The sequence below is a fragment of the Bacteroidales bacterium genome (genome assembly GCA_013314715.1).
GTDB lineage: Bacteria > Bacteroidota > Bacteroidia > Bacteroidales > GWA2-32-17 > Ch61.
The window spans coordinates 1-57,671 of the sequence record JABUFC010000013.1 but is presented as its reverse complement, the minus strand read 5'-3'; the positions used below and the strand labels follow the sequence as shown (position 1 = coordinate 57,671).

Sequence of the window (57,671 nt, the reverse complement as noted above, 5' to 3'; positions counted from 1 at the left end):
TGTCGCTTTTTTCAAAGCAATTGGAGCCGATCATCAGTGGCTCTATTATCCTGCCAACGATATTGATTATGCTATTGAAATCTGGAATTTTTTTCGAAAATTTTATCTCACTTATGAAAATATTGAAAACATAGAAATAAATCCCACATTCGCTTATCCCAATCCTGCATCAAACCAATTATATTTTAAGAACTTAGCAAAATTAAAATATCCTATTATTATTGAAATAGAAACCTTAACGGGAATAAAAATAAAAAAAGAAACATGGAAAAGTGAAAAAAAATTTTTAGAAATAAATAACTTAAAATCGGGATTTTATATCATAAAAATATACTCTAAAGATAAGATATATAAACAAAAAATAGAAGTTCAATAAAAACAAACGGGATGCCTCTTTACTGGCATCCCGGTAAATAGTAATAACAAAAATAGTTTTATCGTCCAAAGCTAATCAAGATAACCAAAATTTTTAAATTCTTCTGAGATAATTTCGCCATAAATATCGCCATAATTCTCATTGCACCACTCATAAAGACTTTCTACTTCATCGCGGTCGTCACCTAACCACAATAACAATTTTCTGAGCTCTTTGTGGAAAAGCTTTGGATCGAAACTTACTTTTGTTAAAATCATTTTAGAAAAATCTAGCATCATTGTAAATTATTTTAGGGTTAAAAGCCTTTTCTATAAAATTTTACGTTTCATATTTTAAAATGTTTCGTATTTCAAAAATAATTTTAAATTTTAAAATTTTTATTTTTTTTCAAAAACATTGCTTATTCGCCTAAAAATAATGAACTTTGTATAATTTAAAAGAAGCATATGGAACATAAAATTAAGATTGTCAACGACCCCGTACACGGTTTTATCGAAATGCCAGCTGGAAAGGGCTCATATATTGTTAGTCATCGTTGGTTTCAGCGACTTAGAAATATAAAACAACTGGGCATGGCTTACTATGTTTATCCAGGTGCTATGCATACTCGTTTTCAACACTCCTTAGGAGCCTACTTTTTAACACAACAAGCGATCGAAGTATTAAAATCAAAAGGCATTGACATTACCGAATCCGAATCAGAAGCGGTATTATTAGCAATTTTACTTCACGATATTGGACATGGTCCATTTTCTCATACATTAGAAGGAACTATTATACAAGGTATTAAGCACGAACAACTCACCTACGCATTCATGTGTCACCTCAACAAAGAACTAGAAGGTGGTTTAGACAAGGCTATCGACATCATTAAAAATTTATATTCAAAGCGTTTTCTCCATCAACTTATTTCCAGTCAACTCGATATGGACCGTCTTGATTACCTAAAACGCGATAGCTTTTTTACCGGTGTTTCCGAAGGAGTTATTGGCACAGAAAGAATTATTAAAATGCTTACGGTTTCTAACGACAGTTTAGCTGTTGAAGAAAAAGGCATTTACTCCATTGAAAAATTTTTAATTGCCCGACGACTTATGTACTGGCAAGTATATTTGCACAAAACAGTATTGGCTGCCGAACTTATGTTGCTATCAATATTAAGACGTGCAAAATTTCTGTTTCGTCAAAACAAATTGACACTTCCAAAATTATTACACACCTTTTGGGCGAATCAATTGCAATACGAAGATTTAATAATGGAGCCTCAGTGGCTTGAATTTTTTGCTCAAATTGACGATGCCGAAGTTTCAGTATGGATTAAACAATGGGCACAATCAGACGATAAAATTCTTTCGTTTTTATCAAAGCGTTTTATCGAACGTAAACTTTTTAAAGTTGAAATTCAACGCCAACCTCACGATGAAAACAAAATATCCCTATACCGTAAAAAAGCCAAAACCTTTTTAAACATTAGCGAAGAAGAAGCCAGTTTCCTTGTTTTTTCCGATTCGGCCGAAAATCATGCCTACAGCACTCACGACAATAAAATCAACATTTTATATAAAAATGGTAAGTTATTAGATATTGCCGATGCTTCTGATATTTTAAATATTGATGTGCTTTCGAAAAATGTTGTTAAGTACTTTCTATGTTTTATACCCGAATGCAAAGAATAACCTTTTTTATTCCAAAAAATCATCGTACTTTTGTAAAAAAAACATAAAAATGAAGCTCACAGCAAAACAAATAGCTGAAATGCTGAATGGCACTGTTGAGGGTGATGAGAATATAGAAGTTGACTCAGTTGCTAAAATTGAAGAAGGCAAAAAGGGTTGTCTTTCTTTTTTGTCCAATCTCCAGTACGAAAAATATTTATATCAGACTCAATCGAGCATTGTTTTAATTAATAATAATTTTACTCCATCTCATCCAGTTGAATGTACTCTAATTCGTGTAAACGACGCTTACAAAGCTTTTGCTCAATTACTCGAAATATGCCAAAAAGAAACCGAACACCATCCAACTGGAATAGAATATCCATCGTATATTCATACGAGCGCAAAATTATGCAATAAGGTATATATAGGTGCTTTTTCTTATATTTCTAAAAATGCCATTATTCACAACAATGCAAAAATATATCCAAATGTTTTTATTGGCGAAAATGTAATTATTGGCGAAAACACTATTATTCATTCTGGTGTTAGAATATATAAAGATTGTGTAATAGGTAACCACTGCATTATTCATGCAAACTCAGTAATAGGAGCCGATGGATTTGGATTTACTGCCAACGACCACTCAAACAAAAAAGTCCCTCAGTTAGGCAATGTAGTTATAGAAGATTATGTTGAAATAGGAGCCAACACAACCATCGATAGAGCCACCATGGGAAGTACCATCATTCGCAAATGGGTAAAATTAGACAATCTCATTCAAATCGGACATAATGTAGAAATTGGCGAAGGAACCGTCATTGCTGCTCAAAGTGGTGTTTCTGGATCGACCAAAATTGGCAAATATTGTATGATTGGCGGACAAGTTGGCATCGCTGGCCATTTAAGAATTGCTGATGAAGTAAAAATAGCTGCTCAATCGGGTATCGGTTCTAATGTTACAGAAAAAGGCATTATTTTACAAGGCTCACCAGCCTTTGCTATTAAAGATTATCAAAAATCATATGTACATTTTAAACATTTACCACAAAAAATTGAACAACTCGATCAGCTTATTAAAGAATTCAATAATAAATAACTACTTTAAAAGTAAATCTACATTCAACAATTGAATGTTAATAAATAATATTTTAACCTATTACTGCGTTATTACTTCATGCTTATTTTAGTGCAATTATTTAAACTTTAATTCTATCGAGGTATGATGTTTTTGCAGATTACAACTACAGCTGCTGGAACTGTTCCAGCTCAAGGAGAACTAACGCTTTCGTTATGGGACCTAGCCCTAAAAGGTGGCTGGATTATGATTGTCTTAGGAATAATCAGTATTATTACTATTTATGTATTTGTCGATCGTTTTATTGCTATTCGAAATGCAAACAAAAAAGACGACAAATTTATGGACAACATTCGCGAATATATCCTTGACGGAAAAATAGATAATGCTCTAGCCTTATGTAAAGCTCAAAATTCGCCTCTTTCACGTATGATTGAAAAAGGGATCAACCGCATAGGACGTCCACTCAACGACATAAATGCAGCAGTAGAAAATGTTGGCAAACTCGAAGTTGCCAATCTCGAAAAAAGTATTGCCATTCTAGCTACAGCTGCTGGTGCCTCGCCTATGCTTGGTTTTTTAGGTACGGTAACCGGTATGGTAAAAGCATTTTACAACATGGCCAATGCAGGCAACAACATCGATATTACCCTTCTTTCAAGTGGTATTTACGAAGCTATGGTTACCACTGTGGGAGGGCTTATTGTTGGTATTATTGCTTATATCGCATATAACTATCTTGTTGTTCGCATCGAAAACCTTGTATATCAACTCGAACGCAGTACTACTGAATTTATGGATTTACTAAATGAACCTGTAAAATAATTTGATATGGCCATTCGTTCACGCAATAAAGTAAGTACCGAATTCAGCACATCGACCATGTCTGATTTAGTATTCCTATTACTTATATTTTTTATGATAACATCCACACTTATTTCGCCCAATGCACTTAAATTATTACTACCCCGAAGCAATAGTCAGGTGCAAGCCAATAAACCTATTACAACCATTTCTATTACTGCCGATTTACAATTTTATGTAGAAACAGAAAATGTCGGTATCGAAAACTTAGAATCTGTTTTACAACAAAAACTAGGTACAGTAACAAATCCAGACGAAGCCCCAACCATTTCGCTTCATGCCGACAGAACTGTACCAATTGAAGAAGTAGTTAAAGTAATGAATATTGCTAAAAACAATAAGTATAAACTAATATTAGCTACACAACCACAGTAATAATGAGCACTTCATCGATCAATAAAAGTAGCTTAATCGTTACCATTCTCTTTCATGGAATAGTGGTAGCTCTTCTTATATTACTTGGCTTACATACCCCACTCCCACTCCCTGGCGAAAAAGGGATACTCGTTAATTTTGGTACAACCGAAGATGGAAGTGGCAATATGGAACCTTCGCAACAAACACAACAAATGCAATCAAATCCACAAAATACTGAAGAAAGTAATATAACACAAGATTTTGAAGAAGCCGTTGCCATAAAAACAAATCAAAACAAAAAACCTAAACAAACAGAACCTGTTAATAATCAAACTACCCAAACTCAAGAGACACAAAGAACCATTAATCAGAATGCTCTTTTCCCTGGAAATCAAAATACAAATAGCCAAAGTGAAGGCGAAGGGAATGGCATTGGCAACCAAGGCAATCCGAATGGAGATCCCAATGCACTTAGCCATCACGGAAGTCCCGATGGTGGAGGCAATTCATATAGCCTTGGAGGAAGAGGCCTTAAAGGAGGCTTACCAAGACCAACCTATCCAGGTAATGAACAAGGTAAAGTAGTCGTCGAAATTTTTGTAGATCGAACGGGCACCGTTGTAAAAGCAAATGCAGGAATTAAAGGTACAACTATACTATCTAAACCCTATCTGGATGCTGCTTATAGTGCTGCCATGAAAGCCAAATTCGACGCAAAGCCCGATGCTCCCGAATTACAACGAGGAACCATTACGTATAAATTTAGCTTACAATAAAATAAACATTATTCTAAGAATTTTTGTTTAAAAACATTATCATTTAATATTTTTTGCTTTTGATAATGAAAGGTTTCAGAAAGCTTGAATCGATATGTTTTTTTCCCTTTAGAATAAAATAAATGAATGAGAAAGTCGTGCTCTAAAAAATCTTCTATATTTTCGATGTGAACAGTTAATTTCGCTTCGGCAATAGTATATACTTCATCCTGAAAAAGGGTTGTTTTGCCAGGAATAGAAAAAACAGAGTAAACCCCATCTAAACGATGAAAATATTGCTGTAAAGGACTAAAATTAGCATCTGTTAGCGATGAAGGAAACCAAAATTCTACTTTATAATCTTTTTCGGGAGCAGTTCCGGCATTTCGAATAAGAAACTTAGGATAAAACTGAATAGAAGTCGGGATACCATTTTCTAATAAGGCCACCCCTTGCGTATTAATCACTCCTACATACTCGAGTTGAGGCTTATGACTGTTTTGGTATAACTGACGAATCTCTTGTTCGAGTAATTTCCGTGGTTTTATATCATTCCATCCATAAAAACCATCGTCTATAATCATATACGGGGCATCGTTCGATTCAATCGTAAGAACTAACAGGTTTTTGTCATTTATGCGAAGCGAATAGATGTCAATATTCTCTATTACAGGCGATATATTTGTTTTAATGAGAGTTTTTAACCAAAATTCTGAACCTTCATTTTTGTCAATACCAATAATATTATGTGCCCTACGACGGTAAGTCTGTAAACCAAACACAATTGTTCCTCCTCCTTGGTTGGCTATAGCATTAATATATTGCAACAATAGCCTTTCTTTTCGTTCATTTCCGGGTTGCCAAATAGCGTTCTCTATAAACAATAATCGATTAGACGACTTTATTTTTCCATCTACCCACGATAAAACTTCGGTGGGATTAACTTTTTCTTTATTCATAATTTTACGGCTGATAAAGGAAGAAAATCTTTTGCTTTTATTCCTTTGTTTGTCTTATCGAGTGTACAGCATTCAGTATGAATATCGTGCTCAAAAAATAATATCCACTGTTTTTCCCATGCTTCGTTTAAGAAATCGTTTTTTTCTTTTAACAATTGCATCGGTTGTATATCATATGCCGAGATCCATGGTAATGGAATATGTGCAGCAGTAGGAATTAAATCGGCCGGAACCGCTAATACAGAATTATTGTTATGAAGTATAAGCGAAATCATGCCCATAGTGTGACCATCGTATATTCGTAGCTCAATATTGTCGTATAAAACTGTATTATGTTCAATCAAATTCAACCTACCACTTTGTTGAAGTGGAATAAGATTTTCATTTTGAAAGGCAGCTTTTTCGCGAGCATTCGGATTAAGTGCCCACTCCCATTGGCTTTTACTGACCCAATATTGTGCATTAGGAAAAGTAAGGCATAATTCTCTATTGCTATTGTAATAAGTAGCACCAGCACAATGATCCCAATGTAAATGGGTAAAAACAACATCGGTAATATCAGCAGTAGAAAAACCATTATTCGCTAGTGACTTAAGCAAATTACCTTCGCCATTAACATATATATGCGAAAGAAATTTATCATCGTGTTTATTGCCAATACCGGCATCAACCAATATTTTTCTGTCTTTAATTTCAATCAATAACAAGCGATTAGCCAAATTACACATATTATTCTCATCAGCCGGATACACCTTTTGCCACATCGACTTGGGAATAACTCCAAACATAGCGCCGCCATCTACTTTAAAATTTTCGGTTTCAATGATTGTTAGCTTCATATTTTTTGGTACTTTTAACAAAATTTTTGGCTTAAAATTACTAAAATTATAATTTATTTTATGTGGTATCATTTTATAGCTATTGGTGGAAGTGCGATGCACAACTTAGCTTTAGACTTAGCAAAAAAAGGTCATAAAGTAACCGGAAGCGATGACGAAATTTTTGAACCCTCATACACGAGACTTAAAAATGCTGGTCTTTTGCCCGAAGCCTGGGGGTGGTTTCCCGACAAAATTAATCGACAAATCGATGTAGTTATTGTCGGCATGCATGCCAGACCCGACAATCCAGAACTTTTAAAAACACAAGAACTTCAAATAAAATATTTCTCCTATCCCGAATTTTTATACGAACATGCTAAACATAAAAAAAGAGTCGTCATTGGTGGTAGTCATGGTAAAACAACTATTACTTCCATGATTCTGCATGTATTAAAACATTGCCAATTAAAATTTGATTACATGGTTGGTGCACAGATAAAAGGTTTTGAACGCATGGTATCGCTCTCGGACGATGCACCCATCATGGTTTTTGAAGGAGATGAGTACCTTACAGCCCCATTCGACTTGCGCCCTAAATTTCATCTTTACAAGCCCCATATAGCTCTTATAACCGGAATCGCTTGGGACCACATGAATGTATTTCCAACTTTTGAAAAATACATTGAGCAATTTAAAATTTTTACCGATCTTATTGAACCTCAGGGTTCGCTTGTTTGGTATCAAGGCGATAACGAATTGCAAAAAATTGCCCAACAACTTCGAAACGATATAAAATCAATCCCCTACAAAGAACACGATGCTATTGTTGAAAATCAACAAACCTTCTTAATGGTTAATGACCAAAAAGTGCCTATAAATATTTTTGGAAATCATAATTTACAAAACATACAAGGAGCAAAATTTGTCTGCAACGAACTCGGTATTAGCGATAAAGATTTTTATGCTGCTATCTCAACTTTCGAAGGTGCTAATAAACGTTTACAAAAATTGTACTTCAACAAAGAAAAAAACATTACTGTATTCATCGATTTTGCCCATGCTCCCTCCAAAGTTAAAGCTACTATACAAGCAATAAAGTCTATTTATCATGAAGAAAAACTCATTGCATGCCTCGAATTGCATACTTATAGTAGTTTACAAAAAAACTTTTTACCTCAATATGCAGGCAGCATGAATTTTAGCGACGAAGCCATTGTTTATTTTAATCCACACGCTTTAGCACTAAAAAAACTACCTGACTTACAACCCGATGACATTCAAAGTGGCTTTAAATCAACAAATCTAAAAATTTTTAGTCAATCGAGGCAACTGTTTGATTATTTATCTTCGTCTATTCAAAAGAATGTTGTAATTTTGCTCATGAGTTCAGGTAATTTTGATAACTTTGACCTAACTAATTGGATTAAAACCTTACAATGAAAAAATACTTTTTTTTCATAGTGATTTTTCTTTTGCCTTTTCTTTTAAAGGCACAAAATGCAATCATTGGAGGCGTAATCAATAGCTATGCTTCGGGTATACACCAAATAAGTTCAACTCAGTTAAAAATCAATCAAATTGCATTATTTAGTGTAAACGACACTATTTTGATTTATCAAGCTCAAGGAGCTATTCCTGTCCTCACCAATAATAGCTCATTTGGAGATATTCTTAACATTGGAAATGCAGGAAACTACGATTTTTCAATCATTCAATCCATTGACGGAGTCAATAAAATCATTACACTTTCTTGCCCACTATTAAACAATTATGATGATAATTTATTTCAAGTCGTTAAAGTAAAAACTTACACAAACGCAACCGTAAATACTACCCTCACTTGCGACCCGTGGGATGGTACAAAAGGAGGAATTTTAGTAATGTTTGTTAATGGTACACTAACCCTTAACGCCAATATAGATGTTACCGGAAAAGGTTTTAGAGGAGCGAATTCACCTGTAATCAACTCGCTTAATAAATGTTCAAACGAGGCTAGCGGTGGCATATACAGTTATTATTATACCGTAAATGGTTATGATTCTGCTGGATTAAAAGGCGAAGGTATCGCTCAACTTCCATTAAATTTTGCTAGAGGAAGAGGAAAATTTATCAATGGAGGTGGAGGCGGTAATGGCATCAATTCGGCTGGAGGAGGAGGTAGTAATGCCGGAGCAGGTGGTAACGGAGGTAGAGAAAGTGATGCTTGTATTTTGGTAAATCAAAACTATGGAGGTATTGGAGGATTAAATATTCTAAGTACCACAGGTACCGTTGCTCAAAAATTATTTATGGGTGGAGGTGGTGGAACCGGAACTTACGAACAATACTCTAACGACGTTACCAAAGGTGGAAATGGTGGTGGAATTATTATCATTATCGCTAATAACATTGTAGCTAACAATAAGCAAATTACAGCAAATGGCGAATCGGTGAATCTAGTTACCACTTACGAAAGTGCCGGTGGTGGCGGAGGAGGTGGTTCGGTTGTATTTATATCTCCAATTATTAATGGAAATATTTTGCTTAATGCTCTGGGCGGTAACGGAGGTAGCAGCAATAACATAACTTGCCGTGGCTCGGGTGGTGGTGGAGGCGGAGGCGTTGTTTATTATTCTACATTTAGTGGTCCTTCACCTACTATTAATGTTTCAAAAGGCTTAGCAGGCAATGCTTGTTCATCATTATACAAAGGCACTGACGGAGCTAATGGAATGGCAACAAATAACTTTCAATTACGTTTAAATTGTTTGCTCAGTAATAACATCATCGGTTCCAATCATTCGGTTTGTCCGGGAATCCAGCCTCATATGTTAACAGGTGATGAATCGCCTTTTTATACATCTTACTTATGGCAATGCAGTACCAATCAAACCACTTGGAATAATTGTCCAGGAGTGAATAATCAAGCCAATTATCAGCCATCACCTTTATCACAAACAACCTACTTTAGACGAATCGTTTTGTCGTCTGATGGTAGTGTTATTGAAAACGACACAAGCAATGTAGTTACTATTACGGTCGTCCCCTTACAATTAAACATTCAAATCAATCATGTAAACTGCTATGGACAAAACACAGGGAGTGCAGACATTTCAGTTACCGGAGGTTCTGGCTCTTATTCCTATAATTGGAGTAATGGTAACACAACTCACTCTATAAATAATGTTACAGCAGGCACATATACAGTAACCATATCGGATAATATGGGATGCTCGGTTATTGATACTATTTTAATTAACCAACCACCGATTTTAACTTCATCCATAAGCCAAACAAATGTATTATGCAATGGCGGTAATAATGGTACCGCCACCGTTTCTGCATCGGGCGGAGTTCCACCATATACTTACCATTGGAGCAATGGCCAAGCAAATCAAACAGCAACAGGATTATCAGCAACAACATACAATGTAACCGTTTATGATAGCCATAGTTGTACGGTTAATAATTCTGTAACTATTACACAACCACAACCGCTTACCATAAATACCACTATTACCAATACTAGTTGTTCGTATTCGTGCAATGGTTCCATTACTGTATCTCCCATAGGAGGCACATCGCCTTACACTATCAATCCTGCTAATTTAAATAATTTATGTGCTGGCAACTATGTTATCACAGTTACCGATGCTCATAATTGCAGTATTACAATTTCTAAAACGATTAGTTATACAACGCAATTGCAAAACAACAATATTTCACTAACCCAAAGTCAAGCATGTGCAAACGACAGTATAACTATTACTGGTTCTGTCCCTTCAGGAGCTGGCACCATTTCATATCAATGGAAATATAGCCCTAATGGCTTCGATTGGTATGCAGCACCCAATATAAACTATAACCAAAATTATAACTGGATAGCAACATCAAGTAGTTATTTCAAGCGAGTTATCTTAGGTGGTGGATGTAGCGATACCAGCAATACCGTTCATATTGATGTTACTACCATCAACAATCAAATTTATACAGCCGATTCCGTTTATTGTGCGAACGAAACCCCTCTACCTATTGAAGGGAATAATGAAAACGGATATACTTATCAATGGCTAATGAATACTGGTAGTGGATGGACAAATACAGGCATAACGAGTTATATTATTACCCCTCCACCATTTAACAATATGGTTCGATTCAAACGTGTTGTTTATTTTAATGGATGTGTCGATTCATCGAATATTATAACTTTATATAAAATCAACACTCTTACAGCTAACCATATCTATATAAATAATATTGACACCATTAAACAATATTGTGGTTTTGCCCAAGGTAATATCGATGGTGTTGTAAGCGGAGCAATAGGAACTTTGCATTTTATTTGGCAAATCAGCTACGATTTAAATCAATGGGAACTATTACCCGATACAACGGTCTTTGCTACTTTTACTTTAAATGATTATTCTTCGCATCGTTATTATTACTACCGCCGCATTGTTGAACAAGATGGATGCTTCGACACCAGTAATGTTGTAACTATTGATTTACTCCCTCCAATTATTGGAAATCTTATACAATCGACGTTAGGACTTGGTAGTACAGCTCATGTATGTCAAGGTTCTGTTGTTTGGCTTGGTAGTATTAACGTAAACCCTGCTGGTGGTTCAGGAAGCTATACTTATCATTGGGTTCAAAGTCAAGACTCTATCAACTGGAATTCTGCTTTGGGACCTAATCAATTCCAAGCATACAGCACACCTGCTATTTTCGATACTACTTTTTATGCTCGAATCGTAACTTCTGGTGTTTGCATCGATACCAGTAATACGTTTGCTATTTATCCCATTATTTTACCTAACAATCAAATATCTATTGAGCACACCCATTTCTGCGAAGGTGCACCTATGGATACCATTATCGAAGTAGTAAATACTCAAGGTCAAAACGTAAGCTATCAATGGCAATGGCTTAACAATGGCAATTGGGAAAACATTCCAGGTGCAACTTCTGCTTGTTACTTACCAAACTTCGCTATTGGACAAAAACAATATCGTCGTATTATTCAAATTGGCAATTGCAGTTCAAACAGCAACGAAATAAGCATTATCGGTAATGTACCACCTTCTATAAGTTACTCTTTAGTTGAAAACGACAGCCTCTGTTTAACGCCCAATTTATGGGTACATATTCATACCCATATAGATGGAACTTCACCTTGGAATATTCAATTTACTGTAAACGGAACGATTTATAATGTTAACCAAACACAAGCCGATTCTGAATACACCATTAACATCAATCAACCTTTGTATATCATATCTATCACTCAACTTAGTGATGCCAGTGGATGTAATGGTACTATTCCAACCGATAGTATTATTATTCATGGTTTTAGCCCTGTTAGTGCCCATGCCTCAAGTATGGAATTGTGCGGAAACAGTGCTACTTTACAAGCTCAAAATCCTTCACCCGGCATAGGAACTTGGACCGTTCCTACCCATATCGGCATTAACGACATACATCATCCTAATGCACAAGTTCAAAGCTCTAACTACGGAACTTTCACACTGATCTGGGAAGTAAAAAATGGACCTTGTATAGATACGAATCATATACAACTTACTTTTTATGAACCACCACAAATCCCCAATGCCGGACCCGATATAATTATTTCAGAGAACATCCCCATTACGATGCAAGCCTCTATCCCCAATACAGGACAAGGCACATGGCAAGTAATTGAAGGACAAGCTACATTTTCAGATCTTCATAATCCAAATACCACTGTAAGCAATTTCGCCGAAGGAATTAATATACTTAGATGGACAGTTTCAAATGGCAACTGTCCCGTTGTTTTCGATGATATTGCCATAGAGCTGAAAAGCCTATTTATCCCTGAAGGATTCTCGCCCAATGGTGATGGTACAAACGACCACTTCGTAATTCATGGAATTGAACCAACTGACAATTATAAACTCACAGTTTTCAATAGATGGGGAAATGTGGTTTACGAAAAAGAACCATATGCCAACGACTGGGATGGTAAAGATTTAAACAGTCATGTGTTACCTGACGACACCTATTTTTACATAGTTCAGAAAAACAACAAAGTAAAAGCAAGTGGTTACATTATTTTGAAACGATGAGAAAGTGGCTATTACTATATGGAATACTATGCCTTACAATGATTGGAAAAAGTCAATATTTTCAATCGTTAAGCCAATTTTACATGAACGGACAAATAATAAACCCTGCCTATGCCGGTAGTCGCGAAGTTTTTTCAGCCAATCTTATGGCTCGCCAGCAATGGACAGGTTTAGAAGGCGCACCTCGAACCATGAATTTTGGCTTTCATACTCCATTAAAAAAGTTAAACTTAGCCGCAGGATTCATTGCATTTAACGATAAAATAGGTGTTAGCCGCTTTACAGGCTTAGGTGTAAATTATGTTTACCGTATTCGCATGAAAGAAGGCAAACGAAACCTTGCTTTTGGCTTAAAAACGGGAATTACCTCATTTAAAGCAGACCTCTCACAAGTAAAAACCAACCAACCCAACGATCAAGTTTTTGACGGAGTGGTTTTTCATCAAACAAAATTTGATGCAGGCTTTGGAATTTATTATTATGCTCCACATTTTTATTTCTCTTATTCTTTACCTCTACTCTCTTCTTTTGGCTATAATTCATTGCAAGCTTACGATAGCATCAATACCAAAGCATTAACTTCATATTTAGCATCCGGTTTTGTTTTTAATTTAGGTAAAGACATTCAACTTCATCCATCGTTCTTTTTTAAAGCTATTAAAAACGATGGTCAGATTGATTTAAACTTGTCGGTTATTGTAATGAATACGTTATCATTAGGAGTTTCCGTTCGCACAGCCGATGCTTTGGTTTTCTCAATGGAATATCAAATCAATAAACAATTACGATTGGGTTATGCCCATGATTTTACAACTTCTCCCTTACAAAAAGTAACCACAGGATCGAATGAAATTGTTCTGAGATACGAACTCATCAGGCAATACAATGTTTATTCAACAAGATTCTTTTAACGATGATAAGGGTAGGTATTATAGCGTTTTTTGTGTTTAGCTTTCTTTTTGGAGAAGCACAATCGTACATAGAAGTCATTCATGAATCAATAAACACGAACGATTACAGCGAGATAGCTCCCTTTATTTATAAAAACGGGTTGATTTATACCAGCAATAAAAAAACAACTGCCATTCAAAGCACCAAAACCAGCGATAATAAATTTTTTTACGATGTTTATTATCTTCAAAATGATAAAATTGTAAAAACTAGCATTGACTCCATGCTTCATTACATCAATACCACTTTTCACGATGGTCCGGCTATTGCTTGGGGCGATACTTTTGTAGTAAGTCAGAATTTTTATATTAAAGGTGGTAAAAAACACAAGGCACCTGTAGGTCTATTCTTCTATGATTTCAGTCATGGTTTTCCACCTATTGTTAAAGCTTTTCCATACAACAATAATTATTATCGATTAGGACACCCAAGTCTTTCTCCCGATGGTCGTTTTTTGTATTTTTCATCGGATATGCCCGGTGGATATGGTGGTTTTGACCTTTATGTTTCTGAGAAAAAAGATACCACATGGGATACACCCATCAATTTAGGCAAAGCCATTAACTCTGCCAAAGACGAAATCTATCCTTATTTAATTGCTAATCGTTTATATTTTTCATCGAATCGCGATAGCACTAAAAAATTTGATATTTACTTCTCAGAACAAGAAAATTTGCAATGGCAACCTGCTACTGTACTTCCCGAACCTATTAATTCTACTGCCAATGATATTTCATTTTTTTGCGACTCGAGTTTTGAAAAAGGATTTTTCTCATCTGACCGTAAAAAAACCGATGATATATATCGGTTTTATTCAAATTTACCCATCTTTGAACAATGCGATACCATGATCGAAAAGAACCTTTGTTATCACTTTTTAGACGAAACTTCGCAATATCTCGATACGTTGCCTGTTATTTACCAATGGAATTTTGGAGACAGCACCCAAGTCAATGGATGGGAAGCTGACCACTGTTTTAACGATTATGGCAACTATCATGTTACGCTTATTATGATTGATACTATTTCAAATGAAATACAAGAAGTAGCTAACTACGACATGTTGCTCGAAAAACCTATTCAACCCTATATTACACATCCCGATACCATTTTTATAGGCCAAAAAGTTGTTTTTGACGGACAAGAATCATACTTACCGAATGGAAACATTAAGCAATATGTTTGGATGTTTAGCGATGGCTATAAAGCTACCGGACAAACCTGCGAAAGAATTTTCAAAAAACCGGGCACTTATACCGTCAAATTGGGTTATATCGCCATCGACAATAATAATGTTGAAATAAAAAAATGTGCAATTAAAACATTTGAAGTAATAAAAAACGAATAACCTTTCATTAAAATTTGACGTTCATTTTTTTGTTTTTAAGAAAAAATGTTCAAATATATGGTTAATAATTTGACTTATTAACAATTTTTTAATACTTTTGTATTGCTCATAAAATATGAACATTGCAAGTTATGAACATTATTTATCAACAATTGTTAATATTTTTTTGTAAAAAAATGATACATTCAAATATAATATTTACATTTGAAACTAAAACTTAGTCTTAACTATTGTTAATGATAAAATATTTATTTTACATATTTAATTTTATTGGCTTTTTAATATTATCACTGTTTCAAGATCCTGTATCGGTTTCTATTCAGGCACCTGAAGAAGCGGTAGTAGGCTCATCTATCATTATTCAAGTTACTATAAATAAAGGTAATGTTAATAGTTTTGCACGCTATCAACAAAATTTGCCTGTAGGATATACTGCCGAAGCATTAAACATTCCGAGTGGTGATTTTACCTTTAAAGATCAAAGAATCATAGTGGGCTGGCTTAGCTTGCCAAGGGATAGTCAAATTACATTCTCTTACAAAATCAACATTGACCCCACAGCAGAAGGTCCTCTCTTTTTAACAGGAATTTTTAGTTATATCGAAAACAACGAACGTAAAAATGTAGAATCTCCCACTGTATCGGTTATTATCAGACCAACTGGATATCTAGCTAATAACAATCAAGCTCAAGACACCATTCAAACCCAAGCCTCTAATGATTTTCAGCTAGATAATATTTTCTGTTATCGACAAGTAGAAAGGACTAACAATGAAATAATAGTTAGTTTACTTGTAAATACAGCCAATTTACCTCGCGACAAGTTTGCTAAAATTCAAGAAAAAATCCCTGAAGGCTATACCGCTACCGCCATCGAAAATAATGAAGCTATCTTTTCTTTTAAAGACAATACTGTAAAATTTTTATGGATGTCACTTCCTCCACAAAAGCAATTTATTGTGTCTTATAAACTCACTCCCAAAGATGGTGTAAGCGAAATGCCCAACCTAACGGGCTCTTTATCATATATTGAAAACGAAGCAACAAAAATTAAATCCATTCAAAATCGCGAATTTTTAAATTCAGCCATTATGGCATCTGTGAATGAACAAAAACAACAACGAGTTAATCAAATCAATATCAGTAATAATAACGAAACCGCTCAAATTAATACAAACAATAAAAATAATCAACAAAATTTAAATAACAATACAATACAAAAAAATAAGAATAATGAATCCATGGTAGTTAATAACACCTCCAATCAAAATAATACTCAAAAACAATCGAAACAAAATAAAAACAATCAACAAATCAATATTCCCGAAACTGGCATAAAGTTTAGAGTTCAAATAGCAGCAGGGCATAAACCTGTTAACCCACGCTATTACTTCAAAACTTTTAATATTAATGAACCTGTACAAGTAGAACAACACGAAGGTTGGCACAAATACACTGTTGGCTCCTTTGGATTATATAAGGAAGCCAGAGACAAACGCATTCAAATATGGCAAAACACTCCCATTCACGATGCTTTTGTATCGGCCTACAATAACGGGACACGTATTACTGTTCAAGAAGCACTCATGATAGCAAATCAAAAATGGATACAGTAAAAAAAATAAAACTTTCGTTGTATCTTTGCGTATAAAAGTTGAAAATTTATACAAATGCAAAAATATTCAATAGGTTTCATACTTTTTTTTGTTTTAACAACAACATTGTTATATGCCCAAGAAGAGCCTATTGATTCTAATATGTTTAAAGGTCCCAGCCCTTATGAATATATTTTACTCGACACAACACCCCAACCCGAAAAACTTGTTTATAAACCTATTATTGGTATTGGACGAGGATTTTTCACTTTTATAGGCGATGTCCGCGACAATTATTCAACACACCCAACCGTAGGAAGAGGAGCGTGGAATTTTGTAATTTCACGCACCATCAACAAATATTTCGACCTTCGCTTTAATGTTATATATGGAAAAATGACAGGAAACACCCAAACCGAAGGCCGATTTATCAACTTTCAAACCGATGCTTTAATAGGCGGCGCTATGGCACAATACAATTTCCTTCACCTCATTAAAAAGCCATCTCGTCTGCTTCCCACAATAGCAATAGGTATTGAATCTTTTGAATTTAATTCGAAGGCTGATTTATACGATGCCAATGGAAATTTATATCATTATTGGAGCGATGGGACTATTCGCAATGTTGACGAAAACCAAGGCAACGAACTTACCAGCATAATGCTTCATCGTGATTATAAATACGAAACCGATCTCCGCGAATTGAACCTTGATGGGGTTGGTAAATATCCACAAGTGGCCATCGCATTTCCTATCGATTTTAGCTTAGAATATAAATATACCCATAGGCTTAAAGCCAAAGTTGGTGTTAGCTATCATTTTACTTTTAACGACAACATTGATAATGTAAGCAATAAAGGCGAAGGCTCGCGAAAAGGAGATAAAAAAGGCGATCATTTTTTATTTACTTATTTTACTATTTCATACGATTTGTTTAGCCCTCCAAAACTAACCCCAATGGAAAGTCATTTTGGCGATGTTGATTTTGCAATGCTCGACAAAGAAGATGAAGATGGCGATGGAGTCATTGACCTTTGGGACGAATGTCCCGAAACCCCTGTTAATACGAAAGTAGATACCAAAGGATGCCCCATAGACAAAGATGCCGACGGAATTCCCGATTACAGAGACGACGAACCCGAATCGAAGAAAAATGCACTTGTAAATCTTAAAGGTGTAACTTATACCGAAGATGAACTTATTGCTCTTTCGAACCCACCTAATGCCGTTCCTATGGAAAACCTTTGCGATTATTTTCCATCACTTTGTCCCGAAAAATCAAAAACCAAAAAATTCAAACGCTCTTACGAAGAAATGCCTGCTAAGTTTAAACCCATTGACTTAAACAACGATGGTTATATTTCAGTAGAAGAAATAAACATAGCTATCGATAAATTTTTCGATATGCAAACTAACTTAACTATTGAAGATATTTACGAGTTGAACGATTACTTCTTCGATCAATAATCGCTTAAATTACGTTCTGTATCGCGAGCGTTATCCTTCTTTTTAATTGATTCACGTTTATCGAATGCCTTTTTACCTTTAACAATAGCTATTTCGAGCTTTGCATAACCTTTTTCAGAAATAAAACAAGATAAAGGAACTAACGTCAATCCTTTTTCTGTAACTTTTCTATTAATTCTGTTTATTTCGCTTTTTGTCAACAACAATTTCCTGTCGCGTGTTGGTTCGTGGTTAGCATATCCACCATGCTCATATGGTGCAATATGTAAGCCTTTTAAAATTAATTCGCCATTTATAAGTATCGCATACGAATCAACAAAATTAACTTTACCTGCACGAATAGACTTAATTTCGCTTCCTGTAAGTACAATACCTGCTGTAAAAACCTCTACAATTTCGTATAAAAAATATGCTTTTTTGTTTTTAGCAATTATTTTCTCTTTGCTCATTTACAGTATTACATCATATAAAAACTTCCAGCAATTAATCCCAATAAAATAGCCCCTAAAATAAAGCCTAATATTAAATATTCTCCAATAATAATTAAGATACTTACAATAAAAAATCCAACTTTTTTATCTTCGGGAGTATGAAGTAAAGAGCCAAAGCCATGCCACAATACATATAATGAATACAAACCTAAAATTCCTAAAATACCTAATAAGGGCAAAATACCGACCAAAATTCCTATTATATAAGAAGGAACAAACGAATAAGCCACTAATTTAAATGCCTTATCTTTATCTACCTCGGTTCCAAAAGATGATGCTAAAGCTTTAATAATAACAGGAGTTACAAAAAGTACAATTACATATACCAAAAAGGAAGTCAATGCAGTAGCAATGCCATAATATATAGGATTATAAAACAAAATCCTACCAGCAAACAAAAAGCTTCCTAAAATAGACGCTATAAAATTTAGCACTAAATAAGGTAATACAAAATTGCTAAATACTACTGAAGCTTTGGTTTGTTCAGCTTCAATGGTTTTCCATTCTTCTTCAGGTTTAACAATTAAGTTTTTGGTACGATTGATAAAAGCATTTATATCCATAATCATTTTTTTCTCAAAGGTAAATAAAAAATTAAAAACTATTCAAATTGAATTTTAATTTTTTCTACAATTTTTAAAGCTGACGTTAATGTTGTCAAATCGGTAAATAATGTTCCATCTTCACCTGTGGGGTGTCCATGCCCCATCGGATTTAAATAATACTCTTTAATAGGACTATTAAAATCGACGATGACGGCATAAACCAAACTGGGTTGTCCAGAAGTTCTGTATTGATTGTTATCTGGAAACTTTTGATTATGCCAATAATCGTTGAAATCGAAGGGTTGATTGATTTCTAACCAAAGTATTGCTTTACCTTGAATAGGTTTATCTAACCTTGTTTCGAGCACGAAATGGTTTTGAGGCGTAGCCCCAGTATAAGTATCTGGAATTGGGTGTTGTGGTGTCGGCAAATATAATCCATCTGCTTCACGAACACCTCTTGAAAAAGCCCAATATGGTAGTGCGGCAGGACGGCGATGCTCACCCGGGAACCATTTTCCTTGTTCCGATTTTCCATGTTCGTAAATCCCCTTTGCTATCGATTGCGAAACATATAAAGTTTGTATGTATTTTCCTTCGGTTGTGGTTAGCCATATGGCTAACAAAGGATGGTTATATTTACTCCCTTTGGTCAATGCAATCGTTAATTTTTGTCCACTCCCTTGAGGGTTTGTTTTAAAGAATAATGGTTCGTTTTTGTTTTGTGATAAAACCGAAATAGCAATAGTCATTAGCCATGTAAAAAAAATAGCTCTCATATTCATTTTTTAAAAATTAAAAATAATTCCAATGGTTGGCAATATAGTTCCCGAACCCGACGAAGGCACTTCTCGTAATAAGTAACGACTTGAATTATTTGGATCGATCATAATGTTACCGTTCTGATCTAAATTGGTAATTCGTGGAAGTTCCTCTGATTTAAAGTTATAAATATTTTGAACATCTAAATAAAGTCGTAATTCAGTTTTTTTCAAAGTATATCTTTTCTCAACTCTAACATCTAACTGATGAAATGATTTAAATCGACGTCCATTTATGTTATCGAAGTCAAAATATGGACGATTTTGTATATCCCATGCTGCAATTTGTGACGAACGCTCTAAATCATAAGGTGTATAAGGGAGTCCTCCAGCAAATCGCCATTTAAGTGCAACGTTCCAATTTTTACTAAATTTCTTATTCGCTGTTAAATTCAAAATATGTCGGTTATCCCACGAAGTAGGTCTGTATTTTTGTTGTTTGTTTTTAAACTCACTAACAGCAAAAGTATAAGATAAGGTTAGATTTAAGTTTTTTAACAATGTTGTTTGCAATAAATATTCTATTCCATACGCCCTACCAACTGAAGTAGATGTAACCGGTTCGTTGCCAACGAAACCATAATCAATAGGCTTAAATGCCAGACTAATAGAATCGTTCAATAAAAAGGGATAGTTTTTGTATTCTTTATAAAAACCCTCGAGGGAATGCTTTGTTAATTTATTCGGTAAAAACGAAAAACCTAATATATAATGATTAGCCTGTATATACCGAATCCCATTTTGTTTATTAACAAAAATTCCATTTTTATCTTTATAACCAAGAATGGTATAAGATGGCAATTGATAATAATTTCCCCAATTAGCATTAATGCTCCATTTTTCTGTTAATTCATACGAAGCAGATACTCGAGGCGATAACTGTTTTAAGGGATTATGAGTGCTTGAACTATATGGAGTGGCATCGGTTCTGACACCTATTGATAAACTCAAACGTTCAGACAAGAAATTTTTTGATAGTTGTCCATATATACCATACTTAAATAATGATAAAGAAGAATTAAATACCAATGTATCGATTTGCCCAGAATAAAAAATTTTTTGATAGTTGTTTACATCATAAGTGGCATATTCTCCTTGTATTCCTGCATTTATTTTTAAACCATTTTGAATAAAATATTTTTCGAATCGAAATTTATTTTCTTGTTCTTGACTTTTGTAATCAATAAGTTTATTAGCTTCGGTTTTAGTATTATTAAAATATTTATATTGACTATTATTTAACATGTTTCTGCTAATTACTAAGGTTGAATATCCATTTTCTTCGTAATGTTTATATACAGTTCCAATAGCATAATTCCATTGTTCAAAAACGGGCAAAAAATTCAAAATATAACGTTGTTCTTCTGTTGGATTTTTAATTTTGGTGTCAAGCTTCATTTGATCTAATGCCCCAATACTTAAAAAGGTTATTTCATTTTTATTATTGATTCGATAACGCACTTTGGTTTGATAATCGTTAAAAGTTGGCAAAAATGGAAGTCCTAAAGCTTTAAAAAGAAATTGTAAGTACGAGCGTCGAAGCGATAATATATACGTAGCTTTATCGGTTAATGGTCCATCGGCAGTTAATGATATTTCTGATGCTCCAATAGTTGCTCTATACCTTGTTTTATCGGGATTTCCATCTACCGTTTTAAAATCGAATACACCACTTAATGCATTGTATTTATTAGCTGGGAATGCACCTGCATAAAAGTTAACATCACGTATAAGGTCTGCATTAATAATTCCATTGGTCCCCCCAGATGCTCCTTGAGTAGCAAAATGATTAATATAAGGAATTTCGACATCATCAACAAAATAGCGACTTTCGTTAGTAGCCCCACCTCTAACAATAATATCGTTGCGATTGGCAACAGGGAAAGCTGCTACACCCGGATAATTTTGTATGATACGAGCTATATCGCGATTGGCACCAGCACTATTTTCTATTTCCGAAATTCCTATGCTTCGCATTGAAACAGGGCTTTCTTCTTTCTTAACAAAGCGTTCGGCTGTTACCTCTATTTGATTTAAATTATAACTTTGTTCTTCTAACGTAAAATCCATATAAGTTGTTTTGTTCGTTATAACTTGAATATCTTGTGTTATAAGAGTTTTATGTCCAACCGAACTAATTTGAAGTTTATAAAAGCCTGGTTCAAGAGCTGTAATAATAAATTTACCATCAAAATCGCTCGAAGCACCTATCGATGTACCAATTATTACAACATTTGCAAAAGGAATAGGTTCGTTGTTCTTTTGAACTATACGTCCTTCTATTCTACCTTTTTGTGCCCAAAGTGATAAAGGAAATAATAATATAAGTATAAATTTTAACATATTTTTTTTTGCAAAATTAACTATTTATTTAGATTCATTCTAATTATGATAATTTAAATTTTGTTAATTTTGTTATAATATATTCTTCTTGTATATTTGTCAATGTTTTCAAAAAAAGTATTTAAAAACAAACCCTTTATCTTATTATTGTGTATAACAGTTGCTGTTTTTGCTAATACACTATGGAACCATTATAGTTTTGACGACAACTTTGTTGTTCAGAAATCAAGCCATCAAGGTTTTAGTGGCATTAAAGAAATATTTACTACACATTATTGGCAGGAAAAGGATAATACATTTGGATATCGTCCAATTGCAAGAACAACTTTTTTTATTGAATCCCAGTTATGGGGCGAAAAACCATTTTTAAGTCATTTAATTAATTTACTGCTATATATAATTACCATAGTATGGTTATATCTATTACTCAATAAAATATTTCCAAATAATGATAAAATAATTTGGTGGACAAGCCTGCTGTTTGCAATCCATCCCATTCATACCGAAGTAGTCGCGAGTTTAAAAAACAGAGAAGAGCTTCTTGCATTTCTATTTGGAATAGCTGCAATAAGCACAGCTATTCAGTATATTGATACTCAAAAATGGATAAAACTTGTTTTTTCGGCATTATTTACATGGCTTTCTATACTAACAAAAGAAAACGGAATGGTATTTCTATTATTAACTCCCATAACTTTATTTTTTTATAAAAATTTTAATGTCCGATGGCCAATTCTTGTTCACTTTATTATTGTATTTATAGGAGCATGGATTTTATATAAACTTCCATCATGGATACTTCCAACAGAAGATAAAATACTTTTTTACTTTGAAAATCCTCTTCATGAAATTCATTCTCACTTTGCCAAATATTTATTAAGCGCCGAGAGTATGGGATTTTACATCGTTAAACTCATCTTTCCATATCCGCTTAGCTACTATTATGGATACAAAACGATAAATATACCTGATACCATTACACTAAATCAAATTGTTTTTGTTGTTTGTTTAATAACTAGCATTTACTTTCTATTAAAAAAAAGACAAAAATCTGCTATTTTAACATGGGGCATAATATGGTTCTGGGTAAGCATTGTTCCTTTCTCGAATTTTTTTATCCCAATAAATGGAATTGTAGCCGAACGTTTAGTTTATACAGCATCATTAGGGTTTATTATTGCTGGTGTTTGTTTTATTACCATAATTAAAAAACGTTACACACTTGTCTTTACATTTATTGCTTTGTTATTTGGCATTTACTGCATTAAACGAAACGGTGAATGGAAAGATACTGAAACCTTATTAAGGACTGATATGCCTAAACTTAATGAATCGGCTAAAGCCAATGCGAGTTTTGCAACAATGCTAATGAACAAAGTAAACACACAAGTTCAAATAGGGAATAAAATAAACTCAAATATTATCGATACAATTATTAAACACTATAAAAAAGCCATCGATATTTACCCCAATTATTATGCTGCCATGAATAATTTAGGATTGGTATATTTTACATATGCCCAAAATGATTCGCTTGCAACTTATTGGTTCAAAAAAGCTATTTGTATAAACAACAACTACTCAGAAGCACTATACAATTTAGCTCGTGTTAAAATAAAGCATAAAAAGAATAATGAAGCACTTCGATTATTGAATAAGGCGATTATTATCGACTCTAACAATATTTATATTATGAACGATTTAGCAAACCTTTATTTTAGTTTAAACATAAAAGATTCAGCATATACAATAAACAATTTAATAAAAATCAAAGATACAAATTCGGATATACCTTATATTAACGAAGGAAATTATTTTTTACTTTCGGGCGATACTGTCCATGCTGTTGCCCAATGGGAAAAAGCTATTAGCAAAAATCCCAATAACCCAAATTTATTATATGGCTTAAGTCGATATTTTAAACAACACCAAAATATAGAAAAATCGCTTTACTACGAACGTTTATTATATCGAATTCAACGTAATTCAAAATCTCATTAATCTTTACTGTGCAATAATTCTACAGCATCTTTTATACTTATACGCTCATGTTTATTATTAAAGGCAACAATAAATGCATCGTTAAAGCCTTTTGCCTTTATTTGTTCTAAATCAGCCAAAGCTTTTTCAAGGTTGTTATAATGTCCTGTTGTATATTTATACAAATTATCTTGTTTATACCAATCCACTTTTAAACGTTTAAATCGTGAGTCTTTAGATGAATAGGCATTTACAGAAGTTAAAATTTGAATTCTAAATTCAACTTTTAGCATCGAAATATCGGCTAAAACGGGTGGCTCTTTTGCTTTATTTATTAGTAAAGGATTTTCGGCATATATATGCGAAACTATAATTGGGTAGTGAGCCTTAGCATAATTTCGCGAACAAGCATTAAAATGCCACCATTCGGTTTCAATAGGATAAAAACCGGCTGCCATCATAATTTTACGCAAAAGTTTTCGATTTTGATATTGGGTTTGTGTCAACTTGCCCACCCTAAGCAAACCTTCTTCGTTAATGGTATATGCAGTATCAGAAAATGAATCGAACGAGGTCCCCATGTCCAAATAACTTCCATTTTGATTGCAAAGAGTAACATCTACAGCAGCTCCAAAATTATGTAATGAACCGATATAAGGACTTGCAACAAATTTTTCCTTATTGCCATTGGGCAAGTTCACATCTGTCCACATTTGTTGTTGTATCGAAAGTGGGCGAGCAGCATCTAAAACTACCAATCTTAAGGATGCATTCTCATTGCGCAACAATTGCGATGCCTTTGAGAGTTTTATTGCAACTTCTTTCTGTAAATAAGCTTTCTGAATTTCACCATACAGGTTCCGTCCTAAAAAATTATAATTACTAGCATAACGTAAATCAACAACAATAGTACTATCTAAACTTTTAACATCAACTAAACCGTAGCCTTTATATATTTTCTCTAATTCGCTCTCTGTTATATATCTAAAACAATATGGATGAGACACATGAGTTTTTGCTTGCATCGCTCCCAAAATATTATTTTGGACGTTTGATTTTAGAGGCAAAGGTGTAAAGTTGTTATAAAAAACAAGCAAGATTGCAGGTAAAATTTGATATAAATGATATATCTTTGAAAGCCACATTTTCAATTTGTAAATTACAAAGATATGAAGAAAATAATTTTAATTTTATTAGTTGTTTTTGTTTGCTCTATAACAAAGTCACAAAACAAAATGCTAACCATTGACGACGCCGTTATTGGAGCCTATAGAACGATGTATGCCAACGATTTGTATAATATTGGATGGCGAACCAACGATATTTTTACTTATAGCAAAGGAGCAAATTTATATCAGCAATCTATAAAAAATGCAAAAGAAATAATGGCTATTAATGGCAATTCATTATTTGAAATTACACATGATAGTGCCTTTAATAGCTTTGTAGTTTTTCCTGAATACCGATGGACAACCAAAGATATTTGTTGGATAAAAAATTCCAACAAAATAGCCGAAATCGATTTAAAGGCTAATAAAGTTTTGACATTCTTATCTCTTCCTGACACGGCCGATAATATAGAACTTCATTACAAAAGCAAAATGGCGGCATATACTATTGAAAATAATCTTTGGGTTCAATATCCCAACGGCAATAAAGTAGCTATAAGTAACGAAACAAATAAAGGGATTGTTTATGGCAAATCGGTTCACCGCAATGAATTTGGAATAGAAAAAGGCATATTTTGGAGCAACAGTGGTAAACTTTTAGCATTTTACCGTATGGACGAAAGCATGGTAACCCAATACCCAATCGTTGATATTTCAACAAGAATTGCAACCGAAAAACCCATTCGTTATCCTATGGCTGGTATGAAAAGCCACGAAGTTTTAGTCGGCGTTTTTAATACCGAAACTAAAAATATTATCTACCTAAAAACAGGTGAACCTAAAGAACAATATTTAACAAACATAACATGGACCCCCGACGATCAATATATATGCATAGCCGTTTTAAACCGCGAACAAAATCACATGAAATTTAATATGTACAATGCACAAACAGGCGAATGGGTTAAAACTTTATTTGAAGAAAAAAACGACCGTTATGTAGAACCCTTACATCCCGCTATTTTTATCTCAAACGACCAATTTATATGGCAAAGTCAACGCAATGGTTACAACCATTTTTATTTATATAAAACCGATGGAACGCTCTTAAAACAAATAACTAAGGGCAATTGGGCAGTAATAGACTATCTAGGTTATCAATCCAAAACTCGTTCTATTTACTTTATATCCACTAACCCAACCGCATTAGAGCGTCAGGTATATAGCGTAAACATTGACAATGGAGAAATGAAACGACTCACTCCTGAAAGAGGTTGTCACGAACCTATTTTCAACGATAATTTTTCGTTTTTTATTGATAAATACAGCAACCTAAACACACCGAAAACCATCAACTTAAACGATGCTTATGGAAAAAAAATCCGAACCATTTTAGAAGGCAAAAATTCTTTAAGCGACTATGCTATGCCCGAATTAAAACTCGACACGATTAAAGCAGCCGATGGTAAAACCGATTTATATGGACGTATAATAAAACCATTGAATTTCGACCCAGCAAAAAAATATCCTCTAATATTGTATGTTTATGGTGGTCCTCATGCTCAGTTAGTTCAAGACGAATGGCTAAGTGGTGCGCCACTTTGGGACTTTTATATGGCTCAACAAGGATATATTGTTGCCACCATTGATAATAGAGGCTCTGCCAATAGAGGCTTTGAGTTCGAAAGCTGTATCCATCGTCAATGTGGAGTTAATGAAGCTCAAGACCAAATGGAATTTGTAAAACATCTTATAAAACAAGGTTTTGTCGATGAAAAACGAATAGGCGTTCACGGTTGGAGTTATGGCGGCTTTATGACAACCACCCTTATGACTACCTACCCCGAAGTTTTCAAAGTTGGAGTTGCTGGTGGACCTGTAATAGATTGGAAATATTACGAAATAATGTATGGCGAACGTTACATGGATACACCTCAAGAAAATCCCGAAGGCTACGAAAAAACAAGCTTACTCAATAAAGCTAAAAATTTAAAAGGTAAACTACTTATTATTCATGGGTATATTGACGACACCGTTGTTTTACAACACAGCTTAGCCTTCATTGAACAATGCATAAAAAAGGGCATTTTAGTCGATTATTTTATATATCCCAAACATCCACATAATGTTCGAGGCAAAGACCGAATTCATTTAATGAAAAAAGTCACCCAATATTTTTATGATTTTCTATAAAAGGTTTTGTATTTATTCCTTAACCACTTTTTTTTCGACACGAATTGTTAATTTAAGTTAAAAAATAAATATAAGCCTATAATATATTTCATATCGTTTTTTTTATTTATATTTGCAACATTGTTGCATTTTAAACAATATTGCATTTATGGAAGCATCTGAAATTTTAGCTAATCATCGATTAAGACGCACAAGCTGTAGAGAAGGCATTATTGATGTTTTTCTATCTACAAAAAGGACCTTATCTGAAAATGAAATATGCGAACGTTTAGCAGGGCATTATGATCGGACAACATTTTATCGATCTTTTAAAACTCTTGTAGAAAAAAATATATTACACAAAATTATTATCGATAATAAAAATATTCGATATGCTTTAAATAACACCATTAACAATAAAATAAAGCATGTGCATTTTTATTGCAATCAATGCAACATGGTTGAATGTTTAGAAACCGTTCCTTTTGAACCGCCTAAATTACCGAACGGCTATACTATTAAAGATTCAGATCTGATTATTAAAGGTATCTGCAATAAATGTAAAACAGCTTAAAAATGAAAATATTAATTCCACTCATACTATATTTCGCTATGGGTCTAACTTACACATATAGTCAAAATACATTCACTCTTAGTGGTAGAATTTTAGATGAAAAAAAACAACCATTATCGGGTGTTTCTATTTTTCTTCAAAATACGTTTCATGGAACATTTACTAATAGAGACGGTTATTTTACTATTTATAATTTGGAAAAAGGTCAATACATAATTAACATTTCTCATATTAGCTACAAAACCATAATTGACACTATACTAGTTAATCATGATATCTATTATGATATTGAGATGAAACCGTCAACTATAAGCTTACAAGAAGTTGTAATAAATGATTTGTCTTTTGAAAAACGAGAAAAAGAAGAGTCGCTAAACCTAGAAATAGTTAACAATCAATATTTAAAACAAAATATAGGTGGAAGTTTAATGAACTCTCTCGAACGCCTTGCAGGTATTACCACTATCGATATTGGCACGGGGCAATCAAAGCCAGTTATTCGGGGGCTTGGGTTTAACCGAGTAGTAGTAGTTGAAAATGGCGTTAAACATGAAGGACAACAATGGGGTGCCGATCATGGACTTGAAATAGACCAATATAATGCCGAAACCATTGAAATTATTAAAGGACCTGTTTCGATCATGTATGGCTCCGATGCCATTGGCGGAATTATCGACATTAAACAAAATAAAATTCCACTCAATAATTCTATTAATGTAATACTTGACCTTATTGGCAAATCAAATAATAATTTAATGGGCTCGTCGATCTTAATTTCTGGTCGAAAAAAAAGTCTTTTTATGAATTTACGCACTACCCTCATTAATTATGGTGATTATAAAGTACCCACTGACAGTATTGATATTTATTCGTATAGAGCGGCATTATATAAACAACAATTAAGAAATACAGCCGGCAATGAACAAAATATTCATTATACTTTAGGAATTATTCAACATAAGTTTACAACAAAGCTTTTTATAAGTAATATATATAATAAAAGCGGCTTTTTTGCCAATGCACACGGCATAGAACCACGTAATGTTGATACTTTGTTACACGACAAATCAGGTCGAGACATTTTGTATCCTTATCATCAAGTTAATCATTTTAAAATTATTAATAAAAGTCAATGGAATCGATCTCATTATAAAATAGAAACCGACTTTGGATTTCAGAGAAACTTTAGGCAAGAATGGAGTACTTATGTAAATCATGGTTTTATGCCCGCTACTTTTCCCGACAGCCTACCTTTTCCTTCCGATCTTGAATTGCAATTAGATAAATACATTTATTCTGCTAACTTAAAACCTACCTTTTATTTAAACGAAAAAACAACGATTACAACAGGCATCAATTATCAATTTCAAAAGAATAAAATTGATGGACGAAGCTTTATTATTCCGGAATTTAGCCAATTTACTATTGGTAGCTACGCTTATACTAAATATTATTTTTCAAATAAAAGTATTTTGCATTTTGGTATTCGTTATGATTATAGTTTTTTGCATACAGAAAGCTATTACGATTGGTTTAAAAGCCCTAACGAAAACTATACTTTGTGGTCATACTTACAAAGATCTAACGAATTGAAAAAACATTTTTACAACACTTCTTGGTCAATAGGATATATTCATAATCTTGAAAACTTAATATTTAAAATCAATGGAGGAAAAAGCTTCAGAATTCCAGATGCAAAAGAGCTAGCTGCAAATGGAGTAAATTATCATCATTTTAGTTTTGAAGTAGGAAATCCTAATTTATCGCCAGAAATATCGTACCAAATTGATGCTGCCATAGAATATAGAAATAAAAAATTTGCTTTTGAAATATCTCCTTTTGTAAACTATTTTACCCATTATATTTATCTTAATCCTTCAGCCCAATACGACCGACTTTATGGCAATGGCAATCAAGTTTTTTATTATACCGAAAGCGAAGTACTAAGGTATGGAAGTGAATTTCATAGCCATTATGAAATAATACCCAATATACAACTAGGTGTAATTGCCGAGTATGTCCACTCACAACAAATGTCGGGAGAAAAAAAAGGATATAATTTACCTTTTTCGCCACCTGCCTCTATATTGTTTAACCTTAAATTCAAAAAAGATAGACTGAAATTTGCAGAAAATTTATATTGCTCACTCGACTATAAACTAACATCAACGCAAAAAGAGATTGTCCCTCCCGAAGAGATTACACAAGGTTACCAACTTTTGAATCTTAGTTTAGGAAGTAATTTATACTTTAATAACCATCTTGTTATTTTTTCTTTTCAAATACAAAATATACTCAACACCAAATATTTTAACCATACCAGCTTTTATAGATTGATTAACGTTCCTGAACCTGGACGAAATATTGTAATAAATATTACTATTCCATTTTCAAGCAATTTAAATAAGTCTAAGCAAAATTAATTTAAACTTTATGAATATGAAAAACCTTTTAATCGTTATTGCAACCATGGGCATAGTTATTTTTAATGCCTGTAAAAAAGAAAACAAAACTGAAATAACCAAACCTCAAATTAGGCTTAAAGAAGTCGGTTTGGATAATAGTAAAATTGGCTACATTGGTTCTGACTTTCATCTAGAGGCAGATATTGAAGCCGAAGCAAAAATCAATATTGTAAAAATTGAAATTCATTCTGAGCACACAAAATCATGGTATTTCGATTCTACTTATTCTGAATTTGCAGGTTTAAAAAACGCTGAATTTCATAAACACATTGACATGCCTACAAACCTTACAGATACAGGCCAATACCATTTGCATTTTATAGTTTCCGACATGAACGGAAATCAATCTTCGGTAGAGTCTGAAATACAAATAAAGCAACCAACGGATACCCTTTCTTCTATCATTATGAATAACAATTTTAATATTATGAAATAGCCATATCGTCAAAATAACGAGATAAGTTCTGACCTTAATTTAAAAATAAATTACATATGAAAAATATTCAACTTGTGATATTTTTACTTTCTACTACTATTATATTTTTTTCGTGTAATAAAGAGAAAGAAGTCATTGACAAACAAAAGCCTAATATTGATTTTTCTATTCAAGATGCCTTTCCATTAAACTGCGATACATTGTATTTTGGTGAAACTTTTAATTTTAAAGTTTTGTTTAGCGATAATGTTGAGTTAGGATCGTTCAGTATCGACATTCACCAAAATTTTGACCATCATTCACATAGCACGGAAGCAACAACTTGTAATTCAGATCCTATCAAAACACCTATCAACCCTTATTCATTTATCCAAGATTACGCAATTCCTGCTGGTCTAAAACAATACGAGCCTAATCTTTCAATAACCATTCCTGCCAATAATGAAAACGGACTCTTTGACGAAGGCGATTATCATTTTTTAATTATGCTTACCGACCAATCGGGCTGGTCAACACAAAAAGGATTAAGTATTAAAATTCTCAATCGAAACTCCTAAATATTTATATTTTAAAACGCTCTAATCCCATACCAAACAAAGCATAATCGTATTTTATAGGATCGTTTTGGTCGAATTGACGAAGATTTTGAGTAAGTTCTACCACTGCCTTCCAATCGTTTTGCATACGGGTTAATAAACCCAAATGCCTTGCCATTTCTGACACATGTACATCTAATGGTATATAAAGCGATGATATAGGAATATTTTGCCACAATCCAAAGTCAACTCCATTAGCATCTTTTCGAACCATCCAACGAAGAAAAAGATTTAGCTTTTTGGCAGCAGAATTGTTTTTTACATTCGAAATGTGTTTCGTTGTATGTCTATCTTGGGTATAATTCAAAACAAAATCATACAACAAGGTCAATGAATCAAAAAGATTATTATTTTTTTTAAATTCTTGAGTAAAAAAAGATTCTAATCCACCTTGATTTTTATAGATATGTTTTAAAGCGAGAACCAGATTAACAATATCATTCCCATTGATCGTACGATGTTTAAAATTAGAAAGTTGTTGCAACATTTCATTATTAAAAGACATAATATAATCGAATGGGCTATTATTCATTATAGCCATAAGCTTGTAAGCATTGTTAATAATTTGTTTTCTTTTACCCCACGCCATAATACAAGTAAAAAAGGCGGCTATTTCTATATCTTCCTTCTTTGAAAAAGAATGTGGAACTTGAATGGGATCGTCAGTAATAAAATCAGGTTGATTATATCGTTCAAAATAGACGTCTAATAAGATTTTAAGTTTTGAGTTAAATTTAATCATATCTTAACTTCTGGTTTTGAAATTAGTACCAAATTTGCCATCTTTGAAAATTCAATATTTATAACTGAGCATATGTTGATATCAAACCGCGAATTGTTTAAAATAATATTCAAAAACATTGGCAAAAAAGGCTTTTTTAAAATTTTAATACAATCAACAAAGGTAAAGCAAATCAATCAATTTTATGCCGAACACGAGCAAGATAACAGCGAAACATTTATTCAAGCTATTTTAAACAAAGCAAACATTCGATTTACATTTAATACCCAAGATTTAAACCGTATTCCAACCCAAGGTCCTTTTATAGTTATAGCCAACCATCCTTTTGGTGGAATAGATGGACTAATTTTATATAAAATTTTTAGCATTCAACGAACTGACGTTAAAATAATGGCAAGTCATAGTCTTCGAATGATAAAGCCTTTAAAAGATCTTATTTTACCCATGGATACCCTTAACGACAATGACCCCAAAGAATATCGAATAAAAGGCTCTAAAACTGCTTTTCAACATTTAAACGAAGGAGGATGCATTATTTTATTTCCTGCCGGCGAAGTAGCGTCGTTTCAACATCACCATAAAATGGTAACAGACCATCAATGGCAATACAATGCCATTAAGTTTATTAAAAAAGCAAATGTGCCCGTTATTCCCGTTTTTATTAGCGAAATTGCCGAACCTTGGTATGTTAAATGGCTTCCAAAATTTATACGTTTACACCGAACCCATGCATTACCTCAAGAACTTTTTTTTAGAAACAATATTCAAATACAATGTAGAATCGGTAAAATAATTAAACCTGAACTTATTCAATCATTTGAAAGTATTTCACAATTAGGACGTTTTTTACGAGTTAAAACTTATGCGCTTGGTTCTGCTCTCAACGTAAATCAATTTTTCCCTTCGCTAAAATCATCGTCTAATCCTCAAGAAATTGTCCCCCCTATTGATAACAATGTTTTAATCAACGAAATTAATAACCTAAGTAAAGATTATTTTTTGTTCAAAATTAGTCAGTTTAAAGTATTTTGTGCCCCCGCCATAGCCATTCCCAATGTTATTTACGAAATTGGACGTCAACGTGAAATTACGTTCAGACAAGTAAAAGAAGGAACCAATAAGAGTATCGACCTCGATGAGTTTGATTTATATTATTATCATTTATTCATATGGGATGACGATAAAAAAAGCATCGTTGGAGCTTATCGAATTGGAAAAGGTAACGACATTTTTAGCAAATACGGCATAAAAGGATTTTATATTCAAACCCTGTTTTATATCGAAGAAGCTTTTTTTCCTATATTAAAACAATCTCTAGAACTAGGACGTTCGTTTATTACAATTGATTATCAGCAAAAACCGCTCCCCTTATTTTTACTATGGAAAGGCATACTTTATTTTTTATTAAAAAACAAAGAATATCGCTATCTCATTGGACCTGTAAGCATTAGCAATAGTTATAGTAAAGCATCTAAGGCACTTATTACAGCGTTTATTCAAAAATATTATTTCGAAAACGATTACAAAAATTATGTTCATCCTAGAACCGGTTTTGAACCGCATTTACCCGAAATTGATACAGATATTTTGCTTTCGACCACAAATGATGATTTGGGCGATCTGGATAAATTAATTGAAGAAATCGAAGTTAACAATGTTAAAATACCTGTACTACTAAAGAAATATCTTAAACTTAATGCTCGTATTTTAGGTTTTAACATAGATCCACTTTTTAACGACGCACTCGATGGACTTATTTTACTCGACTTATACAATGTGCCTCAAGATGTTATTCTTTCGTTATCAAAAGAATTTAACGACGATGAAATTTTAAAACGTTTTGAAATTACCTCTAACTAATTACATGTCGATTAATTAATTTTTTTGTAAGTTTTAAACTTTTTATATCTATTTTTAGCTCCTCAATATGAAAAAAAATGGCGTTATTATAGTATTAATTTTATTAGTTGCCATCCTACTTCGTTTTTATCGATTTTTTGATATTCCCTATACATTAGATGAACTCAGTGCTCTAAATAGAACTTTTTATTCTTCTTTTTCAGAACTCATTGAAAAAGGAGTTTACAACGACGGTCATCCTGCCTTAATACAGATTTTCTTGTTTTATTGGGTTCACTGGTTTAGCTATAACGAATGGATTGTAAAATTGCCATTTCTATTAATGGGTATCGCTTCCATATATCTGATTTATCGTATAGGTAAAGAATGGTTTTCGGAAACAGTAGGAATCATTGCTTCAACATGGATGACAACGCTACAATTTACTATTATGTATAGCCAAATTGCCCGCCCTTATGCCTCGGGGTTGTTTTTTGTTTTGGGTATGACTTTTTTTTGGACTCAATGGCTAAAAAAAATCCAGCAAAATGGTTTATTTCATGGGCTTATATTATTTTCACCGTTCTTAGTGCATATAATCATTATTTTTCATTATTACAAGCAGTTTTAATTGCTTTTACAGGATTGTTTCTAATTTCTAAAAATAGGTTTTGGAATTATGCATGGCTAAATTTAAGAGCAATTTTGTTGTTTTTACCACACCTCTCCATTAGTTTACATCAGTTATCGTTAGGAGGATTGAATTGGTTACCCAAGCCCAATTATGAATTTTTTGTAAGTTATTTTCAATTTATATTTCATTTTTCAGAGTGGGCATTGGCATTGTTTTTAATGCTATTTGTTTACAGCGTAATACAATATTTTCGTTTTAAACCCAACATAAACCGAAAATGGATATTGATATCATTTTTTTGGTTTATGATTCCGCTCTTGTTTGGTTTTTATTATTCGGTTTACAAAAAACCTATTTTACAATATTCGGTACTAATTTTTTCGTTCCCTTTTTTCTTGCTCTTTGTTTTATCGTTCATGCCCAATTGGAACAAAACAAAAAGCCTTATAGTTGTGATTATAATTATGATGATAAATACAACGACTTTGATTTTTAAACGAGAATATTATTCGTTCTTTTATAATCAAGGATATGATGCCATTGCCAAAAGACAAATCGCCTTAATCGATTCTCTAAAAAAGCCTGTAACACTATTAATTGACGGTTATGAACCGTTTTTTTTAAATTATTATGCCGTTAAATATCATCACCCAATTCCATGTGCATTATATTCATACGATGGTTTTAACGAAAAAAACTGGGAATTATACATAGCAAATTTAAAAACCAATTACATAGCATGCTCACATGTTGGTGTAACAAATTTGAATTTCTTGGACATTGTTCAAAAATATTATCCTTATTTCGTAAAAAAATCGAGTGGTTTTGCTTACGAATGGTATGTATTTTCTAATAAAAATACATCGAAAAAGTTATATAAGTATGAAAAAGAAATAAACTTTACCCAATACGAGAGTTTGTGTAAAAAAAATAACGGTTATCGGTTGTCAAACCAACAGGAATATGGACCATTGATAGAAATTAATTTTAAAGAATTACCATTATGCCGACATGATATTATACACATTCGATTAGATATAGATTCGCTAAAAAACGAGGGCACGTTGGTTTGTGAACTAAAAAACCAAAACGATTCTTTATTACTTTGGAAAGGAGCATCATCAAAACAATTTTTAAATCAAAACGAAAAAACAAGCATTTTTTTAACAATTCGAATGACCGATATAAAAAATTATTCATACTATTCAACTTTAAGAACATATTTTTGGAACCAAAATAAAGTAAATGCATTATTAAAAAGAATAAGCATTAAAATAGAAAGCGGTAATCCATATATCTATGCTATTTTTAATGATTTCTAAAAAATCTCCGGTTAATTATATATAAAAAAGCTGATACACATTCATTTTACACGTCTTAAAGTAAATAAATGAGTGAAAAACTAAAAAAAGAGCTTTAATTGCTATTTTTACGGTAAAATAAAAAATGTTTATCGTTTTGTTTTAAAAAGAATTCTCATTATTTTTGAGCAATAAAAAAACGAGAATTTTCATGTGGAATAAACGCTTGATTTTAGTTATATCGTTCATCTTTTCAATGTTTCTATCCTTAAATTGTGTATTTGCAAACGAAGAAAAAATAGATTCTACAACTCATGAAACAAGCAATTTTAAACCAGGCGAATTCATCATTGACCACATATTAGACGATCACGAATGGCATATTGCCACACTCGGAGAAACCCATATTAGTATACCGCTTCCCATTATTGTTTATAGCTATAAACAACAAAAATGGCATTTCTTTTTATCTTCATCGTTTCATCATGGTCATGAACCCCATAATGGCTTAATGCTTTGCAAAGAAGGTAATTTTAAAGGAAAAATTGTTGAAGTCGATGAAAATAATGAAATAGATGGCAATGCAAAACTTCCACTCGATTTATCTATTACTAAAAACGTGGTTGAATTAATTATAATTGCTTTGTTGCTTCTACTCGTATTTATCTCAACGGCTAATTATTACAAGAAAAATCCAAATAAAGCACCTAAAAAAATAGCCTCCTGGGTTGAACCCCTTATCTTGTTTGTGCGCGATGACATTGCCAAGCCATCACTAGGACATAAATACACTAAATTTATGCCCTACCTTTTAACTGTTTTCTTTTTTATTTTCTTTTCTAACCTCATGGGTTTAATACCTATTTTCCCAGGCGGAGTTAATTTAACTGGCAACATAGCAGTTACCATGGTATTAGCATTATTTACATTTTTTATCACAACCTTTAGCGCAAATAAATATTATTGGTTACATATTTTCAATGCTCCTGGTGTTCCTTGGTGGTTAAAAATTCCGCTTCCTTTAATGCCTATTATCGAACTTATCGGAGTCTTTACCAAACCTTTTGTATTGATGGTCCGTTTATTTGCAAACATCACTGCAGGACATATCATTGCACTTGGTTTCTTCAGCTTAATATTTATTTTTGGTTCTATGAATGTAGGCTTAGGATACGGCATTTCAGTTCTTTCTGTAACTTTCGCTGTTTTTATGTCTTTATTAGAATTATTGGTAGCTTTTATTCAAGCCTATGTTTTCACTCTTCTGTCGGCAATATTCTTTGGAATGGCCGTTGAAGAACATCATAATCATGCTGAAACCCACTAAATTATATATTTTATGATTACATTAACTGTTATTTTACAAGCATTAGCAAACGTAGCTTTAGCAAAAATGGGAGCCGGTATCGGTGCTGGCATTGCTGTTATCGGTGCAGGTTTAGGAATTGGCAACATTGGCGGTAATGCAATGCAAGCCATATCACGTCAACCCGAAGTAGCTGGCGACATTCGTTCGAATATGATTGTAGCTGCTGCTCTTATCGAAGGAGTTGCATTTTTTGCTATTGTTGTTTGTCTATTAATTCTTTTTATTTAAAAAAATATGGGAAAGAGCGGTTGGCTCTCTCCCTATTTTTTAATATTAGGTAATTAAATGAAAGAAATAAAAAAATAATAACTATGCAACTAGTAACACCAGGAATAGGATTAGTCTTTTGGATGCTAATAGCTTTTAGTATCCTATTGTTTATTTTAGGCAAATTTGCATGGAAACCCATTCTAAAAACGCTTCATGAACGCGAGGAGAGTATCGACAAAGCCTTAAAAGCCGCCGAAGAAGCAAAAGCCGAAATGCTCAAATTACAAGCCAATAATGAACAAATTGTAGCCGAAGCCCGCAAACAAGCTGACACAATTATTAAAGAAGCTCGTGAAATGAAAGAAAAAATCATTTCCGATGCCAAAATGGCTGCCGCAAACGAAGCAAATAAAATTTTAAAAAATGCTGAAGCTACCATTGAAAACGAAAAAAATCAAGCTATGAACGAAATTCGTAACCAAATTGCCGAATTTTCTGTTCTTATAGCCGAAAAAATTATTCGTAAAGAACTTAGCAACGAAAATAAACAAAAAGAATACATCGATAGCTTACTAAACGACATACATATAAACTAAAGCTATGAATTACGGAAAAATTGCAACTAGATATGCAAAAGCATTGTTCACAACTGCCGTTGAAGAGAATGTTGTAGAACAAGTAAAAAACGATATGCTCATATTGCAACAATTAATTGCAGAAAATACCGATTTTGTATTCTTTTTAAACACACCTATTTTAAAACCATCAGAAAAAAAAGACTTTTTTATATCAGTGTTCAATAATCAATTACAACCATTAACCCTTCGTTTTTTAGATTTATTAACAACACATCGCCGCGAAAATCGTTTGAGCGACATTATTCGCAATTATCACGCACTTTACTTACAATATAATAATACGGTTTCAGCAAACCTTATTACCACCCTTAAGGCAAACGAAACAATGCTTACTTCATTTAAAGAAAAACTACAAACAATGCTCAACAAAACAGTCCTTTTAGAAAATAAAACAGATGAATCTATTGTTGGTGGATTTATACTACAATTAGACGACAAAGAATATGATGCAAGTGTAAAAACACAACTTCAAAAAGTAAAAAAGAATCTGATAAATACATCTATGATAAAATAAACGTATATGGCAGAAATAAAACCGGGTGAAATATCACAATTATTAAAGAATCAACTGCAAGGATTAAAAACGCAGATTGATTACAACGAAATAGGTTATGTTATTCAAGCCGGCGACGGCATTGTTCGCGCTTATGGATTGAATAACGTACAAGCAAACGAAATGGTTGAATTTGAAAATGGTGTCAAAGGCATTGCCTTAAACCTCGAAGAAGATAATGTAGGTATAGTATTACTCGGTGCCTCCGAAGGTATCAAAGAAGGGGATAAAGTACGCCGTTTAAATACCATTGCCTCCATTCGCGTAGGCGAAAGTCTTCTTGGTAGAGTTATCAATACCATTGGTGAGCCTGTTGATGGCAAGGGTCCCATTACGGGCGACTTATACGAAATGCCCTTTGAACGCAAAGCTCCAGGTGTTATTTTTCGTCAACCAGTAAAAGAACCACTCCAAACAGGGATAAAGGCTATCGATGCAATGATTCCCATTGGTCGTGGACAACGTGAGCTTATTATTGGCGACCGTCAAACTGGAAAAACGGCAATTGCTATTGATACCATTATCAATCAACGCGAAAATTTCGAAAAAGGGAAGCCAGTTATTTGCATTTACGTGGCCGTTGGACAAAAAGGCTCTACTGTTGCCAATATTGCCAAAACATTGGAACAATACGGAGCTATGGACTATACCATTATAGTAGAAGCCACTGCCAGCGACCCAGCTGCTATGCAATTTTTTGCCCCTTACGCAGGTTGCGCTATCGGTGAGTTTTTCCGCGATACCGGACGTCATGCTTTAATTGTTTACGACGACTTATCTAAGCAAGCCGTTTCGTATCGTGAAGTTTCTCTTCTTCTCCGTCGTCCACCAGGCCGCGAAGCCTACCCTGGCGACATTTTTTATCTCCACTCTCGCTTATTAGAGCGTGCAGCTAAAATCATCGAATCAGACGAAGTAGCACGTCAAATGAACGACATCCCTGAATCCATACGTTCAATAGTAAAAGGAGGCGGATCGTTAACCGCATTACCCGTTATAGAAACTCAAGCTGGTGACGTATCGGCCTATATTCCTACAAACGTAATTTCTATTACCGACGGACAAATTTACTTAGAATCAAATTTATTTAATGCAGGTATTCGTCCAGCTATCAACGTTGGTATATCAGTATCACGTGTAGGAGGTAACGCCCAAATTAAAGCCATGAAAAAAGTTGCTGGTACCCTCAAAATTGATCAAGCACAATTCCGCGAACTCGAAGCATTTGCAAAATTCGGGAGCGACTTAGATGCTTCTACAAAAGCCATTCTCGACAAAGGTGCAAAAAATGTTGAAATACTTAAACAAAAACAGTTCTCACCAGTACCCGTCGAAGAACAAATTGCTATTATTTATTGTGGAACCAAAGGTTTACTTCGCGATGTACCTGTTAAAAAAGTTAAAGATTTTGAACAAGAATTCTTAGATTACATGCGAAATAAACACGCTAATATTTTAGAACAACTTCGTAATGGAATTATTGACGATACCATTACCAGTGTTCTTGAAAATGTTGCTAAAGAAATAAGTGCACGTTTTAAAGCTTAGTTAGATAATATGCCTAATTTAAAAGACATACGAATTAGAATTAACTCCGTAATATCGACCCGGCAAATAACCAGTGCCATGAAAATGGTATCGGCTGCAAAACTTCGTAAAACACAAGACGCTATTATTAAAATGCGCCCTTATGTAAATCGATTGCAGCAAATTATGGGCGAAGTTACTAAATCTATTCAGGACGATATTGAAATTTCATATATCAAATCTCGTCCTGTAAATAAAGTTTTATTTGTATTAGTAACTTCAAATAAAGGTCTTTGCGGAGCATTCAATTCCAATTTAGTTCGTCAAATAAATCATTACATTCATGAGCAATACGAAGAACTAAATGCTAAAGGCAATGTACACCTTTATTGCATTGGAAAAAAAGGATACGATATGCTCAAGAATAAAAATATTACCCTCTATAAACACGACACACACTTTGTAGAAAATGTTACATACGAAAAATCGGTTATATTGGCCGAATCACTTATGCAATTATATGACGAACAACAATACGATAAAATTATCTTTTTTTACAATCGGTTTAAAAATGCAGCTGTACAAATCATTACACCCGAAGTATTTCTTCCTGTAATACCATCACAAGAAAATAAAATAAAATCGGATGACAAATTTTTAAAGAATTATATTTTTGAACCCAATCATACAGAAATTCTTACAGAAATACTTCCACTTAGTTTAAAATCACAGGTATATAAAATTTTACTTGATAGTGTAACCGCTGAAAATGGTGCTCGTATGACAGCTATGCATAAAGCGACCGAAAACGCTACAGAAATGTTATACGAACTACGTCTTAATTATAATAAAGCTCGTCAAGCTGCTATTACAAAAGAAATATTAGAAATTGTAAGCGGTGCCAATGCTTTAAAAGGATAATTCTTATTACATTAAAAATAAAATGCCCACTTGATTTAAGGTGGGCATTTTATTTATATAACGTTTTTGTTTATTTTATTATCGTTACCGAACCAGTTAATGGTTGGCTTCCATCATTTAAATCTATTACATAATAATATGTTGCAGCTGGTAAGTCTTTTCCACCTTTTTTCCCATCCCATGGTGTGGCATAACCATTCGATTCAAAAACTTTTACGCCCCATTGGTCATAAATTAATACTTCACAATTTGGAAATGCTTGTATATATTTAATATTCCAAACATCGTTTTTACCATCACCATTAGGAGTAAACGAATTATAAATTTCTATATGCTTACCTTCACTATTAACAACCACAGAATCGATTAATATACAACCATTGTCATCGCTTATAGTAACATAATAAGTCCCAGCAATTATATTTGAAATATCTTCTGTAACAGCGCCATTTGACCAATTGTACGAATAGGGCTGTGTTCCACCAAATACCAGCAAATCTACTTTGCCATCACTCAATCCTTCGAATGAGACATTAGTAACCAAAGCCGAAGCCGATAGTTGTCCTGGTTGACGAATAATTACAGAATCAGATACACTACCACATTTATCGGTAATCGTAAATTTATAGATACCCGCAGATAAATTTGTTCGTATTGAGTCCGTTTCAATGCTATTTTGCCATACATATGTATAAGGGGCAACACCATTTTGAGGTATTAATACGATTGAACCGTTATTATTTCCAAAACACGAAACATTTTCTTTTTGATAATCAATTGATAAGGGTGTTTTATTGCTTACACTAAACGGAACAACAACACTTCCACAAAAATCGCTTACCGTAACAAAATAATTTCCTACGGGTAAATTTTGTAAAATACTATCGGTATCAGTTCCATAACTCCAAGCATACGAATAAGGCTGTACGCCATAGGCAGGAGTAACAATAACCATACCTGTACTATCATAAACACAATCTGTTGCTTGATTATACGAAATAATCGCCTGTAAAGGCATTTTATAGCTTATTTCAACAGAATCGACAGAGCTACCACATTGATCGGTAACCGTTACATAATTCCATCCAGGATGCAAATCTAAGGCTACATTCGAGGTACTACTTGAATTAGACCAAGCATAAGTAAAGGGTGCAACACCATTTTGAACATTTACCGTTGCCTTTCCATCATTACTATTGGAGCAAGAAGCATCCACTGTAAAAGTAATATCTGCCTGAACCGGTGGTATTACGTCAATATTAACCGAGTCGGTCAATGTAGAACAAGCATCGGTAACCGTAACGTAATTCCATCCATAGGTTAAATGAGTAGCTGTTGCCAATGTATCGCCCGACGACCAAACATAAGTAAATGGACCGGCACCATCGTAAACATTAATAGTTGCACTACCATTGGAGCTATTTATACAAGAAACAGGTGTAGGAGTTCCCATACTTAAACTCATTGGATTTTGCAATCCTGTATTCACCGATAAAACAACCCATCCACAAGCATCGGTAACCGTTACACTATTAAGACCTTGTGGTAATTGAGTTGCTGTTTGCGTATTTTCACCATTTGACCATACAAACGAAAAAGGAGCTACACCATCGGTAATGGAAACCATAGCTAAGCCATTGTTTAAACCGACACAAGAAACAGGGGCAGAGAAAGAAATCGAAGCTTGCATAGGAGGTAGTGAAGTTATTTCTACAGAATCGACAATGCTGCTACAATAATCAGAAACTGTTACATATTGCCATCCTACAGGTAAATCGTTTGCAATATTAGTGGTGCTAATAGAATTTGACCACACATACGTATAAGGAGCAATACCCGAACTTGCACTAACTTCGGCTGTTCCATTGGCGCTAGTAGAACAAGAAGCAGGAGAACTGTTTATAATGCTTGCTTGCATAGGTGGTAAACTTGTAGCTACAATAGAATCTACAACAGTTGTATTACATTGATCGGTAACCGTTACATAAGTTGTTCCAACACCAATTTGATTATTGTACGAAGTAGTAACACCATTAGACCACTGATAACTATAAGGCTGACTTCCATTGGTTGCTGTAACATGAACTTCGCCATTTGCCACATTTGAGCAGAAAAGAACCATGGTATGCGTATTAATAGTCGCCGATAAAGGTACAAAGGCATTTACTACCGCTGTATATGTAGAAGTACAATTTGTAGCAGAAGTAACTGTTACGGCATAATTTCCGGCAGCAATGTTACTTAAATCTTCAGTCGTTGCTGAATTAGACCAAATAAAAGAATATGGTGCATTTCCTCCGGTAATAGTTAAATCAATAGCTCCTGTATTGGCAGCACATGTTTCGTGTGTAATGGCACCTGCAATAGAAGGATTGGCATTAACAGTAATAGCTACTTGAGCTACATTAAAGCACCCATTTGCATCGGTGCCGGTTACTGCATAAGTTGTAGTTGAAGTTGGTATAACCGTTATGGGATTAGTAGTAGAACTATTGCTCCATAAATATGAAACCCCACCATTAGCAGTTAAAAGTATAGGAGTCCCTTCGCAAATAAAATTTGATGAAGCATTGATGGTAATATTGGGCTTTGGATTTACAGTAATGGTAACCGTATCAGAATAGCCTTTACAACCTACACTATTGGTTGCAACAACATAGTAATTCCCACTGTTGTAGGCTGGTAATATCGGTGTATTACTGTTGATAATGGAAGTAGAACCATTATACCATTCGTAAGTTAAGTTAGAACCATTGGTAGCATAAAGCATTAGACTATCACCTTCGCAGAAAGTTGTATTTCCATGATAAGTGATATTAACAACCGGTGAATCGATGGTTAATGTTACACTTTGAACTGCCGTACAATTTTTATTATCTGTTACCGTTACGCTATAATTTCCGGCAGCAAGATTAGAAATATCTTCGGTCGTTGCTCCATTATTCCAATTATAAGTAAATGGTGCAGTACCATTATATACAATTAAGTCAATAGAGCCGTCATTGCCAGGATTGCAACCCGGTTTTTGAATTATGGTGGTTAAAGAAGGCGTATTGCTAATAGGAACAATAATATTACTTGCAACGGACGAACAATTATTATTATCTACTACAGTTACACTATAATTTCCAGCAGAAAGACCTGATAAATCTTCGGAATTGCTTCCATTATCCCAAACATACGTAAAGGGTATGGTACCACCACTAATAATTAAATCAATAGTACCATCGTTTCCTGGATTGCACGAAGGTGCATTTACAATATAACTAATACTTGGAGCAAGCGGATTAGCAACATTAAAAGATTTTATACTGCTACAGTTATTAGCATCGGTTACAGTAACACTAAAGTTACCTGCAGAAATATTAATAATATCTTCAGTGGTTTGTCCGTTTGACCATATAAATGAATAATTTGGTGTTCCACCGTTTATTGATAAATCTATAGAGCCATCATTTCCGGGCGTACAAGAAGGGGGTGTAATTAATTCGCTAATAATTATAGGTTGAGCAGAAAGCACTTTCGTCGAATCGTTTTTAGTGCAATTATTGGCATCGGTAACGGTAACATAATACCACCCTGGTGCCAAACCATTAATATCTTCTTGCGTACTACCCGTACTCCAGTTGTAGGTATAGGGCGAAGCTCCACCCGTTACGGTTAAATTGATAGAACCATCGTTTACCCCATAACATGAAGTGCTTTGAGTATTAAACACCAAAGCCATTGCAGTTCCTTCTGAAATATATGTAGAATCTACTTTTTGAGCATTATTGGCATCGGTAACTGTAACTTTATACCAACCTGCATAAAGATTGCTAATATCTTCATCAGAAGAAGTAAAACCATTTGGACCAGACCATGCATAGGTATAAGGAGCAGTACCATCGCCCGATACAGTTACATCAATGCTTCCAATATGGTCTCCAAAGCAAACATTATTGGTAGTAGTAAATGCGATGTTTATTTTACCATATTTTGCCATAAACATATCGGTAGTAGCTGGTGTTCCGTTTGTCAATGTTTTATTACCAATATTGAAAGTTCCTGAGTAAAAATATCCGACAAAAGTATTGGCATTATTGGCATTTATTTTTCCGTTTTCACAATAATCATTGCCGGTTCCCCAAGCATTATTAACACCTAAGACATTACCATTTCTATCGGTTTCGAGCATAAAAGCATCGGTACTATTGTTTGTAAGGTTATATGAACCAAAGGTAATGTTTCCGGTATAAGATCCAGTAAATATGGCATGTTCGGCATTAGCATAAACTCCTGTTGCTTTATCATCACCCGTTGAACCATAATTTCGAACCCATTGCAGGGTACCATCAAAAGCATAGCATGCCACTAAAATGTCGTTACTTCCTTGATTGGGGCAAATTTTAAGTGAAACATCGCTAGATGTAGAATCGATTGTAAGAGTTGGACTTGCGTAATATCCTGCCACATATTGATAGCTCGAAAAATCGGTATAATGACGATATAAAAACTCATCACCACTTCCTGTAACTTTACGAACCCACTGCACATTACCATTTAAATCTGTACGAAACAAAACCATATCTCGAGTGGAAGAAGTACTATTAAGAGCGAAAGCATCTAAATAAAGACTATCGGTAAATTGCCCGCTGAAATAGTAAGAATTATTATCAGAAGTAGCTGTTCTTAGTAAAGAATTATTATTATTTCCCTTAAATGTTTTTGCCCATAAAAGATTTCCATCTTGATCGAATTTTGATATGTAATTTTGTTGAATACCGCTATATAGAGAAGTTAAAGTAGTCGTTCCACCATAAAAAGTAACATCAGCAATATATTTACCAATTTGTATTACATTACCTTGATTATCAACATTTAAATGTCCAATAATTTGTTGATTGGTTCCATAAGCGGATTTTATTGCCCAAACAAGGGTTCCATTACTGGCATTATATTTAGCCAGAAAAACATCATTCAATCCTGAAGTAGCTAAGGTTGTACCGCCAAAGTTGCAGTTATTGCTTTGAAATTGTCCACCGATATAAACACTATTTCCATCAGGGCTTAAGGCAATGCCGTAGGCATTTTCGGCAGAGCTTCCCCCAATAGAAATCAACCACTGTACTTGCCCTTGAGAATTGTACTTGCCCACATAAATATCCTGCCCCCCTGCAGAAGTGAATGTATAAGTACCTTGCGATATTGTTTGGGTGTAATTACCTATCACATATAAATTACCGCTGGCATCTTCAATCACAGCAGTAGGCTTACTATTGCCATTTCCAGAGATTTGATTCACCCACAAAAGGTCGTTATGTTGAGCTTTTAATATAGACACAAAAATAAAAGCTGTTATAAAAAGCAAAAATGTTTTCATAATTAGTTGATTTTAATTTTCATGCACTAACAGATGGAGCAGCAGAGCCATCATCGGCTGTATAACCACCTTCTTGAGAATTTTTAACCGAAAGTTCTAAAACCTGAGGTTCTTCCCAAGGTTCTTTATTCTGAATATAAGATTGACTTTTCATACTTTTTTTAAACAAAAATACAAAAAATTAAAAAAACAAAAAAATATTATTTAAATTCTATACAAAGTAATGAAATGTCATCAAAGAAAGGCATTTTGCCTCTATATACATTCACTCGTTGTATGATTTTCCAAATAAATAAATCGAGATTTTCTTCTTTAGCAACTAATTGCTCCATTTCTTTTGTGCCAAATTCTTCGTGCTTTTCATTTTCCATTTCTACAAGACCATCTGTATAACAAATTAGCTTTGATTTTTGGGGAATTTCTATTTCGCCAATATTGATTTTTGGAATTTCTGGCAACATTCCTAATCCGGCACAACCTATTTTTAAATATTGATATTCATGATTGACAAGATATAATAAAGGAGGATTATGTCCGGCATTTACAAAAGTCATTGTGCGATTATGAATATTATATTTTCCAATAAAAGCTGTAATAAACTTTTCGCCCTTAGTATTTTTATTTACAATAGCATTTAAACGACAAATAAGCTGATTAAGTTGAATATCAGAAGTAAATAAAGCTCTTAGCGAAGCTTGAAAATTTGACATTAATAAGGCGGCCGAAATTCCTTTTCCTGAAACGTCAGCAATACAAAATCCGACTTCGTTTTCGTTTAAATAAAAAAAGTCGTAATAATCGCCACCTACCTCATAATGAGGTTGATAATATGAAGTTACGAATAATAAATTGTCTTTTGGAAGCGTATCGGGATTTGGTATTAACATGCTTTGCATTTGTCGAGCCAAATCTAATTCTTTCTTAATACTTTCTTGTTGTATATTTTCGGTATATAAACGCTTATTTTCAATAGCAACTACTAATATATTGGTGAGTGTTTGAAAAAAATTTAAATGTTTAATAATAGGGCTAATGCCGTCACGTTCTTCTTCAATATCGCCCAACAATACATAAGCTAAAGGTATCGACTTATGAAAAACAGGTATTACGATATCAAAACCATGTAATTTAGGATTTTCAGAAACAGTTAAATTTGTAATTTCTCTATATGGTAACAAGTCGCTCTCAACTTGAATTGAAAGATATTGATCGTCTTTAACACCAGAAGCAAGAAGACATTGCCATTTTTTATTGTAATTAAAAAGCACTAATTTACCAATACCTAAATCGTTACGAATAATATTTTCATATTTCGATAAAAGTGCCTGAGTAGACAAGTTTTCGTTAATAGATAGCGTAATGCTTAACAAGGCTTCCAATTTAAAATTGGACAGTTGCAAGCGTTTTAGTGATGCCTTTTCGGTCATAATCGTTCGCTTAACAGTTTAATAAGTTCTGGTATTTGCTTAATATAAGCCAACTCACGCATTTTTTCGCGTGATTCAGAGGCAGGTAGTCCAAAATAAATCTTTCCTCCTTCAACCGATTTTGTAACTCCACTTTGTCCTAAAATAATAGCTTCTTTGCCTATCATAACATTTTTCGAAACCCCGACTTGTCCCCAAATCACTACATCGTCTTCTATAATTACATTCGACGCAATACCTGTTTGAGCAGCGATGAAGCAGTTTTTACCAATTTTAGTATCAAAACCAATTTGAACAGAATTCCCAATTTTGGTACCTTCGCCGATAATAGTAGTTCCGCCCAGTCCTTTATCTATGGTTGTTTTAGCACCAATTTCTACATTATCTTCAATTATTACAGATCCTACTGATTGTAATTTAAAGTGTTTTTTTTCTGATTTTTTGTAATAAAACGCATCGGACCCAATAATTGCTCCAGCATTTATGGTTACATTATTCCCAATAATACAAGGTCCATAAATAACCACATTCGGATAAATAATACAATTTTCGCCAATAACAACCTGATCGCTTATAAACACATTAGGGAAAAGATAAGAGGTTTCGCCAATTTGAGCATTGGGGTGTATATTTACATCTTGCGTTTTAAAAGGAAAAAAAAATGTAGCTAATTTATTGTAAGTTTCAAAAGCATCGAAACAATAAATAATTCCTTTGGTATTCGAATCCAACGTATTATCCTGAACAATAATAACCGATGCGTTACTATTATTGGCTAATTCAAAATACTTTAAATTATCAGCAAAGGTAATATCGCCATAATTAGCATGATAAACATCACTTATACCCGTAATTTTAATATTTTTATCACCAGAATATTGAAGTTCTAGCCATTCGGCAATTTCGCCAAGAGTATAAGTGCGGTCAAGTTTCATAAAATATTTATTTTTTTACTCGCTCTAAATAATCAAGTGTGCGTGTATCTACCTTTATAACATCACCGGTATTGATAAACAATGGGACTTTTACTTCTAAGCCCGTTTCTAATTTTGCTGGTTTCAAAGCCGTTGACGATGCGGTATCGCCTTTGAGTCCAGGTTCGGTATATACTACTTCTAAAGTAACAGATGGAGGCAATTCGCAAGTGAGTGGGCTATCCGTATCAACATCGAAAGCAATATATACTTGTAAACCTTCTTTTAACAAGCCTGGTTCGTCAATCATTTCTTTTGGTATGCTTATTTGTTCAAAAGTATCGTTGTGCATAAAATAATATCCCATATCATCGTTGTAAAGATATTGGTATGCACGACGTTCAACATTAGCTAAATCTATCTTAACACCGGCATTAAATGTGTTTTCTATTACGCGACCATTTTTTAAATTTTTAAGCTTTGTACGAACAAAAGCGCCTCCTTTGCCAGGTTTAACATGTTGAAATTCAACAATAGTGTAAATGTCGCCATTAAAAATAATGTACAAACCGTTTTTAAAATCTGCTGTTGTTGCCATAATGTATTTTCATTTATGGGTGCAAAAATAAGATAAAATTTTTAAACACATGAATTTGAAATAAAACTATTCATCTATTCGATTCCCATTACTATCAAAACGTATTACTTTTAGTTTTCTTGCCTTCTCAACAATATAAAATGGTATAAACAAATTATCGAACTTATCGTTTATTTCGAGTTCAAAATTATTCTGCATAAGTTCGAGTCTTTTGCCTAATATACTTTCGTCCATACTTAAAATATATTTTCCTGCAGGTAAATAAAGTTCATAATAACCATTTTTATCGGTTAAAGCTGTATAAGTTTTATGATTACTTGCAATAATTTTAATTCGCGACACATCTAATTTAAAATCTGCTGATGGTGAATTGGGATCACGTTGAATAAAGACTTTTCCTGTAATTTTAACCCCACGAACAAATGGTATATTTACTTTATTTGTATTTTTGTTTACAACTAAAGTATCAGAGATATTAGGAAACCATCCTTTTAAGTCAATTACAGAAAAAACTTGCAATGGATAGGCTCCCATGGCAATATTTTTAAGTCCGCAAAGCCCATTTTCATTCGTCATAACTTCCCAACCATTAAGACGAACAACAACATTCTCTAAGTTGGGTTCATTGCCTTCATGCTTTCCGTTTCCATTCGTATCATAAAAAGCATTAAATTGTATGCTCGTATGAGTAGGTTTTACAAATGGTATTGGAATTCCAAATTCTTTTCTCACACCCATACCTAAATAAAAATTACTATTCCATTGTGGCTCTTTTATTTCTTCATTAGGGGCTTGATTCATGAAATAGTAATAATCAGGTAAACTATTCTTTTTATTTTTAGAAAAATTTATTTCTGAAAAAAGTCTAAAACGCCAACCTGTTCTTGAAAAATACATTATTTCGGGTGTAAAATTAAACTGATTCCCATTAAAACTCGAATACGAATAGCTAACTAACTGTTGATATACAAAAGAAGGATTTTTAAACTGATATTGATAACGTGTTGACAAACCTATACTTTGAGGATTTTTTGCACTATTGTAAAAAAACGATTGTTTCGACATACTTAGATTGCCTAAATTGTAACGAACTAAAAACGACCATGTTCGTATTTGTAAAAATGCTGCTGCTTGTGTAAAAAAATAATTTTTGTTAATAGTGTCCATCGCCTGATTATACCCACTACGAATATTAAAGAAATAACGAACATTTTTATCGAGCTTATAGTTACTTACATTAAAACCTAATCCTCGAGAATGAACCGTAAAATCTAAAATTCTACTAACATTATAAAATAAATACGGATTATAAAGTAGGTTTGATTGTGGTGTTGCATTATTTATAAAAAGTTGATTATTTAAAAAATAATTGCTGTAACTTAAGCCATAATAATTTTGCTTATATCTATATAAATTGCTTTGTTGTTTAAGCAACCATTTTTTCTTAATTGTCACCTGATTGCCTAAGTTAACTGTTATTCGCTCATTCGAGAATACACCAAACGATGGAGAAGTATAATTCCCATTAAAATTAAGTGCCCATATTTTTTTTATTGGGCTACCCGAATAATTTAAACCCAATAAATAACCTAAACGGGTATAATTTGAATCGTTTTGAACCGAATGACTACCCCCCAATCGAATACCAAATGAGTGGCTTTTCAAAAATTTAAAACTTGCATTGGTTGTTGCAATTTCAGTATTTGTATTACGAATTTGATCTGTACTTCTACCCAAAATAGTATTTACGCGTACTATTTTATTCTCATAAAAATGGTTTAAACCATAACTATAAATAGAAGGCATAAATTTAAATAACTGCGGCGAAGCTACATAAAATGCTCCAATACGATGATTTCTATTAAAATAATATTCTCCTCTAAGTCCTTTTCCGGTTTGATACGTCCCTATTAAACCCGAACTAACATTCCCAAACTGTATATAAAACTTTTTATGATAATATCCCAAATTATATAGAGCATTTTCGTAAGGTACAGTAGTAAAATAGTTTGAAAAATAAGTTAATTGGGTTTGATAAGTAAGCATTGAGCTATCACGTAAAAAAGTTTCACCTCGTAAATTAACCGTCATCATGGGCTGATCACCTAATAAATTAAACATATTAGCGTCAAAAATTAAAGGTATTACCAAGCCTCCATATTTATTAACCTCCCATGTGTCGGATAATTCAATAAAATCTATTTTATTCCCTGTTCTAAATTTTTTATTTTCAGCAGGATTGGGTGAATAACTGTTTAAATTTAATCTATATTTTTTTGCTTCACCGGTTGAATATGGTATATAGTCTTCTATATCGAGCAATCGAAAATTTCGAGGTTCTTTAAAGCGATGAAAATTAAAATTGAACAAGGTATCACCAAAAGGTTTCAACGTTACAGTTATAGGAAAATATGCATCTTTAGTGTCTGTTGAATCTTTAATTAAAATATTTTTCTTAAACGAAGATGCTGTTAAATAAATATCTTGTTCTTCTGTTGATTCATTAACAACACCTATAGTAAAGGGTATTGATTCAACTTTGTTAGGTATATATATTTTATTATCAGACACTGTTAGTGCCCAACGAATATTTTTCTTTATTAAGCCATAAAAAAAATTCATGCCTAAATTTTTGCCCTTTTCGTCAGACAAAAAAGCATAAAACATAAAACGGGTATTTCCTTTAAATCTTTCTCGGGGAATTATATTTACTGGAATAATTAAGCTATCGCCTGGTTGAAGTTCATATAATGTATGATTTTTCGCAATAACTTTCCATTCTATAGGTATAGTAAAATCTATATAAAATTTTTGAACATTAGGTAAATTATTTGTAACAATAAAAACATTAGAAATAAGTTCACCCTTTTTAAATTCAACTATTTGGTTGGCAAAACGGGTAACTAATTTATTAGAGTTTTCAGGGTTTAAAACAGGAGTGCTAATAGTCGATGTGGTTGGTGGTATTAAATTTTGAGAGGTATCGGGTACAGATACAGAGGGCAAAGAATCTTTTTTAACAGTAATACTATCGCTTATAGGTTCCTGAGCCCATATAACGCAAGTATAAATTAAAAAAATTATATTTATTAGAGTTTTCCTCAACTTTTTATTTTTATATTCCGATTTTTTTATGGAACTTCTTCTAAACAAAAATGTATTGTTATTTGATATACTCCAGGGCGATGACTAAATCCCGGAATTATTCTATAATCTATATTAAAAGTAAATTCATTATAATCAGTTAAATAACTTCCGGCACTATTAATTTCTGTGCCATCGCAAGAACCTGCTGGATGTAAAGGCTGAGGATCGCGTATTATTTCTAAAATATCGTATTGTGTATTTCCTGCAAATATCTGATAAACGCCATTTTGATAAGGAGTACCACAACCATTATATACCTTAACTTGTATTAAATCTAGTTCGGGAATATTTCCTGAGGTTCCATATGTAACTAATGGTTCCCATTCGTTAGCCGGCAAGTGATTATTATTATCGATATACATCATCAATTTCCACTTGCAGGCACCAGGAACAATCTCATCTATCTTTAATCGAAGCTGAGTAGAGCCACTGTAAGTAATTCCCGAAATATATTTTTGCATATCGGAAAAAGTGAAATCGATATTTCCAGAAGTTGACATATAAAATCGACTAGTTCCAGCAATAGCATCGCTACAATTGGCTGTTGTAACATTGTTACAAAGCTGAGCTTCGATTACTTTGGACACAAAAATTAGTGATATTATGAAAATTATTTTTTTCATACACAAAAAAATAAAGGGTTATTCCAAAAAGAATAACCCTTTATTAAAAAGAAATACTATTGATCTTCTAATAAGATATATTTAACATTCATAGTATAAACACCTGGTTCTGCATAAGTGCTAACACCATTAACCGAAACAATGTCTTCAGCAGTACCATCATTTAACCCTGCATTTGGGAAAATGGCTGGCAAACCAGGTAAAATACGATAGTCAATAGTGAAATAATAATCGCTAAATGTTCCAGAAGGAGCAATAGAAGATAAATAACTACCACCAGGTGCACCATCTTGACCAGCAATAGTACCATTATGACCTTGAATGTATTTTTGATCAGCCCCGGGAATAGTGTAAGGAGTAGCACTGTAATAAATGCTATTTACTCCAACTGCTAAAGTCTGTGCAGGAGCAAATGTAGCACTGTAGTCTGTTTGTGTACCAGTAGCGTTAACATCATATTGGTTAGGTTCATACTGATGTAATTCAAGGGCACTTAACGGAATATTTGCAATTGAATTAGCACCACCACCATTGCTGTAACTAACTTGTTGATCCCAAAACTGACCACCTTGTGAAGTACCTACAGCATATAAATCCCAGCTAACAGAAGAAGAAACTTTTAAAATAGTAGCAGCATACTTAATAATACCACCATAGTAATCTTTGATTTCATCAAAAGTGAAATCAATTTGATCAGGGGTTGTCATGTGGAGTTGCAAAACTGGTTGCAAATCCATGGTAACGGTTACATTCTTTTCGTCAATTAACTGGCCGAATGTTAAACCAGAAAGTAGGAACATGCCTACCATTAATCCAAAAACTTTTTTCATAGATAAAAAATTTAGTTAAACATTAAGTGATTTTAAATTAAAAAATTTAATAAATATTGTTTTTACAACTATACTAAGCGTAGTTGTAACGCTTTTCAATGGCATGTGCTTCACATTCCATTGAACTATATCGTTTTTATTTTCTATAACTATTATTTTTTTCATTAATTTTAGGGTTAAACTATGCTTTTATACTTTAATATTTTACAAAATGTTTCAATTTTTTATTATTTGATTTCAAAATCAGCTTGAGCAGCTATCATTTCTTCTTCGTTTCCAAAATCAACAACTCCAACTGCCGAATATTTGCCTGGCAACAAATTCGTAGGTAAATCTATTTTAAAATCTCTAATAAACTGGGGTAAAATGGTGAAATTTTTTACGTTTACTTTTTTTTGTTCGCCAGTATTTAAATTAGTAAGTGACACATATGAACTACAATAACTAATACCATCTCCTATATTTTTAACTTTTAAATCGAAATACCTTTTCCCATCTTTTTCGGTATATTGAAATTTTTCAATATTAATTTTATTTATTTTAACATTAGGAGGATTTTGATAAACATAAACTCCAAATCCAATAGAAGGAATCACTCCCATAGAAAGACGGTTAGGATGTGGCTCTAAATCTAAAGGCGGACGATCGACCACCTGATCTATTGTTACAATTGTCCATAAAGCACGATAAGCATCATCACTATCTGGAATGGCAATATTTAACTTTACCTTTACCTCATCGCCTGGTTTTAACTCAAAATATGAAGGGCTAGCACTTATATAACGCGATAAACAATACTTACACTCTTTTTGTGTAGGTGTTATCGGCTTGCCTAGGTTACTCATTTCAAAGTCATTAAAGCCAACATTAAATTTAGTCGTTTTTTTAGTATCATTTTTAACCTTGATTTCTTTTACTACTGATTTACCAGGGGTAATATTTAAATGAAAGCTCGAAGGGGAGACTGATACACCCATATCTTTAAAAGCAGAATCAGGAATAATAGGACGTTGAGAACGAATACTGTCATTTTGTGCGTTCAATAAATTTAAACAAAAACTTATTGAAAGTAGGAAAATTATTCTTTTCATTGTTTGTTATTTTTGCCCTTATTACGCTTATTGCAGAATAAGGGTTACAAACTTAGAAAAAAAAAATGAAAAACAAAAATATTAACCAAGAGTTCAGAATTTGGGCTTGTAAGAATAAATAATAATTACTCAACTCATTAGTATTTATTAGTCCTATAATTTTTATTACTTAAATTAGGTTTTGATTTTTTTTCGTTAAATCTTTTTCGCTTGTTATTTGGTTGATCTCGGTTTGATGCTATTTTAATTGCCAAATCACGACCTGCATATACTTTACCTTGAAGGCTGTTTAAAACTTCATCAACAGAAGCACTTTCGACTTCAAAAATGGTAAATATTGAATTAATATTTGCCTTACCTATTTTTATTTTTCGATTTTTCGAAAAATCGTTAACCATACCTATAAGTTTTGGAACCGTTAAACCATCCATTGTTCCAACAGAAATACGAAGAGCTGTAAAACCATTACCGGATCGCCGTTCGTCAAAGTTACGGTCTCTGTCTTCACCACGTTTATGTTCATGAACATTTAAATCCGGGGCATTCTTATAGTATTCTAAAAAGCGATTAAATTCAAGCGATAGAAAGCGTTTAATCACTTCTTCTTTTTCTAAATGTTCTGTTTTCTTTAACACTTCAGGAATAAAAGGATTGATCTCACTTTCGTTTACTTCAACATTTTCCATTTTTTGAATGAGGTGATAGAGTTGTTTTTTGCAAATATCTACACCACTGGGAACGCTTTTGTGTTCAAATTTTTGCTTAATGATGTTTTCTAACTGATGAATACGATGTTGTTCGCGTGAGTGTACAATAGAAATGGATATTCCGCTTTGATATGCCCTACCCGTTCTACCACTGCGATGCGTATAAATTTCGTTATCGTCAGGAAGGTTGTAATTAATGATATGGCTAAGATTATCAACATCTAATCCGCGAGCAGCAACATCTGTAGCAACCAGCATTTGCAAATTTTTGTTTCTAAACTTATTCATCACATAATCGCGTTGTGCTTGCGATAAATCGCCATGAAGTGCATCGGCATTGTAGCCATCTTTCATGAGTTTTTCGGCTACTTCTGCGGTTTCTTGTCTTGTTCGGCAAAAGATAATACCATAAATATCGGGATAAAAATCAACTATTCTTTTTAACGCCAGATAACGATCTTTTGCATTTACAACGTAATAATGATGTTTAACGTTTTCTGTTCCGGCATTTCTTGTACCAACAGTAATTTCAATAGGATCGTGCATATATCTCGATGCGATATTAGCGATTTCGTTAGGCATAGTAGCCGAAAAAAGCAAAACTCTGCGAGGTTGAGGAATAAGATTTAAAATGGTATTCAAATCTTCAGAAAATCCCATGTTGAGCATTTCATCTGCTTCATCAAGGACAATGGTGTTAATGTTGCTAAGATTAACTTTTTTTCTGCGTATTAGGTCGTTCATGCGTCCTGGCGTAGCAACAATGATATGAACGCCATTTTTTAGCGCCCGAATTTGATTTTCGATGCTGGAACCACCATATACGGCAAGCACTGAAAAATTGGCTAAAAATTGTCCGTAGCCTTCCAAGTCTTTTGCGATTTGTGTGCAAAGCTCACGGGTTGGGCTTAAAATAATAACCTGCGGGTCGTTTTGAACAAAATTAAGACGATGGATAAGCGGTAAGCCAAAGGCAGCCGTTTTTCCTGTTCCTGTTTGTGCTAACGCAACCATGTCGCGGTCGTTGTTTAAAATTTCGGGAATAACTCGTTGTTGAACGGGCATTGGAATTTCAAAATTTAATGCTTTAACTGCTTTTAATAGCTCAGGAAGCAGACCTGTTTCTTTAAATGTATTCATGTAATAATAATTTCCGGCGCGTAATCCCGATCCTGCATATTAAGCGCACCGGCAAAGAGCAAAATCAAAAAACCGCCAATTTCGATACAAAGGTACACATAATTATTTAATTTACAACTATGATCCCTTTGCAAAACTAAAAAACGTACTCGTTTATTGTGATAAAAATTTCAAATTTATTTTAATTATTTGTATTGCTTTTTATCTATTACATTAGAACAATCTAAATGATAAAAAAGAAGCAATGTGTAACT

46 protein-coding genes (1 of these 46 running past the window's edge) are annotated in these 57,671 nt (G+C 33.3%); 27 read left to right on the top strand and 19 right to left on the bottom strand.

Features of this window, described 5'->3' with window-relative positions; all coding sequences use genetic code 11:
* A protein-coding gene (locus HPY79_04615; protein NSW45079.1) for a T9SS type A sorting domain-containing protein crosses the window boundary here: on the top strand, positions 1-376 show its 3' end. Its footprint begins 740 nt before the window's first position; 376 of the gene's 1,116 nt are visible here — the last part of the coding sequence; its start codon lies off the left edge, out of view; its stop codon occupies positions 374-376.
* 71 nt (positions 377-447) lie between these two features.
* Here the strand turns inward: HPY79_04615 and HPY79_04610 are convergent, their stop codons facing one another.
* The gene (locus HPY79_04610) at positions 448-654 is read right to left on the bottom strand and encodes a hypothetical protein (protein ID NSW45078.1); all 207 of its coding nucleotides are present in this window, start codon (positions 652-654) and stop codon (positions 448-450) included.
* A 168-nt stretch (positions 655-822) separates the two neighbouring features.
* On the opposite strand from HPY79_04610, the gene HPY79_04605 reads away from it, so the two are divergent.
* The 5 genes from HPY79_04605 (at position 823) to HPY79_04585 (ending at position 5,106) form a co-directional block, all read left to right on the top strand.
* Positions 823-2,052, top strand: coding sequence for an HD domain-containing protein (locus HPY79_04605; GenBank protein ID NSW45077.1), 1,230 nt, complete (start codon positions 823-825; stop codon positions 2,050-2,052).
* A gap of 49 nt (positions 2,053-2,101) precedes the next feature.
* Positions 2,102-3,130 carry a UDP-3-O-(3-hydroxymyristoyl)glucosamine N-acyltransferase gene (gene lpxD, locus HPY79_04600; GenBank protein ID NSW45076.1) on the top strand — a complete coding sequence of 343 codons (1,029 nt, stop codon included), beginning with the start codon at positions 2,102-2,104 and terminating at the stop codon, positions 3,128-3,130.
* A 123-nt stretch (positions 3,131-3,253) separates the two neighbouring features.
* Positions 3,254-3,934, top strand: coding sequence for a MotA/TolQ/ExbB proton channel family protein (locus HPY79_04595; protein ID NSW45075.1), 681 nt, complete (start codon positions 3,254-3,256; stop codon positions 3,932-3,934).
* A 6-nt stretch (positions 3,935-3,940) separates the two neighbouring features.
* The gene (locus HPY79_04590; protein ID NSW45074.1) at positions 3,941-4,348 is read left to right on the top strand and encodes a biopolymer transporter ExbD; all 408 of its coding nucleotides are present in this window, start codon (positions 3,941-3,943) and stop codon (positions 4,346-4,348) included.
* Positions 4,349-4,350: 2 nt separating this feature from the next.
* Positions 4,351-5,106, top strand: a complete 756-nt coding sequence (locus HPY79_04585; GenBank protein ID NSW45073.1) for a hypothetical protein — start codon at positions 4,351-4,353, stop codon at positions 5,104-5,106.
* An 8-nt stretch (positions 5,107-5,114) separates the two neighbouring features.
* Here the strand turns inward: HPY79_04585 and HPY79_04580 are convergent, their stop codons facing one another.
* Positions 5,115-6,044 (bottom strand): ATP-binding protein, encoded by a 930-nt coding sequence (locus HPY79_04580; GenBank protein NSW45072.1) that lies wholly within the window; start codon positions 6,042-6,044, stop codon positions 5,115-5,117.
* Positions 6,041-6,883: an MBL fold metallo-hydrolase gene (locus HPY79_04575; GenBank protein ID NSW45071.1), complete on the bottom strand. Its 843-nt coding sequence runs from the start codon at positions 6,881-6,883 to the stop codon at positions 6,041-6,043. Before HPY79_04575 ends, HPY79_04580 begins: the two co-directional genes overlap by 4 nt.
* Positions 6,884-6,943: 60 nt before the next feature.
* On the opposite strand from HPY79_04575, the gene HPY79_04570 reads away from it, so the two are divergent.
* From HPY79_04570 to HPY79_04545, 6 genes are all read left to right on the top strand, one after another.
* Positions 6,944-8,305: a peptidoglycan synthetase gene (locus HPY79_04570; GenBank protein ID NSW45070.1), complete on the top strand. Its 1,362-nt coding sequence runs from the start codon at positions 6,944-6,946 to the stop codon at positions 8,303-8,305.
* A gap of 20 nt (positions 8,306-8,325) precedes the next feature.
* A complete protein-coding gene (locus tag HPY79_04565) occupies positions 8,326-12,951 on the top strand; it encodes a gliding motility-associated C-terminal domain-containing protein (protein ID NSW45069.1) in 4,626 nt (1,541 codons plus the stop codon).
* Complete coding sequence (locus tag HPY79_04560; protein NSW45068.1) at positions 12,948-13,862, top strand: type IX secretion system membrane protein PorP/SprF; 915 nt, start codon at positions 12,948-12,950, stop codon at positions 13,860-13,862. Before HPY79_04565 ends, HPY79_04560 begins: the two co-directional genes overlap by 4 nt.
* 2 nt (positions 13,863-13,864) lie before the next feature.
* Positions 13,865-15,250 (top strand): PKD domain-containing protein, encoded by a 1,386-nt coding sequence (locus HPY79_04555; protein ID NSW45067.1) that lies wholly within the window; start codon positions 13,865-13,867, stop codon positions 15,248-15,250.
* Between the two features lie 236 nt (positions 15,251-15,486).
* Complete coding sequence (locus tag HPY79_04550) at positions 15,487-16,866, top strand: hypothetical protein (GenBank protein ID NSW45066.1); 1,380 nt, start codon at positions 15,487-15,489, stop codon at positions 16,864-16,866.
* Positions 16,867-16,920: 54 nt separating this feature from the next.
* On the top strand, positions 16,921-18,312 hold the full coding sequence (locus HPY79_04545; protein NSW45065.1) for a hypothetical protein: 1,392 nt from the start codon (positions 16,921-16,923) through the stop codon (positions 18,310-18,312).
* On the opposite strand, the gene smpB is transcribed toward HPY79_04545, so the two are convergent.
* From smpB to HPY79_04525, 4 genes are read right to left on the bottom strand one after another with little or no spacing between them, the layout of a single operon-like run.
* A complete protein-coding gene (gene smpB, locus HPY79_04540; protein ID NSW45064.1) occupies positions 18,306-18,761 on the bottom strand; it encodes an SsrA-binding protein SmpB in 456 nt (151 codons plus the stop codon). The genes HPY79_04545 and smpB overlap by 7 nt on opposite strands.
* Positions 18,762-18,769: 8 nt before the next feature.
* Positions 18,770-19,366, bottom strand: coding sequence for a YIP1 family protein (locus HPY79_04535; GenBank protein NSW45063.1), 597 nt, complete (start codon positions 19,364-19,366; stop codon positions 18,770-18,772).
* 38 nt (positions 19,367-19,404) lie between these two features.
* Positions 19,405-20,127 carry a hypothetical protein gene (locus HPY79_04530; GenBank protein ID NSW45062.1) on the bottom strand — a complete coding sequence of 241 codons (723 nt, stop codon included), beginning with the start codon at positions 20,125-20,127 and terminating at the stop codon, positions 19,405-19,407.
* 9 nt (positions 20,128-20,136) lie between these two features.
* On the bottom strand, positions 20,137-22,512 hold the full coding sequence (locus tag HPY79_04525) for a TonB-dependent receptor (protein ID NSW45061.1): 2,376 nt from the start codon (positions 22,510-22,512) through the stop codon (positions 20,137-20,139).
* A 102-nt stretch (positions 22,513-22,614) separates the two neighbouring features.
* Between HPY79_04525 and HPY79_04520 the strand changes: the two genes are divergently transcribed.
* Positions 22,615-24,513, top strand: coding sequence for a hypothetical protein (locus tag HPY79_04520; GenBank protein ID NSW45060.1), 1,899 nt, complete (start codon positions 22,615-22,617; stop codon positions 24,511-24,513).
* Here HPY79_04520 and HPY79_04515 read toward each other — a convergent pair.
* On the bottom strand, positions 24,510-25,517 hold the full coding sequence (locus HPY79_04515) for a M15 family metallopeptidase (GenBank protein ID NSW45059.1): 1,008 nt from the start codon (positions 25,515-25,517) through the stop codon (positions 24,510-24,512). The two genes, HPY79_04520 and HPY79_04515, sit on opposite strands and share 4 nt — an antisense overlap.
* 144 nt (positions 25,518-25,661) lie before the next feature.
* On the opposite strand from HPY79_04515, the gene HPY79_04510 reads away from it, so the two are divergent.
* The 5 genes from HPY79_04510 to HPY79_04490 all read left to right on the top strand — a co-directional run bounded on the left by HPY79_04510 (position 25,662) and on the right by HPY79_04490 (position 31,805).
* Positions 25,662-27,794: a DPP IV N-terminal domain-containing protein gene (locus tag HPY79_04510; GenBank protein NSW45058.1), complete on the top strand. Its 2,133-nt coding sequence runs from the start codon at positions 25,662-25,664 to the stop codon at positions 27,792-27,794.
* 148 nt (positions 27,795-27,942) lie between these two features.
* Complete coding sequence (locus HPY79_04505; GenBank protein NSW45057.1) at positions 27,943-28,347, top strand: transcriptional repressor; 405 nt, start codon at positions 27,943-27,945, stop codon at positions 28,345-28,347.
* 38 nt (positions 28,348-28,385) lie between these two features.
* Positions 28,386-30,770: a TonB-dependent receptor gene (locus HPY79_04500; protein ID NSW45056.1), complete on the top strand. Its 2,385-nt coding sequence runs from the start codon at positions 28,386-28,388 to the stop codon at positions 30,768-30,770.
* A 16-nt stretch (positions 30,771-30,786) separates the two neighbouring features.
* The gene (locus HPY79_04495; protein NSW45055.1) at positions 30,787-31,248 is read left to right on the top strand and encodes a DUF4625 domain-containing protein; all 462 of its coding nucleotides are present in this window, start codon (positions 30,787-30,789) and stop codon (positions 31,246-31,248) included.
* Between the two features lie 56 nt (positions 31,249-31,304).
* Positions 31,305-31,805, top strand: a complete 501-nt coding sequence (locus HPY79_04490) for a DUF4625 domain-containing protein (GenBank protein NSW45054.1) — start codon at positions 31,305-31,307, stop codon at positions 31,803-31,805.
* Positions 31,806-31,809: 4 nt separating this feature from the next.
* Here HPY79_04490 and HPY79_04485 read toward each other — a convergent pair whose 3' ends face one another.
* Positions 31,810-32,586 (bottom strand): TIGR02757 family protein, encoded by a 777-nt coding sequence (locus tag HPY79_04485; GenBank protein ID NSW45053.1) that lies wholly within the window; start codon positions 32,584-32,586, stop codon positions 31,810-31,812.
* Positions 32,587-32,658: 72 nt separating this feature from the next.
* On the opposite strand from HPY79_04485, the gene HPY79_04480 reads away from it, so the two are divergent.
* From HPY79_04480 to atpG, 9 genes are all read left to right on the top strand, one after another.
* Positions 32,659-34,446: a GNAT family N-acetyltransferase gene (locus HPY79_04480; GenBank protein NSW45052.1), complete on the top strand. Its 1,788-nt coding sequence runs from the start codon at positions 32,659-32,661 to the stop codon at positions 34,444-34,446.
* A gap of 67 nt (positions 34,447-34,513) precedes the next feature.
* The gene (locus tag HPY79_04475) at positions 34,514-35,056 is read left to right on the top strand and encodes a glycosyltransferase family 39 protein (protein ID NSW45051.1); all 543 of its coding nucleotides are present in this window, start codon (positions 34,514-34,516) and stop codon (positions 35,054-35,056) included.
* On the top strand, positions 34,951-36,381 hold the full coding sequence (locus HPY79_04470; GenBank protein NSW45050.1) for a hypothetical protein: 1,431 nt from the start codon (positions 34,951-34,953) through the stop codon (positions 36,379-36,381). Before HPY79_04475 ends, HPY79_04470 begins: the two co-directional genes overlap by 106 nt.
* 190 nt (positions 36,382-36,571) lie before the next feature.
* Positions 36,572-37,687, top strand: a complete 1,116-nt coding sequence (gene atpB / locus HPY79_04465; GenBank protein ID NSW45049.1) for a F0F1 ATP synthase subunit A — start codon at positions 36,572-36,574, stop codon at positions 37,685-37,687.
* A gap of 15 nt (positions 37,688-37,702) precedes the next feature.
* Positions 37,703-37,957: an ATP synthase F0 subunit C gene (gene atpE, locus HPY79_04460; GenBank protein ID NSW45048.1), complete on the top strand. Its 255-nt coding sequence runs from the start codon at positions 37,703-37,705 to the stop codon at positions 37,955-37,957.
* 83 nt (positions 37,958-38,040) lie between these two features.
* Positions 38,041-38,535 (top strand): F0F1 ATP synthase subunit B, encoded by a 495-nt coding sequence (locus tag HPY79_04455; GenBank protein NSW45047.1) that lies wholly within the window; start codon positions 38,041-38,043, stop codon positions 38,533-38,535.
* 4 nt (positions 38,536-38,539) lie between these two features.
* Positions 38,540-39,091, top strand: a complete 552-nt coding sequence (atpH, locus tag HPY79_04450; protein ID NSW45046.1) for an ATP synthase F1 subunit delta — start codon at positions 38,540-38,542, stop codon at positions 39,089-39,091.
* Between the two features lie 6 nt (positions 39,092-39,097).
* On the top strand, positions 39,098-40,678 hold the full coding sequence (locus tag HPY79_04445; protein ID NSW45045.1) for a F0F1 ATP synthase subunit alpha: 1,581 nt from the start codon (positions 39,098-39,100) through the stop codon (positions 40,676-40,678).
* 9 nt (positions 40,679-40,687) lie between these two features.
* Complete coding sequence (atpG, locus tag HPY79_04440) at positions 40,688-41,578, top strand: ATP synthase F1 subunit gamma (protein ID NSW45044.1); 891 nt, start codon at positions 40,688-40,690, stop codon at positions 41,576-41,578.
* A 70-nt stretch (positions 41,579-41,648) separates the two neighbouring features.
* Here the strand turns inward: atpG and HPY79_04435 are convergent, their stop codons facing one another.
* From HPY79_04435 to HPY79_04390, 10 genes are all read right to left on the bottom strand, one after another.
* Entirely contained in the window at positions 41,649-46,940 is a 5,292-nt protein-coding gene (locus tag HPY79_04435) for a gliding motility-associated C-terminal domain-containing protein (GenBank protein NSW45043.1), read from the bottom strand.
* Positions 46,941-47,140: 200 nt separating this feature from the next.
* The gene (locus HPY79_04430; GenBank protein NSW45042.1) at positions 47,141-48,367 is read right to left on the bottom strand and encodes a PP2C family protein-serine/threonine phosphatase; all 1,227 of its coding nucleotides are present in this window, start codon (positions 48,365-48,367) and stop codon (positions 47,141-47,143) included.
* On the bottom strand, positions 48,364-49,302 hold the full coding sequence (locus tag HPY79_04425) for a UDP-3-O-(3-hydroxymyristoyl)glucosamine N-acyltransferase (GenBank protein ID NSW45041.1): 939 nt from the start codon (positions 49,300-49,302) through the stop codon (positions 48,364-48,366). Before HPY79_04425 ends, HPY79_04430 begins: the two co-directional genes overlap by 4 nt.
* Before the next feature lie 7 nt (positions 49,303-49,309).
* Complete coding sequence (gene efp / locus HPY79_04420; protein ID NSW45040.1) at positions 49,310-49,879, bottom strand: elongation factor P; 570 nt, start codon at positions 49,877-49,879, stop codon at positions 49,310-49,312.
* A 66-nt stretch (positions 49,880-49,945) separates the two neighbouring features.
* Positions 49,946-52,984, bottom strand: coding sequence for a hypothetical protein (locus HPY79_04415; protein ID NSW45039.1), 3,039 nt, complete (start codon positions 52,982-52,984; stop codon positions 49,946-49,948).
* 26 nt (positions 52,985-53,010) lie between these two features.
* On the bottom strand, positions 53,011-53,613 hold the full coding sequence (locus HPY79_04410) for a hypothetical protein (GenBank protein ID NSW45038.1): 603 nt from the start codon (positions 53,611-53,613) through the stop codon (positions 53,011-53,013).
* A 92-nt stretch (positions 53,614-53,705) separates the two neighbouring features.
* A complete protein-coding gene (locus tag HPY79_04405; protein NSW45037.1) occupies positions 53,706-54,479 on the bottom strand; it encodes a hypothetical protein in 774 nt (257 codons plus the stop codon).
* A 15-nt stretch (positions 54,480-54,494) separates the two neighbouring features.
* Complete coding sequence (locus tag HPY79_04400; protein ID NSW45036.1) at positions 54,495-54,644, bottom strand: hypothetical protein; 150 nt, start codon at positions 54,642-54,644, stop codon at positions 54,495-54,497.
* A 62-nt stretch (positions 54,645-54,706) separates the two neighbouring features.
* Positions 54,707-55,570: a hypothetical protein gene (locus tag HPY79_04395; GenBank protein ID NSW45035.1), complete on the bottom strand. Its 864-nt coding sequence runs from the start codon at positions 55,568-55,570 to the stop codon at positions 54,707-54,709.
* Between the two features lie 137 nt (positions 55,571-55,707).
* Positions 55,708-57,417: a DEAD/DEAH box helicase gene (locus HPY79_04390; protein NSW45034.1), complete on the bottom strand. Its 1,710-nt coding sequence runs from the start codon at positions 57,415-57,417 to the stop codon at positions 55,708-55,710.
* Positions 57,418-57,671 lie beyond the last annotated feature (254 nt).

What these genes read in the sequence shown, in the direction of transcription:
- HPY79_04610 (NSW45078.1), bottom strand. Translation starts at nt 654, where the DNA reads ATGATGCTAGATTTTTCTAAAATGATTTTAACAAAAGTAAGTTTCGAT.
- HPY79_04605 (NSW45077.1), top strand. Translation starts at nt 823, where the DNA reads ATGGAACATAAAATTAAGATTGTCAACGACCCCGTACACGGTTTTATC.
- lpxD (NSW45076.1), top strand. Translation starts at nt 2,102, where the DNA reads ATGAAGCTCACAGCAAAACAAATAGCTGAAATGCTGAATGGCACTGTT.
- HPY79_04595 (NSW45075.1), top strand. Translation starts at nt 3,254, where the DNA reads ATGATGTTTTTGCAGATTACAACTACAGCTGCTGGAACTGTTCCAGCT.
- HPY79_04590 (NSW45074.1), top strand. Translation starts at nt 3,941, where the DNA reads ATGGCCATTCGTTCACGCAATAAAGTAAGTACCGAATTCAGCACATCG.
- HPY79_04585 (NSW45073.1), top strand. Translation starts at nt 4,351, where the DNA reads ATGAGCACTTCATCGATCAATAAAAGTAGCTTAATCGTTACCATTCTC.
- HPY79_04580 (NSW45072.1), bottom strand. Translation starts at nt 6,044, where the DNA reads ATGAATAAAGAAAAAGTTAATCCCACCGAAGTTTTATCGTGGGTAGAT.
- HPY79_04575 (NSW45071.1), bottom strand. Translation starts at nt 6,883, where the DNA reads ATGAAGCTAACAATCATTGAAACCGAAAATTTTAAAGTAGATGGCGGC.
- HPY79_04570 (NSW45070.1), top strand. Translation starts at nt 6,944, where the DNA reads ATGTGGTATCATTTTATAGCTATTGGTGGAAGTGCGATGCACAACTTA.
- HPY79_04560 (NSW45068.1), top strand. Translation starts at nt 12,948, where the DNA reads ATGAGAAAGTGGCTATTACTATATGGAATACTATGCCTTACAATGATT.
- HPY79_04555 (NSW45067.1), top strand. Translation starts at nt 13,865, where the DNA reads ATGATAAGGGTAGGTATTATAGCGTTTTTTGTGTTTAGCTTTCTTTTT.
- HPY79_04550 (NSW45066.1), top strand. Translation starts at nt 15,487, where the DNA reads ATGATAAAATATTTATTTTACATATTTAATTTTATTGGCTTTTTAATA.
- HPY79_04545 (NSW45065.1), top strand. Translation starts at nt 16,921, where the DNA reads ATGCAAAAATATTCAATAGGTTTCATACTTTTTTTTGTTTTAACAACA.
- smpB (NSW45064.1), bottom strand. Translation starts at nt 18,761, where the DNA reads ATGAGCAAAGAGAAAATAATTGCTAAAAACAAAAAAGCATATTTTTTA.
- HPY79_04535 (NSW45063.1), bottom strand. Translation starts at nt 19,366, where the DNA reads ATGGATATAAATGCTTTTATCAATCGTACCAAAAACTTAATTGTTAAA.
- HPY79_04530 (NSW45062.1), bottom strand. Translation starts at nt 20,127, where the DNA reads ATGAGAGCTATTTTTTTTACATGGCTAATGACTATTGCTATTTCGGTT.
- HPY79_04525 (NSW45061.1), bottom strand. Translation starts at nt 22,512, where the DNA reads ATGTTAAAATTTATACTTATATTATTATTTCCTTTATCACTTTGGGCA.
- HPY79_04520 (NSW45060.1), top strand. Translation starts at nt 22,615, where the DNA reads ATGTTTTCAAAAAAAGTATTTAAAAACAAACCCTTTATCTTATTATTG.
- HPY79_04515 (NSW45059.1), bottom strand. Translation starts at nt 25,517, where the DNA reads ATGCAAGCAAAAACTCATGTGTCTCATCCATATTGTTTTAGATATATA.
- HPY79_04510 (NSW45058.1), top strand. Translation starts at nt 25,662, where the DNA reads ATGAAGAAAATAATTTTAATTTTATTAGTTGTTTTTGTTTGCTCTATA.
- HPY79_04505 (NSW45057.1), top strand. Translation starts at nt 27,943, where the DNA reads ATGGAAGCATCTGAAATTTTAGCTAATCATCGATTAAGACGCACAAGC.
- HPY79_04500 (NSW45056.1), top strand. Translation starts at nt 28,386, where the DNA reads ATGGGTCTAACTTACACATATAGTCAAAATACATTCACTCTTAGTGGT.
- HPY79_04495 (NSW45055.1), top strand. Translation starts at nt 30,787, where the DNA reads ATGAAAAACCTTTTAATCGTTATTGCAACCATGGGCATAGTTATTTTT.
- HPY79_04490 (NSW45054.1), top strand. Translation starts at nt 31,305, where the DNA reads ATGAAAAATATTCAACTTGTGATATTTTTACTTTCTACTACTATTATA.
- HPY79_04485 (NSW45053.1), bottom strand. Translation starts at nt 32,586, where the DNA reads ATGATTAAATTTAACTCAAAACTTAAAATCTTATTAGACGTCTATTTT.
- HPY79_04480 (NSW45052.1), top strand. Translation starts at nt 32,659, where the DNA reads ATGTTGATATCAAACCGCGAATTGTTTAAAATAATATTCAAAAACATT.
- HPY79_04475 (NSW45051.1), top strand. Translation starts at nt 34,514, where the DNA reads ATGAAAAAAAATGGCGTTATTATAGTATTAATTTTATTAGTTGCCATC.
- HPY79_04470 (NSW45050.1), top strand. Translation starts at nt 34,951, where the DNA reads ATGGCTAAAAAAAATCCAGCAAAATGGTTTATTTCATGGGCTTATATT.
- atpB (NSW45049.1), top strand. Translation starts at nt 36,572, where the DNA reads ATGTGGAATAAACGCTTGATTTTAGTTATATCGTTCATCTTTTCAATG.
- HPY79_04455 (NSW45047.1), top strand. Translation starts at nt 38,041, where the DNA reads ATGCAACTAGTAACACCAGGAATAGGATTAGTCTTTTGGATGCTAATA.
- atpH (NSW45046.1), top strand. Translation starts at nt 38,540, where the DNA reads ATGAATTACGGAAAAATTGCAACTAGATATGCAAAAGCATTGTTCACA.
- HPY79_04445 (NSW45045.1), top strand. Translation starts at nt 39,098, where the DNA reads ATGGCAGAAATAAAACCGGGTGAAATATCACAATTATTAAAGAATCAA.
- atpG (NSW45044.1), top strand. Translation starts at nt 40,688, where the DNA reads ATGCCTAATTTAAAAGACATACGAATTAGAATTAACTCCGTAATATCG.
- HPY79_04435 (NSW45043.1), bottom strand. Translation starts at nt 46,940, where the DNA reads ATGAAAACATTTTTGCTTTTTATAACAGCTTTTATTTTTGTGTCTATA.
- HPY79_04430 (NSW45042.1), bottom strand. Translation starts at nt 48,367, where the DNA reads ATGACCGAAAAGGCATCACTAAAACGCTTGCAACTGTCCAATTTTAAA.
- HPY79_04425 (NSW45041.1), bottom strand. Translation starts at nt 49,302, where the DNA reads ATGAAACTTGACCGCACTTATACTCTTGGCGAAATTGCCGAATGGCTA.
- efp (NSW45040.1), bottom strand. Translation starts at nt 49,879, where the DNA reads ATGGCAACAACAGCAGATTTTAAAAACGGTTTGTACATTATTTTTAAT.
- HPY79_04405 (NSW45037.1), bottom strand. Translation starts at nt 54,479, where the DNA reads ATGAAAAAAGTTTTTGGATTAATGGTAGGCATGTTCCTACTTTCTGGT.
- HPY79_04400 (NSW45036.1), bottom strand. Translation starts at nt 54,644, where the DNA reads ATGAAAAAAATAATAGTTATAGAAAATAAAAACGATATAGTTCAATGG.
- HPY79_04395 (NSW45035.1), bottom strand. Translation starts at nt 55,570, where the DNA reads ATGAAAAGAATAATTTTCCTACTTTCAATAAGTTTTTGTTTAAATTTA.
- HPY79_04390 (NSW45034.1), bottom strand. Translation starts at nt 57,417, where the DNA reads ATGAATACATTTAAAGAAACAGGTCTGCTTCCTGAGCTATTAAAAGCA.